This is a genomic window from Gordonia oryzae (genome assembly GCF_003797185.1).
Taxonomy (GTDB): domain Bacteria; phylum Actinomycetota; class Actinomycetes; order Mycobacteriales; family Mycobacteriaceae; genus Gordonia; species Gordonia oryzae.
In genome coordinates, this window is the sequence record NZ_RKMH01000010.1 from 57672 (window position 1) to 115342 (window position 57671).

At 67.3% G+C, this 57671-nt stretch carries 42 protein-coding genes and 3 pseudogenes (2 of these 45 cut by a window edge); 24 read left to right on the forward strand and 21 right to left on the reverse strand.

Going from position 1 to position 57671, the window contains the following annotated elements; all coding sequences use genetic code 11:
• Positions 1-1252, reverse strand: a pseudogene (locus EF294_RS13875) (phosphatase PAP2 family protein) (its annotated part extends 32 nt beyond the left edge of the window); the annotation flags it as partial.
• A 234-nt stretch (positions 1253-1486) separates the two neighbouring features.
• Here EF294_RS13875 and EF294_RS13880 point away from each other — a divergent pair.
• The 4 genes from EF294_RS13880 (at position 1487) to EF294_RS13895 (ending at position 6355) form a co-directional block, all read left to right on the forward strand.
• On the forward strand, positions 1487-1693 hold the full coding sequence (locus EF294_RS13880; protein ID WP_123931070.1) for a hypothetical protein: 207 nt from the start codon (positions 1487-1489) through the stop codon (positions 1691-1693).
• A 66-nt stretch (positions 1694-1759) separates the two neighbouring features.
• A complete protein-coding gene (locus EF294_RS13885) occupies positions 1760-2530 on the forward strand; it encodes a deoxyribonuclease IV (RefSeq protein ID WP_123931073.1) in 771 nt (256 codons plus the stop codon).
• A gap of 758 nt (positions 2531-3288) precedes the next feature.
• Positions 3289-5124 (forward strand): acyl-CoA dehydrogenase, encoded by a 1836-nt coding sequence (locus tag EF294_RS13890; RefSeq protein WP_123931076.1) that lies wholly within the window; start codon positions 3289-3291, stop codon positions 5122-5124.
• A gap of 175 nt (positions 5125-5299) precedes the next feature.
• On the forward strand, positions 5300-6355 hold the full coding sequence (locus EF294_RS13895; RefSeq protein ID WP_123931079.1) for a zinc-dependent alcohol dehydrogenase family protein: 1056 nt from the start codon (positions 5300-5302) through the stop codon (positions 6353-6355).
• 78 nt (positions 6356-6433) lie between these two features.
• Here EF294_RS13895 and EF294_RS13900 read toward each other — a convergent pair whose 3' ends face one another.
• Positions 6434-7210, reverse strand: coding sequence for an SDR family NAD(P)-dependent oxidoreductase (locus tag EF294_RS13900; RefSeq protein ID WP_014358650.1), 777 nt, complete (start codon positions 7208-7210; stop codon positions 6434-6436).
• A gap of 226 nt (positions 7211-7436) precedes the next feature.
• Here EF294_RS13900 and EF294_RS13905 point away from each other — a divergent pair, with 226 nt between their 5' ends.
• Positions 7437-8237 carry a hypothetical protein gene (locus EF294_RS13905; RefSeq protein WP_123931082.1) on the forward strand — a complete coding sequence of 267 codons (801 nt, stop codon included), beginning with the start codon at positions 7437-7439 and terminating at the stop codon, positions 8235-8237.
• 18 nt (positions 8238-8255) lie between these two features.
• On the opposite strand, the pseudogene EF294_RS13910 reads toward EF294_RS13905, so the two are convergent.
• Together EF294_RS13910 and EF294_RS13915 are read right to left on the reverse strand one after the other, a co-directional pair.
• A pseudogene (locus tag EF294_RS13910) lies at positions 8256-9949 on the reverse strand (VanW family protein).
• A gap of 233 nt (positions 9950-10182) precedes the next feature.
• Positions 10183-11478 (reverse strand): acetyl-CoA C-acetyltransferase, encoded by a 1296-nt coding sequence (locus tag EF294_RS13915; RefSeq protein WP_123931085.1) that lies wholly within the window; start codon positions 11476-11478, stop codon positions 10183-10185.
• 132 nt (positions 11479-11610) lie between these two features.
• Here EF294_RS13915 and EF294_RS13920 point away from each other — a divergent pair, with 132 nt between their 5' ends.
• Positions 11611-12978, forward strand: a complete 1368-nt coding sequence (locus EF294_RS13920; protein WP_123931088.1) for a 3-oxoacyl-ACP reductase — start codon at positions 11611-11613, stop codon at positions 12976-12978.
• Complete coding sequence (locus EF294_RS13925; RefSeq protein ID WP_123931091.1) at positions 12978-13901, forward strand: MaoC family dehydratase; 924 nt, start codon at positions 12978-12980, stop codon at positions 13899-13901. The genes EF294_RS13920 and EF294_RS13925 overlap by 1 nt, the downstream gene beginning before the upstream one ends.
• 359 nt (positions 13902-14260) lie before the next feature.
• On the opposite strand, the gene EF294_RS13935 is transcribed toward EF294_RS13925, so the two are convergent.
• A complete protein-coding gene (locus EF294_RS13935) occupies positions 14261-14869 on the reverse strand; it encodes a TetR/AcrR family transcriptional regulator (RefSeq protein WP_123931093.1) in 609 nt (202 codons plus the stop codon).
• 424 nt (positions 14870-15293) lie between these two features.
• Positions 15294-16487, reverse strand: coding sequence for a glycoside hydrolase family 3 N-terminal domain-containing protein (locus EF294_RS13945; protein WP_185091087.1), 1194 nt, complete (start codon positions 16485-16487; stop codon positions 15294-15296).
• A 29-nt stretch (positions 16488-16516) separates the two neighbouring features.
• Here EF294_RS13945 and EF294_RS13950 point away from each other — a divergent pair, with 29 nt between their 5' ends.
• From EF294_RS13950 to EF294_RS13970, 5 genes are all read left to right on the forward strand, one after another.
• Positions 16517-17095, forward strand: a complete 579-nt coding sequence (locus tag EF294_RS13950) for a universal stress protein (RefSeq protein ID WP_123931096.1) — start codon at positions 16517-16519, stop codon at positions 17093-17095.
• An 85-nt stretch (positions 17096-17180) separates the two neighbouring features.
• Complete coding sequence (locus tag EF294_RS13955; protein ID WP_246007857.1) at positions 17181-18407, forward strand: DUF6745 domain-containing protein; 1227 nt, start codon at positions 17181-17183, stop codon at positions 18405-18407.
• Between the two features lie 63 nt (positions 18408-18470).
• Positions 18471-18965, forward strand: coding sequence for a hypothetical protein (locus EF294_RS13960; RefSeq protein WP_123931099.1), 495 nt, complete (start codon positions 18471-18473; stop codon positions 18963-18965).
• 70 nt (positions 18966-19035) lie between these two features.
• Entirely contained in the window at positions 19036-19236 is a 201-nt protein-coding gene (locus tag EF294_RS13965; RefSeq protein WP_006369416.1) for a DUF2613 domain-containing protein, read from the forward strand.
• 20 nt (positions 19237-19256) lie between these two features.
• Positions 19257-23600, forward strand: coding sequence for an alpha-(1->3)-arabinofuranosyltransferase (locus EF294_RS13970; RefSeq protein ID WP_246007858.1), 4344 nt, complete (start codon positions 19257-19259; stop codon positions 23598-23600).
• A gap of 11 nt (positions 23601-23611) precedes the next feature.
• On the opposite strand, the pseudogene EF294_RS13975 reads toward EF294_RS13970, so the two are convergent.
• A pseudogene (locus EF294_RS13975) lies at positions 23612-24982 on the reverse strand (acyltransferase family protein); the annotation flags it as partial.
• Between EF294_RS13975 and pgfA the strand changes: the two are divergent.
• Complete coding sequence (pgfA, locus tag EF294_RS13985; protein ID WP_123931108.1) at positions 24906-26135, forward strand: cell envelope lipid trafficking protein PgfA; 1230 nt, start codon at positions 24906-24908, stop codon at positions 26133-26135. The pseudogene EF294_RS13975 and the gene pgfA overlap by 77 nt on opposite strands.
• Positions 26136-26164: 29 nt before the next feature.
• On the opposite strand, the gene EF294_RS13990 is transcribed toward pgfA, so the two are convergent.
• Positions 26165-27427 carry a lipopolysaccharide biosynthesis protein gene (locus EF294_RS13990; RefSeq protein WP_185091088.1) on the reverse strand — a complete coding sequence of 421 codons (1263 nt, stop codon included), beginning with the start codon at positions 27425-27427 and terminating at the stop codon, positions 26165-26167.
• A gap of 212 nt (positions 27428-27639) precedes the next feature.
• Here EF294_RS13990 and EF294_RS13995 point away from each other — a divergent pair, with 212 nt between their 5' ends.
• Positions 27640-28581, forward strand: coding sequence for an HpcH/HpaI aldolase/citrate lyase family protein (locus EF294_RS13995; protein ID WP_123931111.1), 942 nt, complete (start codon positions 27640-27642; stop codon positions 28579-28581).
• A 29-nt stretch (positions 28582-28610) separates the two neighbouring features.
• Positions 28611-30383 carry an MmpA family trehalose lipid delivery protein gene (locus EF294_RS14000; RefSeq protein WP_123931114.1) on the forward strand — a complete coding sequence of 591 codons (1773 nt, stop codon included), beginning with the start codon at positions 28611-28613 and terminating at the stop codon, positions 30381-30383.
• Here EF294_RS14000 and EF294_RS14005 read toward each other — a convergent pair.
• Positions 30323-31456: a glycosyltransferase family 4 protein gene (locus tag EF294_RS14005; RefSeq protein ID WP_123931117.1), complete on the reverse strand. Its 1134-nt coding sequence runs from the start codon at positions 31454-31456 to the stop codon at positions 30323-30325. The genes EF294_RS14000 and EF294_RS14005 overlap by 61 nt on opposite strands.
• Before the next feature lie 99 nt (positions 31457-31555).
• On the opposite strand from EF294_RS14005, the gene EF294_RS14010 reads away from it, so the two are divergent.
• Positions 31556-32284: a class I SAM-dependent methyltransferase gene (locus tag EF294_RS14010; RefSeq protein WP_123931364.1), complete on the forward strand. Its 729-nt coding sequence runs from the start codon at positions 31556-31558 to the stop codon at positions 32282-32284.
• 171 nt (positions 32285-32455) lie between these two features.
• On the opposite strand, the gene EF294_RS22155 is transcribed toward EF294_RS14010, so the two are convergent.
• The 8 genes from EF294_RS22155 to EF294_RS14050 form a co-directional block, all read right to left on the reverse strand.
• Positions 32456-33178, reverse strand: a complete 723-nt coding sequence (locus tag EF294_RS22155; RefSeq protein WP_246007859.1) for a hypothetical protein — start codon at positions 33176-33178, stop codon at positions 32456-32458.
• Between the two features lie 49 nt (positions 33179-33227).
• Positions 33228-35780, reverse strand: coding sequence for an ABC transporter permease (locus EF294_RS14020; RefSeq protein ID WP_123931120.1), 2553 nt, complete (start codon positions 35778-35780; stop codon positions 33228-33230).
• Between the two features lie 3 nt (positions 35781-35783).
• Complete coding sequence (locus EF294_RS14025) at positions 35784-36629, reverse strand: ABC transporter ATP-binding protein (protein WP_123931369.1); 846 nt, start codon at positions 36627-36629, stop codon at positions 35784-35786.
• Between the two features lie 116 nt (positions 36630-36745).
• Positions 36746-37774 carry an esterase-like activity of phytase family protein gene (locus tag EF294_RS14030; protein ID WP_123931123.1) on the reverse strand — a complete coding sequence of 343 codons (1029 nt, stop codon included), beginning with the start codon at positions 37772-37774 and terminating at the stop codon, positions 36746-36748.
• A gap of 55 nt (positions 37775-37829) precedes the next feature.
• The gene (locus EF294_RS14035) at positions 37830-39656 is read right to left on the reverse strand and encodes a phosphoenolpyruvate carboxykinase (GTP) (protein ID WP_123931126.1); all 1827 of its coding nucleotides are present in this window, start codon (positions 39654-39656) and stop codon (positions 37830-37832) included.
• Positions 39657-39943: 287 nt separating this feature from the next.
• A complete protein-coding gene (locus tag EF294_RS14040) occupies positions 39944-40348 on the reverse strand; it encodes a DUF6802 family protein (RefSeq protein ID WP_123931129.1) in 405 nt (134 codons plus the stop codon).
• Positions 40348-41895 carry a hypothetical protein gene (locus EF294_RS14045; RefSeq protein WP_123931132.1) on the reverse strand — a complete coding sequence of 516 codons (1548 nt, stop codon included), beginning with the start codon at positions 41893-41895 and terminating at the stop codon, positions 40348-40350. Before EF294_RS14045 ends, EF294_RS14040 begins: the two co-directional genes overlap by 1 nt.
• Positions 41892-42734 carry a hypothetical protein gene (locus tag EF294_RS14050; RefSeq protein WP_123931134.1) on the reverse strand — a complete coding sequence of 281 codons (843 nt, stop codon included), beginning with the start codon at positions 42732-42734 and terminating at the stop codon, positions 41892-41894. The genes EF294_RS14045 and EF294_RS14050 overlap by 4 nt, the downstream gene beginning before the upstream one ends.
• Positions 42735-42924: 190 nt before the next feature.
• Between EF294_RS14050 and trmB the strand changes: the two genes are divergently transcribed.
• The 3 genes from trmB (at position 42925) to EF294_RS14065 (ending at position 48104) form a co-directional block, all read left to right on the forward strand.
• On the forward strand, positions 42925-43686 hold the full coding sequence (gene trmB, locus EF294_RS14055) for a tRNA (guanosine(46)-N7)-methyltransferase TrmB (RefSeq protein ID WP_123931371.1): 762 nt from the start codon (positions 42925-42927) through the stop codon (positions 43684-43686).
• Complete coding sequence (locus EF294_RS14060) at positions 43683-44408, forward strand: NYN domain-containing protein (RefSeq protein ID WP_123931137.1); 726 nt, start codon at positions 43683-43685, stop codon at positions 44406-44408. The genes trmB and EF294_RS14060 overlap by 4 nt, the downstream gene beginning before the upstream one ends.
• Positions 44409-44525: 117 nt before the next feature.
• Complete coding sequence (locus EF294_RS14065; protein WP_123931140.1) at positions 44526-48104, forward strand: MMPL family transporter; 3579 nt, start codon at positions 44526-44528, stop codon at positions 48102-48104.
• Here the strand turns inward: EF294_RS14065 and EF294_RS14070 are convergent.
• Positions 48101-49384 (reverse strand): AI-2E family transporter, encoded by a 1284-nt coding sequence (locus EF294_RS14070; RefSeq protein ID WP_123931373.1) that lies wholly within the window; start codon positions 49382-49384, stop codon positions 48101-48103. The two genes, EF294_RS14065 and EF294_RS14070, sit on opposite strands and share 4 nt — an antisense overlap.
• Before the next feature lie 97 nt (positions 49385-49481).
• On the opposite strand from EF294_RS14070, the gene EF294_RS14075 reads away from it, so the two are divergent.
• Positions 49482-50639: a lysylphosphatidylglycerol synthase transmembrane domain-containing protein gene (locus EF294_RS14075; protein ID WP_123931143.1), complete on the forward strand. Its 1158-nt coding sequence runs from the start codon at positions 49482-49484 to the stop codon at positions 50637-50639.
• A 62-nt stretch (positions 50640-50701) separates the two neighbouring features.
• Positions 50702-51175: a DUF3054 domain-containing protein gene (locus EF294_RS14080; protein ID WP_246007876.1), complete on the forward strand. Its 474-nt coding sequence runs from the start codon at positions 50702-50704 to the stop codon at positions 51173-51175.
• A 46-nt stretch (positions 51176-51221) separates the two neighbouring features.
• Here EF294_RS14080 and EF294_RS14085 read toward each other — a convergent pair whose 3' ends face one another.
• Positions 51222-52859 (reverse strand): NTF2-like N-terminal transpeptidase domain-containing protein, encoded by a 1638-nt coding sequence (locus EF294_RS14085; RefSeq protein WP_185091089.1) that lies wholly within the window; start codon positions 52857-52859, stop codon positions 51222-51224.
• A 609-nt stretch (positions 52860-53468) separates the two neighbouring features.
• On the opposite strand from EF294_RS14085, the gene EF294_RS14090 reads away from it, so the two are divergent.
• Positions 53469-54233, forward strand: a complete 765-nt coding sequence (locus EF294_RS14090; RefSeq protein ID WP_123931146.1) for a pirin family protein — start codon at positions 53469-53471, stop codon at positions 54231-54233.
• 135 nt (positions 54234-54368) lie between these two features.
• On the opposite strand, the gene EF294_RS14095 is transcribed toward EF294_RS14090, so the two are convergent.
• A complete protein-coding gene (locus tag EF294_RS14095; protein ID WP_246007861.1) occupies positions 54369-54941 on the reverse strand; it encodes a hypothetical protein in 573 nt (190 codons plus the stop codon).
• 12 nt (positions 54942-54953) lie between these two features.
• On the opposite strand from EF294_RS14095, the gene EF294_RS14100 reads away from it, so the two are divergent.
• A complete protein-coding gene (locus EF294_RS14100; RefSeq protein WP_123931149.1) occupies positions 54954-56948 on the forward strand; it encodes a M13 family metallopeptidase in 1995 nt (664 codons plus the stop codon).
• Positions 56932-57495 (forward strand): potassium channel family protein, encoded by a 564-nt coding sequence (locus tag EF294_RS14105; protein ID WP_246007862.1) that lies wholly within the window; start codon positions 56932-56934, stop codon positions 57493-57495. The genes EF294_RS14100 and EF294_RS14105 overlap by 17 nt, the downstream gene beginning before the upstream one ends.
• 35 nt (positions 57496-57530) lie before the next feature.
• On the opposite strand, the gene EF294_RS14110 is transcribed toward EF294_RS14105, so the two are convergent.
• Positions 57531-57671, reverse strand: partial view of an NDMA-dependent alcohol dehydrogenase gene (locus tag EF294_RS14110; RefSeq protein ID WP_123931155.1) — the 3' portion only. The gene runs 987 nt beyond the window's last position; 141 of the gene's 1128 nt are visible here — the last part of the coding sequence; its start codon lies beyond the right edge, outside the window; its stop codon occupies positions 57531-57533.

Here is a 57671-nt window from a genome sequence, read left to right on the forward strand (position 1 = left end):
AGCCCGCCACGCGAGGAGCAATGAGCTTGCGGTCGACGAGTTGGTAGACGGCGACGACGAAGGCCGCCAATGCCCAGCCGAGCAGGACGTCGAACACGTAGTGCTCAGCGGTGTAGACGAGGGTGAACGCCATGGCAAAGGCGTACCCCAGGAACAGCGTTCGGCCGAGCGCTGTGACGCGAGGCCACATGAACAGGGCGAGCAGCATCGTCAGCGCGGCGTGTAACGAGGGGATGGCGGCCACCAGATTGGACTTGCCCTGGCCGATCTCGATGAGGTTGGACGCGACGTGGACGTGGAGGAATTCCCATCCGCGGGCCGAGATCCGTTCGACGTACGGCGCCGCGCCGGCGTGACTCGGGTCGAAGGGACCGAGGATCCCGCCGGGCTGGGTGGCCTGCGGGGTGGTCATGCAGATCGCCTCGCGCGGTCCGTCGGCGACCTCGGCGGAGGTGCACCGGGCCGCCGCCCAGGGCGGTGCCGCGGGCACGAACGTATATCCGATGAGTCCGAGGAAGGTGGTGGCGATGAAACACGCGGCGAACCGCCGCCACGTGGCCCGGTCGCGCAGCCACAGGATGGCCGCGAGCGCGTACGGGACGACGAAGTACGACATGTAGACAACGCTGGTGATGACCTCCCACCACGGCGCCGACGGCGACTTCAGATGTGCCTGCAGCCACACCGTCGGGACCACCCCGAAGATGGCCTTGTCGACGTCGGGGGCGAGATGCCAGGCCACTGGCACCCGGATGAACTCGGCGACGTTGCGGGTCCAGTCGTAGAGCAACAGGATCAGCGCGAACGGCGCCCAGTCGATGATGACGGTGATGACACGGCGCCGGCCGATACTGGCCGCAATCAGCCCGAGGCACAGCAGGATGATCAGGCGGGTGCGGTCAAAGGCGAGCCCGTGTTCGACGATCTCCCACACCATGAACAGCGCCCATGCGACGATCGCGACCCGGCGGACCATGGTGAGGTCGCGACGCTTCTCGGGTTCGGCCTCCATCTCGGCGTCCGCAGCGATGTCGGCGTCCGCGGCGATGTCGGCGTCCGCAGCGATGTCGGCGAGAATCCGTTCGAGGTCCGGCGGGTTGTCATCGCCGAATGCGTCGTCGGACTCGGTCTCCTCGACGCCGGCGCTCGCGTCATTCGGATCCACGGCTGATTCGCCCACATCGTGCCCAGGAGCCTGCCGTCGGCGGTGATCGTCCGGCGAGGGCACGTCGATTACCTCGTCAACACTCACGTAACCGCCTCTTCATCGCCGCACTACCGACCCGTAACCCGAAATCAGCCTAATGAACATTTGTAAAAGTGGCCGGTCGCCTCACCTCTTCGCACGTCAGGAGTGTCGACGAGGCGGACGGCCCGACAACGATCGGCAAAGCGACATAGACTGCGAGTGGGGCACATCACATAAGCGGCGTGATTGTGACATGTACCCGATCGACAAGGCCGGCATTCGGTCAGGAGGTTGTAGATGCCCAACAGGTTCCTGCGCTACGGCGATCAGCGCTACATCATCACCAAAGAGGCCGAAGCGCGGCTCGACCGCGCCCTGGAGTCCGTGTACTCGAACGGCGGCGGCCACCAGTGGTTGAACCTGTACCCCGACACCGAGGCACCGTGCCGACTGTTGATCGCGTCGGGCGTGCCGATCACTGTCGAGACCGAACCCAACGACTGAGCAACGCCGATCCGCGGGCGCGGGCGATGGCACTCGAGTCGGGGTGCGCACCCTAAGCTGACACCCATGCGCATCGGAGCTCATTTGCGGGAGGACGACGACCCGCTGACCACCGCATCGGACCTCGGCGTCGACGTCTTCCAGATGTTCGTCACCGATCCTCAGAAGTGGAAGAAGCCCGTCCCTCGTCCGGACGCGCAAGCCTTCCGCGAATCCCCCATCGACGTCGTCGTCCACTCGAGCTATCAAATCAATGTGGCCAGTCTGAACAACCGGCTCCGCATGCCCTCCCGCAAGGCCGTCGAGGAGCAGGCTGCCGCAGCCGCCGACCTCGGGGCGTTCGGTCTCGTCGTCCACGGCGGTCACCTGCGCGACGGGGAGGATGCAGCGGAGGGGTTTGCCAACTGGCGCAAGCTGTTCGACCGTCAGGCCGACAAAGGCGGCTTCGGGGTCCCGATCCTCATCGAGAACACCGCGGGCGGCGACCATGCGATGGCCCGAACCCTCGAGGCCATTGATCGACTCTGGGAGGCGGTCGGCGACTTCGAGCAGGCCGGCTTCTGTCTCGACACCTGTCACGCGTGGGCCGGCGGCGAGGATCTCGTCGGCCTCGTCGAGCGGGTTCGGGAGATCACCGGGCGCATCGATCTGGTGCACCTGAACAACTCCCGCGACGAATTCGACTCCGGCCGCGACCGTCACGCGAACCTGGGGGCGGGACACATCGATCCCGAGGTACTCGTCGCCGTCGCGGCAGCGGCCGACGCCCCCATCATCCTTGAGACGCCGGCCGAGGGAATCCCCGACGATCTCGACTACCTGCGGTCGGCGCTGTAGCGCACAAGCCGGGCTTTCCTGACGGCCTACTCCCCTCGCGTCTGTGACAAGACGGCCTTCCCTCTGATGGTCGAGGTGCCCGGCGCCCCGGCTGCGGGCCTCGAGACCTCGTGCACGACAGCTGGTTCCGCCTCACCGGGAGACGCTGTCACCGCGGGTAGGTGATGATCACCGGCACCGTCTGTCGGTTTCGCCACTCCACCCGGCGGCCGCTCGTCCGACGACCGGCTGCAGCCCGACCTTCGCCGCCCAGCGCCACCCGTTCCCAGACACCCCGATTTGTCGGCAATCCACCGACCGAGCAGATGCTCGCCCTGTCCGCCCGATCCCGACACCGACACCGACACCGACACTCAGAGCGTGTCGCAGTCCGCAGCGTCCGGCGTCGTTCCCCCACGTTCGAGGAATCGTTCGATGACGCACGAGACGTGGCGTCATCGGCACGAGTGCCGAAGTACATGCATCCGAAGGCCAAGGAGCCAGTGGACATGCGGACAAGCTCATCTCCGGATATCGCGAGAACAAGGCCCCAATGTGCAATACGGTACATTGCGCTTGCAGAAGTTAGCAGAGGTCACAGCGATATCGGCTTGTCGAGCATGCGGCCGAGTTGTATCCTCGGGTTACCGACGAGTAACTTAGCGGTCGTTCGGTCGTGCTCACGTCAGAGCATCCACCGGGCGTCTGCACAAGTTCACCTGCCGATACATCCAGCGACCACCCGCGAGGGATTCAGCCCGCGTCAGATAGGAATCCAAATGGGCCACTACAAGAGCAACATGCGCGACCTGCAGTTCAACCTCTTCGAGGTCTTCGAACTGGACAAGGTGCTCGAGTCGGGGGAGTTCGGCGATCTGGATCATGAGACCGCAGTGGACATGCTCCGCGAGGTCCGGACTCTCGCCGAGGGCCCGATCGCGGAGTCCTTTGCCGAAGCCGACCACAACCCGCCGGTCTTCGACCCCGAGACCCACAGCGTCGCCATCCCGGAGAGCTTCAAGAAGTCCTACAACGCCCTCGTCGAGGGTGGCTGGGACAAGGTCGGCGTCAACGAGGAGCTCGGTGGTATGCCGGCGCCCCGATCGCTGTACTGGGCAATAGCTGAGATGATCCTCGGCGCCAACCCGCCGGTGTTCATGTACGCAGCAGGCTCGGGCTTCGCGAACATCTTCTACGACAACGGAACCGACGAGCAGAAGAAGTGGGCCGCCATCTGCTCTGAGCGCGGCTGGGGCGCCACGATGGTGCTCACCGAGCCCGACGCCGGGTCCGATGTGGGCGCCGGACGTACCAAGGCTGTTCAGCAGGAGGACGGCTCCTGGCATATCGACGGCGTGAAACGCTTCATCACCTCCGCCGACCAGGACATGACCGAGAACATCTTCCACCTGGTGCTCGCCCGCCCCGAGGGCGCCGGCCCGGGCACCAAGGGTCTGTCTCTGTTCTTCGTCCCGAAGTTCCATTTCGACTTCGAGACAGGTGAACTCGGCGAGCGCAACGGCGTTTTCGTCACCAACGTCGAACACAAAATGGGCATCAAGGCGTCGGCCACCTGCGAGGTCACCTTCGGTCAGCACGGCATCCCGGCGAAGGGCTGGCTCGTCGGCGAGGTTCACAAGGGCATCGCGCAGATGTTCCAGGTGATCGAGCACGCACGAATGATGGTGGGCACCAAGGCGATCTCTACGCTGTCGACCGGTTACCTCAACGCTCTCGACTACGCCAAGGAGCGCGTGCAGGGCGCCGACATGGTGCAGATGACCGACAAGGCCGCGCCGCGGGTCACCATCACCCATCACCCCGACGTCCGTCGTTCGCTGATGACCCAGAAGGCCTACGCGGAGGGGCTGCGCGCGATCTACCTCTACACCGCCTCGCACCAGGATTCCGTTGCCGCACAGATCGTCTCCGGCGCCGATCCCGAGATGGCACACCGCGTCAACGACCTGCTGCTGCCGATCGTCAAGGGTGTCGGCTCCGAGCGTGCCTACGCCAACCTCGGCCACGAGTCACTGCAGACCTTCGGCGGTTCGGGCTTCCTGCAGGACTACCCGATCGAGCAGTACATCCGTGACTCGAAAATCGACTCCCTTTACGAGGGCACGACCGCCATCCAGGCGCAGGACTTCTTCTTCCGCAAGATTATTCGCGACAAGGGGCAGGCGCTCGCGCATGTTGCCGGGCAGATCCAGTCGTTCATCGACTCCGAGGCCGGCAACGGCCGCCTCAAGGCTGAGCGCGCGTTGCTCACGACCGCGCTGGAGGACGTCCAGGCCATGGCCGCGTCGCTGACGGGCGACCTCATGGGCGCGCAGGAGAACCCCAAGGACCTCTACAAGGTCGGGCTGGGATCGGTGCGCTTCCTGATGTCGGTCGGCGATCTACTCATCGGCTGGCTGCTCCTGCGCCAGTCCGAGATCGCGCTGGCCAAGCTCGATGAGGGCGTGACCGGAGACGACAAGTCCTTCTACGAGGGCAAGGTCGCCGTCGCGAGCTTCTTCGCCAAGAACATGCTCCCGCTGCTCACCTCGATCCGCACCACCGTCGAAAACATCGACGGCGAGATCATGGAGCTCGACGAAGCCGCCTTCTGACACAGACGGAACTCCGCACGAGCCGAGGGGTCGGGATCTCCGTCGAGATCCCGGCCCCTCGGCTATTGACACGCATCCGGGCACCGATCGGCACCCATGGCCGGGCGCGCATACCTAGCGTGAGTTGCGGGGGGCGTGAGACACCGGGGAACCCGACCACGTGAGGTGACACCAGATGAAGGCACCCGTTTTCCACGGTCCCGGCCAGAAGGCCTGGGAGGACGTCCCCGACCCGAAACTCAGCGAACCCACCGACGTCATCGTCAAGATGGACACGACGACGATCTGCGGCACCGACCTGCACATCCTCAAGGGTGACGTTCCCGCGGTCACTCCCGGCCGCATTCTCGGACACGAGGGCGTCGGCACGATCACCGAGGTCGGCGACGCCGTGACGACGCTGGCCGTCGGCGACCAGGTGATCTTGTCCTGCATCTCCTCATGCGGGAAATGCTCGTTCTGCAAACAGGGCGTCTATTCGCACTGCCTGGGCAGCGAGGGCACGTCGGGTATCGGCTGGATCTTCGGCCATCTCATCGACGGCACCCAGGCCGAGTACGTGCGGGTGCCCTACGCGGAGAACTCGGTCCACAAGCTGCCGTCGGCGGTCAGCCCCGAGCAGGGCACGTTGCTCTCCGACATCCTGCCCACCGGCCACGAGATCGGCGTGCGCCACGGTGCGGTGAAACCCGGTGATGTGGTCGCGGTGATCGGGACCGGCCCGGTCGGGCTCGCCGCCATCGCCACCGCGGGTCTCTACGGGCCAAGCCGGGTCATCGCCGTCGACATCGACGCCAACCGGGTCGAACAGGCCCGCCGGTTCGGGGCGACCGATGGGGTCGTGTCGACCTCATCGGGGTGGCGCGAGGAGATCCTGGCGATGACCGACGGACTCGGTGTGGACGTCGCGATCGAGGCCGTCGGCATTCCCGACACGTTCCAGATGTGCCTCGACATCGTCCGCCCCGCAGGCCATGTCGCCAATGTCGGTGTGCACGGCAAGCCCGTCGAGTTGCCCATCCAGGATCTCTGGATCTCCAACATCGTGATGTCGATGGGCCTGGTGAACACCAATACCCTTGGCACACTTCTGAAGTTGGTGGCACAACGCCGTATCGATCCAGAACCGTTCATCAGCCACCGATTCGGGCTGGGCGAGATCATCGACGCCTATGACGTGTTCTCCCGTGCGGCAGAAACCAAGGCGCTCAAAGTGATCATGAGCGCCTGAGGTCACCGATAACCACCACGGCCGCGGCGGACCCGAAGGTCCGACGCGGCCGTGACTGTGAGAGAACTTGTGCCGGAACTACTTCGGTGGCATCCGGATGCCGCCGTCGACGCGGACGACCTCGGCATTCATGTAGGAGTTGGTGACAAGCTCGACGACCATCGACGCGAGTTCGTCGGGCACGCCCAGACGACGCGGGAACAGCACCGACTCGCCGAGCTTGGCCTTGAATGCCTCGGCGGCCTCGCCCTCACCGTAGATCGGGGTGTCGATCAGGCCCGGGGCGACGGTGTTGACGCGCACGCCCACAGCCGCGAGGTCACGCGCCACCGGCAGGGTCATGCCGACGACACCGCCCTTCGAGGACGAGTACGACGCCTGGCCGATCTGGCCGTCGAATGCCGCGACACTCGCCATGTTGACGATCGCGCCACGCTCGTTGGATTCCAGCGGCTCGTTGCGGCTCATCGCGGTGGCCGCCAACCGGATGGCGTCGAAGGTGCCGATCAGGTTGATCGCGATGACCTTCTTGTACGCGTCGAGGTTGTGCGCGGAAGCGAAGTCGCCGTCCTTGCCGATGGTGCGCTGCGCCCAGCCGATACCGGCCGAGTTCACCAGCACCCGCAAGGGGCCCAGCTCGGTCGCCTGATTGACGGCGTTCTCGAGATCCTCGGTCTTGGTCACGTCCACGGCGACGAACTTGCCGTCGATCTCCTTGGCGAGCTCACCACCCTTTTCTGCGTTGAGGTCGGCGATGATGACCTTCGCCCCCTTGGCCGCCAGCTGGCGAACCACCGCGGCGCCGATGCCCGACGCCCCACCCGTCACAATTGCACTTGCTCCATTGATATCCACGTCGTCAGACTACGACGCCCTGTGACTGGCCTAACAACCCGGGGCCGAGCGATCAGTCGGTAGGCGAAATCTTGACGGGAGTGCACTCGATCGGCGTCAGTCATGATGGTTACAGGCCTACCGCCGAGCGGTCCTGACCCTGAACCCGGCTCGGCGTGGTTCGAACGAACTCACTCTGCTGCGACATAGGGCACGAACCCCTGGCGGCCCATAGCATCTGGATCCCATGGGAGGTGTGCGCTTTCTGTTCGCCGTCGGCCTGGTTGCATTGCTGTCGGCGTGTGCACTCGGCGGTCAGGCGCAACCAGGAGATCCCAGTACTTCACTCGCGGCGTCACTACCGCAGGCAGCGGCCACTCCGATCGACGCCTCACCGTTTGGCCGCAGCGACGCCCTCTGGATTCTCCGCGTCGGAGACCTGGCCACCTGCGCGGTCGGTCTCGCCCCGACCACCGGTCTGGGCAACCTGACTTGCCACGTTCCCGCGGGATCGCTGAACAGTCTTCACCCGCCGGTCGTCGACATCGACGCCTCAGGTGTGCATGCCGCGGCCTGGCCGATGTGGACCGGGTCCATCGCCGAACTCCTGCCGGGTCAGTCGGTGACCATCGGCACCGCGACCTGTACTGCGTCGGCAGGTCCGCGGCTGCATTGTCAGAACCAGGGCGGCTGGATCGACATCGGGGCCAACGACACCCGGACGTCAGCGCCACCGTCGCCGCTGACCGCCGAGCACGGTGGTGGTACCGGTGCGAACTCCCCGAACCCCGGCCAAAGCTGTTCGTTCCTCAACGGGTCGCACCTTGTGACGGTCTACGACACACGCAACACCACGTGCGCCGAGGCGACGCCGATCATCACGCGGTACCTGCGCAGTGATCGGGTGGTTCCAGAAGTTCCCGCCGGGTCATCAGCCAGAGCCGGTGTCGACGATTGGACTTGCTACATCGGCGACGATACCGACCGGCCGCACTATCTACAGGCAGCCACCTGCGTCAAGGACGACAAGCTCTTTCGCGCCCAATAGGGTGCACACGCACTGGGGTCACACGCACCGCACGATCGGCTCGGCCGCGTAGCGCACGGTCCGGGTGTGTTTGCTGATCAGTGCGCCGGTGCGGGCGTCGGTGATGACCCGGGTATCGCTGGTGGTGAATCCGCGACTACCACGACTCGCGATGCAGTCGGGCCCGCGGGGCACCCGGCGCACCTCCGGCGTGGTGTAGGCGTATCGCTCACCGGTGATCGACTGGACCTCGACACTGGTCGTGCCCCACAGCCGAACCGTCACCGACGACGGACTCCACTGCGTCTCGATCAGGAGGCCCTGACGCGAGGTGTTGCCGATGACGAGGTCGATGGCCCCCTCGAACACCGTCGCCTCGCGCGCTTCGGGATAACGCGAAATGTAGTAGGCGTGTTCGGTGTGGTCGACGTCGGCGAGTCCGGCGAAGTAGGCGGCGTTGTAGAGCGTGGTGGCGAACTGGGAGATGCCGCCACCGACCGCGGTCGACGCGCGGCCGTGATCGATGATCGTTGAGCTGACGTAGCCCTGCGCGGTGCCCCGCGGCCCGGTGTGGGTGTTGAGGGAGAAGTTCGTGCCCGGCAGGATCAGCGCGCCGTCTACCTCGTCCGCGACCAGCCGGATGTTCTCACCGGACGCCGACGAGAAGCCGCCGGTGGTGAATTCGCCGATCACCTCGGTGACCCCGAGCGAGCGGGCCTTCTCGGTGGACAACGCGGGCGGCACCATCCGATAAGCGGCTGCGACGGTGCGCGGCCCGGTGCCGGCGACGGCGCGTTCGATTGCGGCGAAGGTCTTGTCCCAGTCGATGTGTGCGCCGTCGCGGCCGGGCACGACCCGCGGGCGTCCCGTCGCCAGTGAGAATCTCGCATCGGCGGGCCGGGTCTCGGAGTCGCGCAGCGCGGCCAGCGCCGTACGACCGCGTTGGCGGTCGACGTGTGCGACGAGCCCTCCCCGACCGTCGGGGACGAAAGTGAGGATCGCGCCGATCTGCCTGGGCGACAGCCTGACCCGAACGCCACCTCGGCCGGTGATCTCGACGTCGTCGGACACCGCCCGCGTCGCCGGACCCGCGACGGTCGCCCGTACCACCTCGGCACTCACGGTCGGCGCGAACGGTTCCATCGGCAGTTCCACGACGTCCGCGTCGAGCCACTCGCGGGCCACTACCGCGCGCGCCGCATCCCGGTCGACGCGGCGACCGGCGGCGGGAAGATCGGCGACCGGAGTGACCCCGGCGTAATGCACCCCACCGTCCACCGCGGACCGTTCGAGATCGCGGTGATGATCGGCGATCGCCTCGTCGAAGCGTGCGGCGTCGACCGGACCACCGGCGCGACGTCGTGCGTGCGGCCGAAGAGCGCCAGCAACCGGGTGAGCGGACTACGCGGCTGACGTTGCAGGACCACCGCGGTCGCGTCGGCGTCGAACACCACGCCCAACGCCGCGGGGTCGACGGTCGCCGAGCCGGATTCGGTACGCAGCCGCACGGGCTCACCCGCCTGCTGTATCAGCTCGTCGAGCCGATGGTCCAGGCGCGCCGGGGACAGGTTGCCGACGTCGCGGCCCGCGGTGACCGCACCGCGCGTGGTGTGCCCTGAGGTGGCCACAAGATCCATGGACAACATCAGAAGTATGACGGAGGTCACACCTGTGGTGATTTGTGCGCCCACCCGCCATCGACGTCGTCGCACTGAACCCACGCTGTCACTCATACCGAACAAATCCGGCGAATGCGACCCGGACTGCTTCTCCCCCCAACGCAATCAAGGGCCTGACCGGCGATTAGACGCCGGTCAGGCCCTCTGTGAGAGGCGCTCCGGTCGAGCTGTCGGGTCGGGGGTCTGACAGCTCAACCGAAGCTACCCCGTATATCTACGGGACTTTCGTCTTCGTTACAACACGGGGTGCATTCATTCGGGGGAATCCGGTACTGACGGAGTACCGCTCAGCCTTCGATGATGGCGGTGACGCCCTGGCCACCCGCGGCGCAGATCGAGATCAGCGCGCGGCCGCCGCCATTCTCCTTGATCTGCTTGGCCGCCTGGGCGACGATACGTCCGCCAGTGGCGGCGAAGGGGTGTCCGGCAGCCAGCGAGGAGCCGTTGACGTTGAGCTTGCTGCGGTCGATCGAGCCGAGCGCCTTGTCCAGCCCCAACCGCTCCTTGCAGTACTCCTCGGACTCCCATGCCTGCAGCGTGGCGAGCACCACCGAGGCGAACGCCTCATGGATCTCGTAGAAGTCGAAGTCACCCAAGGTGAGGCCATTGCGCTCGAGCAGACGCGGTACGGCGTAGGTAGGGGCCATCAGCAGGCCGTCGGGGCCGTTGATGTAATCGACCGCCGCGGATTCGGAGTCGACGAAGTACGCCAGGACCGGGATGCCCTTGTCCTGTGCCCACTCCTCGCTGGCGAGCAGGACGGTCGACGCACCGTCGGTCAGCGGCGTCGAATTGCCCGCGGTCATGGTGGCGTCGCCCAGCGACACGCCGAAGACCGGTTTGAGCGTGGCGAGCTTCTCGACGCTGGAGTCGCCGCGCAGGTTCTGATCCCGGGTCAGGCCGAGGAACGGGGTGACCAGATCGTCGAAGAAGCCGGCGTCGTAGGCGGCGGCCATCTTCTGGTGGCTGGCCGCGGCCAGCGCATCCTGGTCGGCACGCTTGATGCCGAACTCCTTGGCGGTGATCGCCGCGTGCTCACCCATCGACATCCCGGTGCGGGGCTCGCCGTTGCGCGGGATCTCGATGCCGAGCTTGGGCAGTGCCTTGAGGAGCCCGAGAACCTGATCCTGCGTGGTGCGGGCCCGGTTCACCTCGAGTAGGCCGCGACGGAAACCGTCTGCGACGCCGATCGGCGCGTCGGAGGTGGTGTCGACGCCACCTCCGACGGCGACGTCGTAGCGTCCGCGCGCGATGCCGTCGGCGACGGCGGTGATTGCCTGCAGGCCGGTCCCGCACGCCTGCTGGACGTCGAAGGCAGGGGTGTAGGGCGAGAGAGCCGACCCGAGCACGGATTCGCGGATGAGATTGAAATCACGCGACAGTTTCAGGACCGCACCACCGGCCACCATGCCGAGTCGTTCACCCTGGAGGCCGTAGCGACTGACGAGGCCGTCGAGGGCTGCGGTGAACATATCTTGGTTGCTGACCTTGGCATATGCCTTGTCCTGCCGCGCGAACGGAATGCGATTGCCGCCGAGGATCGCGACCGGGCGCTCGGTGCGGGTCTTGGGTGTGTTGGCCACGAGAGATCTCCCAGGTGTCGATTGGTACCGTTAACGTATTCTTACTCCAGAGTAAGTTAGATGTCGAACGGCGCTCCACCCAGCAGCGCCTTCGATCACACCGAGCGTGAGAACAATTCAGAGGAGATTCACGTGGCTGCCAACTCCACGACCGCAGGCCTGTACTCGAGTTTCGTGCACTCCGGTCCGGGTGCGTTCATCGCCAAGCAGGCCGGACTGCCCGTGCCACCGCCTCTGCGGCGCTATAAGGGCTCCGAGCCGCCGCTGCCGGGACCGGTGTTGCTCGGCGGGTCCGGCCGTCTCGTCGAGCCGCTGCGTGAGCTGCTCTCGGGTCCCGACTACACACTGATCGAGAACGCCACCACCGGTCGCAGCGCCGACAAGTACGGCGGTCTGGTCTTCGACGCCACCGGGATCACCTCCCCCGCCGAGCTCGAGCAGCTCTTCGAGTTCTTCGGCCCGGTCATGCGCTCGATCGCGGCCTGTGCGCGCTTCGTCGTACTCGGCACGACCCCCGAACTCATCACCAATCCCGACGAGCGTGTCGCCCAGCGCGCCCTCGAGGGATTCACCCGCTCGCTCGGTAAGGAACTCCTCCAGGGTTCGACCGTCCAACTCGTCTACGTCTCCCCCGACGCCAAGACCGGACTCACCGGGCTGGAGTCGACACTGCGCTTCGTGCTGTCGGCCAAATCGGCTTTCGTCGATGCCCAGGTGATCCGGGTCGGCGCCGACGACGCCACGGCGCCCGCGAGTTGGGACAAGCCGCTCGAGGGCAAGGTGGCCGTGGTGACCGGTGCCGCCCGCGGTATCGGCGCGACGATCGCCGAGGTATTGGCCCGCGATGGTGCTCACGTCATCTGCGCCGACATCCCGGCTGCCGGGGAAGCCCTGGCCGAGACCGCCAACAAGGTCGGCGGCACCTCGTTACCGCTCGATGTCAGCGCACCCGACGCCGGCGAGAAGCTCGCCGAGCATGCACTCTCACGCCACGGCGGGATCGACATCATCGTCAACAACGCCGGCATCACCCGCGACAAGCTACTCGCCAACATGGATGCGGCGCGGTGGAATTCGGTGATCTCGGTCAACCTGATCGCACCACAGCAGTTGGTCAACGCCCTCGTCGAGAAGAACGCATTGAAGTCCGGCGGCGCAGTGATCGACGTGTCGTCGATCGCCGGTATCGCCGGCAACCGCGGCCAGACCAACTATGGCGCTTCCAAAGCCGGCGTGATCGGACTGGTCGACAGCTACGCTCCGCTGCTCGCCGAGAAGGGCATCACGATCAACGCCGTCGCCCCCGGGTTCATCGAGACCAAGATGACCGCCGCGATCCCGCTGGCCACCCGCGAGGCCGGTCGCCTGATGAGTTCGCTACAGCAGGGCGGTCAGACCATCGACGTCGCCGAAACCGTTGCCTACTTTGCCAATCCGGCCTCCAACGCCATTACCGGCAACGTGGTCCGGGTCTGCGGCCAGGGCTTCCTGGGGGCGTGATGAGCAAGACCATCACCCTCTCGTCGCCGCCGAGCACGGCCGAGGTCTACTCCAAGGCGGTCACCGCGATGCTTCCGGTGATCGGCAAGCCCGCCCGGATTCGCGCCGACGCGACACTCCCGGACCGGCGCTACCGGCTCGAGAACATCCGCACAAATCCGGACCGGCTGCTGGCCTACACCCGGGCGACGGGTCAGCAGTTCGGCCCGGCGCTACCGATCACCTACCCGTTCGTCCTGCAATTTCCGCTGGCCATGAAGATCATGACCGACGGCGACTTCCCTTTCGGCGCAGTCGGTTCGGTGCATCTGGAGAACAGCATCACACGACTGCGACCCATTGGGATCGACGAGCCACTGACCATCGAGAATCACGCCGAGAACCTACGTGAACACCGCAAGGGCATGCTCGTCGACATGGTCTCGGAGATCAGCGTCGGCACCGAGCTGGTGACCCGGCAGGTGGCGACGTTCCTCAAGCAGCAACGCACCGGCCTTTCCGACGAGCCGCGCGGGCCGGCTCCGCGGGATCAGGCACCGCCACCTCCGGATGCGGTACTCGCCGTGGACTTGGCCAAGATTCGCAAGTACGCGGCGGCGTCGGGCGATCGTAACCCGATCCACATGGGCGATCTGACCGCCAAGGCGTTCGGCTTCCCAAAGGCCATCGCGCACGGAATGTGGAGTGCGGCAGCCGCTGTCGCCAATGTCGAGGCGCAACTACCGGGCGCCGTCACCTACACGGTGCGGTGGGGTAAGCCGATTCTGCTCCCGGCCAAGGTAAACGTCTACACCCATCGGGTGGACGGCACCGAGAGCGCAGCCGGCGAGGCGAACATCTACGGCGCGGGGAGTTTCGACATCTCGATTCTCAACCGGCGCAAGGGGTATCCACACCTGACGGCAACCACTCGTACGCACTGAGGCGACCACCAGATCCTCGAACTCCCGTCCGGCAATGCCGGGCGGGAGTTCTACGTTTCGAGCTATGGTGGTGGTCATCCGCGATGTCGTCACCACATGCGAGTCGTCGCTGGGCAACAGGAGAAAGCTCGCCCAGATCCGGGGTCTGACGCTCGCGGTGATGCTGTGTGCGTTTTCCTCGGCCGTGCGGTTGCCGAACCGTTCACCGTCGGCACGATCACCAGAACGATTGGGGCCGGCCGAGTCTCGTTGGTGTGCTTGCCGTCCACACGATGCCGGGGCCGCTCGCGGAGGCGGTACTGGTGTGGCTCGGTTCGGTGACGTTGCGTCGGCACCGGGGCCGCAGCGGTGAACCCCCGTCAGGACGGCGTGTGGATACCGACACCCTTCAAGCCGCGCCAGGTGATGCCGACCAGGAGATCGATGGCGGTCTCGAGGTCGACGTCGCCCTCACTCATCCGGTCGGCAACGGCCTCACCGGCCCCGACGAGCGCGATCGCGGTGAGCTCGAAATCGATGTCGAGCGCGCCCTCGACGGTGGTACCGCGGCGGATCAGGTCGGAGACCATGTCGACGATGTGGCGTCGGCTGCTGCTGACGGTGTCGGCGAAGGCCGCCGAGCCGACCGCAACCCGGTAGAGCACCCGCCAGGACTCCCGGTTCTCGTCGACAAAGCGGAGGAATTCCCGAACCACCGTGCGGGCTTGTTCGCTCTGGCGCAGCTTGGGATCGAAGCCGACCGCCATCGCGTCGATGAACCGACCACCTTCACGGGCGATACATGCACTGAACAGCTCTTCTTTGGACCCGTAGTACAAATACAGCATCGGTTTGCTAATCTTCGCCTGGGCTGCGATCGAATCCATGGACGTGTCCCGAAAGCCGTTCTTGGCGAACACCGAAACCGCGGCATCGAGCATCTGTTGCTCGCGCTCCGCGCGGGGCAGTCGTTTGGTCCCGCCGACCATGATGGCTCCTCACATTCGCCGCACCCCCACCATGCAGCAGGGATCAGATCATCTTACCGTGCAGTAAGATTCAGCGGTAACCGGCTGCACGCAATGCGACGCGGATCTCCGACCGTGGCCCACCCCCGAAGCGCAGGCGAATGCGGGCGAGGTGATGCTCGACGGCCTTTACCGAGATGAATAACTCAAGCACCGATGTCGGCATTCGTGCAGCCGGCGAGAAGCGAGCGGGCCGCCTGCGCCTCGCGTTCGGTCAGCGGTCCCGATAGCGCGATGATCTGCGGGGCTGATGTTCGGAGATCACCGCACGTGCGACCGGAGACTGCGCCAACGGGGTGACGGTAACGCGCGAACGTGGCGGCAATGGACGATGCGGCGGGTAGGGATCACTCCTGCGGGTTCACCCCACTCGCTTCGACGGTCATCAGCACCGCAGCTTCCCCTTCGCCTTGAGGATGCGGACCACCGACTCGTCGACGCGCGAGCGGCTCAATTGCCCGGATCGAACCGCGGATTCGAGGCTGTTGAGGACGGCGGTCACCTTGTCGGTGGTGATCCACAGGGCGATGTCGCCGCCGGCGACGAGGAAGCGTTGCACCGCTTGCGGCAGCGGGTAGCGCCCGGTGATGGCACCCATCCCGGAGAGGTCGTCGGAGAAGACCACACCGTCGAAGGCGGGACCGCCGTACGGTTGCCCGGTCCGCAACATACGCATCGCGTTGGCACTCAGGCTCGCCGGCGTGTCGCCGGCGGTGAGTCCGGGCACGATCAGATGGCCGACCATCACCCCCGCATTCCCCGGATCCGCCAGTAGCGTCTTGTACGGGACGAGATCGCTGCGCTGGAGTTGCGTGAGCGGAGGCGTACGCACGACACCGAGGTGGGAGTCACCCGAACCGTGCCCGTGACCCGGGAAGTGTTTGAACACCGGCATCACGCCGGCGGAGTGAAGTCCCTCGGCGAACGCCTGGGCGTATCGGGCCACCGTGGCCGGGTCGTCGGAGAACGAGCGGTCGCCGATGACCGCGTCGTCGGGTTCGTCGCTGACGTCGGCGTCGGGTGCGAAGTCCACCGTGATACCCAGCGCCCGCATCTTCTTGCCCTCGCTCGCCGCGAGGGCGCGGACCTGCTCGGGCGTCTTGGTGCGCGCGAGCTCACGCGCCGACGGGCTGTCGATACCCAGCGAGGACAACCGTGAGACGCGACCGCCCTCCTGATCGACGGTGACCATCAACGGGATCGACGAGGCAGCGGTGACCTTCTCGAGGGCGGCCGGATCGGTGAGGATCGATGTGTCGGTCCAACTGCCGATGAAGATGCCGCCCACCGGCTCTCGCTTGACCAACGAGAGTGCGTCGTCGGTTCCGGTCACGCCGACGACGATCGACTGTCCCAACTTCTGCCGCAGCGACATCGTCGCCAGCGTCGCCGCACCGCAGCCGATGGGCGCGGCCGCACTCGTCGACACAGGCGGGGGCGCGCTCGACGATGTCGGCGATGTCGGCGCGGCCAACGAGGAGGAATCGGTGCCGCAGCCGACGATGGCGATACCACTGACCGCCGCCAGCGCGATCACGTCACGAACCTGGCGAAAACGGCGTCGTCGAGTTGGGTTCATGGCACGAGTGTTGCATGTAGGCTTGGGCAATGGACTCTCGAGACCGAGAGCACGTCGCGAGGATCGACTCAGCCCCGGCTGAGTCCCTGCCCCCTTCCCCACCCGTTCCGGCCGCCCATTCGGTGATGATCGCGTTCGACGGCGGCGCCAACTCCGAACGAGCCGTCACCTACGCCGCGCAGTTCCTGCGGGCGACGAGTGCGCACGTGGTCACAGCCTGGCAGCCGGGCACGTTGAGTCCGGTGCGGCTGTCGAGCCTCTCAGCCGGCATCCAGCCCTTCGTCGATACCTCACCCCTCGAACTCGACGTCGACGACGCCCTGCGTGCGGAGGCCGCCGAGATCAACACGCGGGGCGTCGAGATGGCGCGCGAGGCGGGCCTCGAAGCGACCAGGACCCTGGTGGAGGTGGAGTCGACGGTGTGGGGTGCGCTTCTCGCCGCCGCTGATGCACTCGACGCCGACCTGCTGGTGACGGGCACCCGCGGCGACTCCGGACTCAAGGCACTATTGCGGTCCAGTGTTGCCGGCCGCGTGCTGAAGCACTGCCACCGACCGGTGTTTGTCGTTCCGGCCAAGTGCGACAAGCAACCTCCGGTGACACCATGACCCGACAAGTGCCTTGCGCTCTCGCGCCCATGGTGCCATCCTTGACAGTCGCAACTACCGGAAAGGCGGCCACCGCCTCCCTCGCGTGAGCCCCGTGCCGTTCGACCCCTTCGGCGTCGACCCCATCTGCGTCGACCCCATCAGCGTCGGTCACCGAAAAGCACTCTCCAGCAATCGTTTTCCAACTCCACCACCGGTCGGATCGGAGTCGTCGGCAATCGCCGAGTACCTGACCGATGCCCGCGAGACCTGGCTCCGGTATGGACTCGACACCCGGCGGGCAGATCGCGCCACTACCGAAGCCGCGATCTCGGAGCTGTATCGAATTGCCAAATATTCTCTCCCGCAATTTATCTGGACGATATCACCGCAAGCGGCGGTGCGGTGTATCCAGACCGACAAGTTCCACACCACGACCGCACCCGGCGTCGAAAAGCGTCTCGATCGGCCGCCGCCGACCTTTCCGAATCCGCACCTGAGCCCCCGACGCCCGCAGTTCGCGAGCCCGGCAGAGGCACTCGAGGGCGGGATCGACGTCCGCGATGTGGTCCGGGCAACCATCCGGGACTCGTTGCGCACCAGCCTCTTCGACAACATTGGACGCCCAATCACGTCGACGCTGCCGATGGTTCCCGGCGTCAGCACGTGGTTCGGTCAGCACGAGACGCATCGCAGCGCATTTCCGCTCACAGCCTACCGATTGGGGTTGGCGCGGCTACCGCCGGCGGACGTCGAACTCCTCGAGATCACCACGGCGCTGGCCGTTTCCACCGGATGGTGGTGGGCATTCGACGACGTCTGCGTCCTGGCCGAACGGCCCACCTCCGTGGACACCGAACCCGTCCCACACAGCCCACACGGGGCACGACGCCTCCACCGCGACGAGGGACCCGCCCTCGCCTACGCCGACGGCTCTGCCCTCTTCGCCGTTCACGGAACAATCGTGCCGCAGTGGGTGATCGACGATCCGACACCCGAGCGGATCGCCGCCGAACGCAATATCGAGATCCGCCGCACCGCTATTGAACAGCTCGGCTGGGATCGATGGATCGACGACGCCGGGATGCATCTGATCGACGAGTCCGACGATCCCGGAAACGAGGCGGCCACCCTCGCGCTGTACGCCAGCCCCCGGCATTGGCGGAGCAATCAACGAATCCTGTTGATGGCCAACGGCTCCCGGGAACACGGTGGCCGACGCCGACGCTACGGCATCCACGTGCCCGGCTGGGTACCCACGGCTCTGACCGCCGCGGCCTGGACCTACGGCCTCGACGCCGCGGACTACGCCCAACTCGTCCGCCGAACGTGAGGCACACCCAGCACATCGCCGCACCAGAAGCACCGCCGCACCAAACACACACGGAAGACGTACATGACTTCGACGGCAATGCAGACCCTCGCCGACCTGACCGAAAAGAGCGGTCTGGGCGTCCTCGATCATCTCGACACCGCACTCCCCGTCCCGGTCACCACCGGGCTGCAGGCACAGGGTGACCTCCTCGTGGTCCCGTGGCGCATGGTCGCGCCCGAGATGCACACGGTGCGGTGGTCGGCATCGAGCGCCTCGGTGCCCCGGGCGGGCATCGAGCTCCTGCGCAGCGCCGGCGGTGGCAACCCGCACACCCTGCTCGCGGACGGCGCCTGTACCTGGACCCAGCCGCACTTCGTCGACGACGTCATACTGACCCTCGGCGTCATCGACGCGTCGTCGGTCGCCTATCTGCTACATCCCGAGCACGGCGCGAGCGGGATCGCCCCCGGCCGGTACGTCATCCGCCGCCAACGGGAGGCGGCCGAAGAGCTCTACGGACTGTCGTGGTTCGGCCGATCCGGCCGCGTCGGCGGGTCCCGGCTGGTTGCCGACTGACCGCGCGCACGGCGAGAGCGTCCCGCGCGCTCACAGGAGCGCTCTGCGCGCCGATGGTAGTTTGGCCTCCATGCGCAACAACCGCCTGATCGCCGGAGCCGTCGCCGGAGTTGCCGGCATCCTGGTCGGACTCGGCGCGGTACTGCTCGGCGGGGTCTTGTCGGCGCAGACGAGCCCGTCGACGGACCTGAACAACATCAATCCGAACAGCGGCTTCGTGCAGGGCTCGGTCGACTACGGATCACGGGGGGGCTCCGGCGACAGCCAGTGAGCCCCAGCGACCCGGCCGCAGTGAGCTCGAGCGACCCGGCCGAGCAGCGCACGCTTGGCCTCCGCGGCGAAGCCGCTCTCGGGCACCGCGGTATCACCCTCGCCGCCCTGGTCTCGCTGGTCGTCTCGTTCTTGCAGTCGCCTGGCCTGACCGCCGCCGATACCAAACTCGATCTCACCGCCAACCCACTCGGCTTCCTCGCGCGGGCGGCGCACCTCTGGACGCCACAGGCTCCGCTGGGGCAGGTGCAGAACCAGGCCTACGGCTATTTCTTCCCGCACGGTGCGTTCTACGCCATCGGTGAGCTGATCGGTTGTGCGCCGTGGTTGACCCAGCGTCTCTGGTGGGCAGTGCTCCTGTTCATCGGCTTCGTCGGTCTCGTCCGTCTCGCCGAGTCGCTGAACGTGGGATCGATGGGCTCACGGCTGCTGGCCGCGGCGATCTTCGTGTTGTCGCCGCGAGTGTTGACGACGATCGGCTCCATTTCGTCGGAAACACTGCCGATGATGCTGGCCCCCTGGGTGCTGCTACCGGTGGTGCGTGCGCTGGATCGCCGCGACGACGCGCCCGTGTGGCGGCACGCGATGCGCTCGGCGGTGGCCGTCGCGCTGATGGGCGCGGTCAACGCGGTCGCCACGCTCGCGGCATTGGGCGTCACGGTCGTGTGGTTTCTGCTGTGCGCACGCACCGACGTGCGCCGGTGGTGGCGCTTCGGGGTTGTCTGGGCAGCCGGGCTGACGCTGGGGTGCGCGTGGTGGATCGTGCCGCTACTGATCCTGTCGCGGGTGTCGCCGCCGTTCCTGGACTTCATCGAATCCTCCCGGGTGACCACCGAGTGGACATCACTGACCGAAGTACTGCGCGGCACGAGCTCGTGGACACCGTTCGTCTCCACCGAACGCGTTGCAGGCGCCGTGCTGGTGACCCAACCCGCCGCGGTGCTGGCAACCGGCACCCTGGCCGCCGCTGGATTGGCCGGATTGTGTATGCGGCACATGCCGTATCGGCGACGCTGGATCGCGATCCTGACGATCGGGCTGCTGCTCATGTGCACCGGTTACGCGGGCGGGCTCGGGTCACCGATCGCCGAGTCGGTCCGGGTGTTCCTCGACGGCCCGGGCGCATTCCTGCGCAACGTCCACAAATTCGAGCCGTTCGTCCGGCTGCCGCTGGTGCTCGGTATCGCGCACCTGTTGGCGCGCGTGCCCCTTCCGGGGTCGGTGCCGGCCCGAAAGTGGTTGCGAGCATTCGCACATCCGCAACGATCTCGGCCGGTGGCCGCGGCGCTGGTCGTCCTCGTCGCCTCGGCAGGCGCCGGCTCGCTGATCTGGACCGGCCAACTCGCCCCCGACGGCGCGTATCGCGCCATCCCGGACTACTGGACACAGACCGCGTCGTGGCTCGGTGCACACGCCCACGACGGCATATCGCAGGGTAGTGTCTCCCCGAACGGCGTCGAGCAACGGGCGCTTGTCGTTCCGGGCGCACCATCGGCCGATCAGTTGTGGGGATTGACGCGTGATGAGCCACTGCAACCACTTGCCGACTCGCCGTGGGCCATCCGTGACGCGATCCCGCTGACGCCGCCGGGAGCGATCCGGGCTCTCGACTCGGTCCAGCGCGATCTGGCCGACGGGCGGGCCTCACCGGGGCTCGCTGCGACACTCGCCGATCAGGGGATCGGCTTCGTCGTGTTGCGCGCCGACCTCGACCCCGACACCTCGCGGTCGGCGCGTGGTTTGCTGGCCCAGCAGGCCCTCGACGGGTCACCCGGCCTGGCCCGTGCCGCGTCGTTCGGTCCGCTGGTGAGCCAACCCAGCGCCAAGGGTGTGGTGCGCGACAACGGTTTACGCCCACCGATGCGCGCAATCCAGATCTACCGGGTCGACGCGGCGGGCGGCACGGGTCCGAGGCTGACCGATACCGCGTCGATGCCGCGTGTCGCCGGAGGACCCGAAGCGCTTGCCGCACTGGCGGATCTGCGTGCACGGTTGGGAGAACCCCCCGCCGGCCCCACACTGATGCAGGCCGACGCGCAACGCGCAGACCTGCCGTCGGCGCCGGTGATCCTCACCGATACCCCGGCCGACCGCGAGACCGATTTCGGCCGCGTCGACGACCACAGCTCGGCCATCCGTGCGCCCGGGGACGCGCGCCGGACGCAGAACGCGGCTCCGGATTATCCCGTTGCCGGACAACCACTCACCGAAGGACAGTGGCTTCTCGACAACCAGCCGAACGGGGTGCGGGTCTCGACATCGGGGTCGGCGTCCGATGCCACCCAGCCCGGACAGACCTCACCGGCGAACTCCGCGGCCGCCGCCTTCGACGGCGACCCGGCCACGGCGTGGGTGTCGGCGGGTCTCACCTCGGCGGTCGGGCAGTGGATGCGTCTGGACTTCGACCGTCCGCGAAGCGATCTCGCCCTGCGGCTGACAACAGCGAAGGCACTCGGCCCGGATGTCTCGTCGATCGTGGTGACCACCGAGGCCGGTTCGACGGTGGCCTCCGGACTCGAACCCGGCAAGCCCGTGACGGTCACCGCACCCAGCGGACCGACCCGGTGGGTGCAGATCCGCGCCTCGGCCACCGACGACGGCAGCGCCGGAAACCAGTTCGCGCTCGGCGAGGTCGGGGTGATCGACCTGGCGTCCGGGCTGCCGCTGACCATCCGCCACCGCGTCGTCCTACCCCGGGTTGCACCGGGTACACCGGTGGCGGGATGGCTTCTCACCCAAGAACTCTCCGGGCGCTCGGCGTGTGTGGACCAACCTGGCGGCACCGACGACTCACCCACGACGCGGGTGCTGTGCGCGCCGGGTCTGGGGTTGAGTCCCGAGACACCGGGGGTGATGACGCATGCGCTCTGGGTCCCCGACGGCGTCGACGTCACGCCCGCGGTGGTGTTGCGACCCACACCCGGGAGCGGACTCGACGCGCTGCTGCGCACACCGACAACGGTGCGCGCGGTAGGGGCGTCGGAGGTCAACGATCCGCGCGGGTCGAGCCAGGCCGCCATCGATGGCGATCCCGGAACCGTATGGACCGCAGCCGAACCCACCAGGAAGGGCGATAAACCCACGCTGACCCTGACCCTGCCGGCACCGCAGGAGGTGCAGAGTCTGCGGATCCTCGCGCCCACCGGCGGTTATCCGGCCGCGCCGACCGAAGTGGCGGTGGATCTCGGCACCGGCCCCCAACGGGTCCACGTCGGCGCCGACGGCGTCGTCGCTCTGCGGTCGGCCGTCACCGATCGCATCACACTCACGATGCTCGACCGCACCGACCTTCTCGACGTCAACAGCCTCGGATTCGCCAGTCGTGCACCGGTCGGCATCGCCGACATCACGATCTACCCCGCCCCGCCCACCGTGCCACCACTGAGCAGGGCCATCGACATCGGCTGCGATGCCGGCATCGGGATCACGGTGTCGGGTCAGGTGATCGGCCTATCGGTACACACCACCGCCGCCGCGTTGCGTGACGGCGAGCCGGTGGTGGCCCGCCCGTGTTCGTCGGCGCCGATCCGTCTGCCCGCCGGTGAGCAGGAGTTGTCGGTGAATCCGGGGCAGGCGTTCACCGTCGATACCACCTGGTTGGGCAACGCCGCGATGCCCGGTGCAACGGCGGCCGGTGCCATGACCCGTCCGCAGGTCGGGCAGTGGCAGTCGACTGCGCGCAGCGTGCGCGTCGATGCCGCGCCGACCTCCCGGATTCTGTCGGTGCCGGAGAGTGCCAATCCCGGATGGGTGGCCGAGTTGGGCGGTCGCACACTCGATCCCGTCGTAGTGGACGGCTGGCAGCAGGGGTGGCAGGTACCGGCCGGCGCATCCGGCACGGTGACGATGACGTTCCGGTGGGACAGCGTCTACCGATGGTCACTGATCGTCGGATTCGTCTTGCTCGCATTACTTTTCGCGGCAGCTTTCCTCCCATGGCGACGGCGGATGCATCCGGCACCGACCCCCGTTGCGGTGGCGCCGGTGGGCGGTACACTCGTCGCCTGCATCGGCGCTCTGGGTTGGCTGGCCGCGTCGTGGGTGCTCGCCGGATGGTGGGCGGTGCTGATCAGCGTGCTGGCCGGGGTAACGGTCGTACTCGCACGGTCGGGGGTGGTCGTGGTCGGCTGCTTTGTCGCGATGATGCTCGCGACGGCGGGATTGGCGTCGGGGCCCTGGCATGCAACCACCGGGTACCACGGCTTCTCGTGGTGGGTTCAGTTGCCGGCGTTCGTCGCGGTGTCGCTGCTGATCTCCTCGGCGATGTCGTCCTCGGTGCGGCGGTGGTTCCCGCGGCTGCGTGCACGCCGCGCTCTGTCGCGACGGCGCAACCAGTCCCGGGCCGGTTCCTCGACGAAGGCGTAGCTCGCCGCCGAGATTCCGATCGAGAGCACCGCGGTGAGGCACCACACCAGGATCGTGTTGCCGGCGAACGGCACGATCCCAAAGAGCGGGAACACCACAGCGAGCACCGCGACGTGCCAGATGAAGATTCCGTAGGACCAGCGTCCCAGCGCGGCCATGACTGGTGAGGTAAGGAATCGGAACCGCGCGCGCACCCGCGGCGAGTTCCCGAACGGCTTCTCGCACACGAGGGGTGCGAGCAGGGCGAACGCGCACAGCGCGCCGAGTGCCATCTTCACGGCGAACTGCCACGGTGCGAGGACGCCAAGCCCGGTGGGTCCGGCGATCGGCGTGCATGCAAGACCGTAGGAGACGACGAACAGCGCCAGCATCGGCCACCGGCGAGCGCCGATACGCTCGATCGCGCGGGTGATCGTCGACCGTTCGCCGAGATCGGCGGCGCCGGCCACCTCGGCGATGACCAAGCCTGCGACGAACCACGGCAGATGGCCGAACACCCAGTTCGTCGGCTCGGTTCCGGCGGGAAGCGGCAGCGCCCGGGCCACCCAGGCCCAGCCGAAGCTGATCACGCCGAGACCCAGCAGTGTAGGTACCCGGGCGCTCACCCGTGCCCCGCGCAACCACATCAGGACGAACCCAATAATCGGTAGCAGCAGGTAGAAGGCCACCTCGACCGACAAGCTCCACATCTGGGTGAGTCCGGCGGTCAGCGACAGCGGCACGAAGACCTGGGTGAGCGTCAGATTGGCGAGCCAGACGGTGAGGTCGGCGCTGCGCGCCTCGGGCAGCAGCGTCAGCACCACCACGACGACCACCACATATGCCGGCCAGATGCGTACCACCCGGTGCCGCAGATATCGCCGCACCGACGGCAGGCGAGCCTGCCGATGCGCCGCAGCGACCCAGTTCCGCCACAGCAAGAACCCGGACAGCGCGAAGAACAGGGCGACGGCGAGATCGAGCCGACCTAGGATCGGGCCGATCACCGGGGTGCGCACCACACCGGTCTGGAAGGCGACGTGGGTGGTCAGGACGCCCAGCGCTGCCACCGCGCGCATGCCCTCGAGCTGCGGAAAGAATCGGCGGTACTCGGGGGCGCCGGGAGCGTAGCGAGCGGGCCCGGTTGACGGGGCGCCGGGAGCGTAGCGAGCGGGCCCGGTTGACGGGGCGCCGGGAGCGTAGCGAGCGGGCCCGGTTGACGGCGCGCCGGTGGTGTTTGTGACATCTGGCGTGGGCTGGGTGGACATTCTGGAGAACACCGTAGCCGTCCTGGGTCGAGTGTGGTGACCGCGTACGCTCGCCGGTATGCCCGAGCCCGGCGCCGACGACCGCCCCCGCCCGAGCCGCTGGTCGACGCGCGACCTACTCGGGCCGACCATCATCTTCCTCGGCGGATTTCTCCTGGCCGCCGCGCTGGCGCTGCCGACACTCCTGGTGGCGCAGCTCGAGCTCATCCCGCTGTCCACCGACGTGACCACCGTTGCCACCAGCATCCCGACCGGTGACCAGGGCGCCGTGCAGGCCTCGTCAGGATCGCGATCGCCGACTCCGACAGCCACCATCCTGGATCGCTGTTCGCTGAACACCCGGACGGCACGTACGCTGCCGGCCACGCTGGTCCGGCAGCAACGCGTGGTCGCGGTCCGCCCCGCCGACAAGCGGGTGATCACCCTGCAGGCGGGAACGTCGGTGCAGGGTGACCGCATCTGGCTCGACGGCCGCATCGCCGATGCCGATGCCGCCCGCCCCGGATCCGGGGTGCCACCGGCGTCGGGTGAGTCGGCGTGCACCGACCCGACATTGTCGGCGTTCAGGGATCGCGTGACCCTCTCGCGCCGTTCGGCGACACCCGCTCTGGGGACAGCCGATCTGGGCGCCGAGAGCACCGGGTCGCAGGGCAATTCGGAGATCCAGTACGACAGCACTACGGTGCCGGTACCCGCGCCGGACCGCACCGGCTACACCTACGTCCTACCGTTCGGGGTGAGCGTCGCCGAGCACACCTTCTTCGATCCGACGACCCGGCGATCGGTGGCGCTGATACCGCAGGGCGACGCGCAGGTCGACGGCCGCAGCGCGCAACGCTTCGTCGCCGAGGTCCCCGACACCGACCTCGACACCACGCGTTCCGGGGTGCCCGACGGCGTGCCGCCGACCCGGATCACGCGTCCGGCATCGTGGTTCGGTGTCGGCGGCGATCCGGCGCGACAACTCACCGCGACCCTGCACCAGAGGTCCCGGTGGGAACTGTCGGTCGACACCTCGACCGGCACGATCCTCGACGAGCGGGTCACCATCGATCAGGCCTATCGTCTCCCCGACCCGGCGTTCGCCAACTATCGGCTGACGAATCTGCAGGCGACCTTCGCCTATGACGACGCCACCCGGAGACGGTTGTCCGATCTGGCCGGGAGCCTGTCGACGCCGCTGGTGATCTGGGGTCGGGTCGTACCGATCGTCGCCGCGGCCCTCGGTGTCGTCGCCGTGGTCGGCGGGCTGGTGTTGACGGTCGGGTCCCCTCGAGCGGGCGAGTAGCCCGCAAACCCGAAGCAGCCCAACGATTGTCACGCCGTCCGGCGCACCTCGTCCGCCTGCATGTGCGTGCGGCTCATGGCCCGAACGCAGTCGATGCCGGTGGCCGCGACCGCCGTGGTCACGGCCACAGCGGCCGTGACCGCGAGCGCAACGACGGAACCGACGACAAAGACGATGACAACCACCTCGATCCCGACAACCAGCCAGGTCACCGCGGAGGCTCGGGTGCGATCGGCCGCGATCGCCGACAACAGCAGGACCTGCAGAACCGCCATCGCCGACCCGGTGTAGGCGAACAGCCATAGCAGTCCCACCAGCGGGCGGTAGGCGTCGCCGACGACGAGCGGGCACAGGGGCCCGAGCGCCGCCACTGCCACCGTGAGGATCGTCCCGATCGACGCGACCACTGTCACCGCCTGACGCAGGGCGGTACGCGAGCGCGCCGGATCGGCGAGCCGCGGATAGAAGACGACGCCGATGGCCTGCGGCAGCCAGAAGGCGGCCTTGGTCGCGACCGCGCCGAGGGCGTATACCCCGGCGTCGTCGGGGCGTAGCACGGTTCCCGACAGCAGCAGGTCGATCGAGACCGCCACGATCAGCACCAGTTGCACCTGCGAGGCGCGCAGCACTCCCGCGGCACTCACCCCGGTGCGGGTGCCCGGGTCGGCCCCATTGCCACCGGGGAGTCGCCGGGTGCGGCCGCAATTGTCTCGGCGAACGGCCCCGACCGCAGACCACACGGCGGCCGCGGCGACAGCCGTGCCGAGGGTGCCGACGGTCAGCCCCCACGTCGGGCCCGCGCCGAGCGCGAACGCCACCAGCATCGGCACCGACCGCGCGATGCCGACCGCCCCGAGTACCCACGCCAGCACGCGGAACTCTCCGAGCCCCTGAAGGACGCCCTGACCTGCGGCGATCACCGCGAGTAGCGGCGCAGCGGCGAGGGCAGCGGCCGTGGCGGACACACCGGTCTGGGCCACCACGACGACTACCGGGACGGCGACGAGCGCGAGCACGATGACGGCCGTGACCGTCGTGGCCGTGACCCGGACGAGCCCGGAACCGCGTTCGCGGACGACCTCGCGGGCGATCACCGATTGCAACGCCAACGCCGGGACACCGAGGATGAGCATCGCCGACAGTAGCCGCGCGAATTGCCCGTACTCGCCGGGCGCGAGCCACCGTCCGGCCCCGACATACACGACGTAGGCCGCCAGATTCGCCGCCATCGAACCGGCGGCCACCGAACCCAGCGCGCCCACCATGCCGCGCATGCGGATCGCTGTCGCCATGCGACCAAGTGTGCCGCACCGACCCGCGCCGAGTACTCGCGCTGCGGGGTCGGCGGTCGGCGGGGTCGGCGGTCGGCGGGGTCGGCGGTCGGCGGGGTCGGCGGTCGGCGGGGTCGGCGATTCGGACGGTCTCGTCGGCGCCGGCGGCCACCAGGGCGGGGTGTGAAACGATGGAACGGATTCATCGTCGATCACCACTCGAGAAGGCCAGGATGTACGACCAGCAGAACACCACAGTCGACCCCGACACGAGCGACATCGGCTCCCGGATCGACCCGGTACTCGCGCGCAGCTGGCTGCTCGTCAACGGCGCTCAGTACGAGCGTTTTGCCCCGGCCGCCCGTTCGCGCGCCGATATCGTCGTTCTCGACATCGAGGACGCCGTCGCACCCAAGGATAAGGTCGCCGCCCGAGAGAATGTCCTGCGGTGGCTGGCCACTTCCTCCGACGACCATCCGGGTGGACCGGGAGACTGGGTGCGCGTCAACGGTTTCGGCACTCCCTGGTGGGCCGACGACCTCGACGCGCTGGCCACGACGTCGGTCGGCGGGGTGATGCTGGCGATGGTGGAGTCGGTCGACCACGTCACCGAGACCGCGAAGCGTCTGCCCGACGTGCCGATCGTCGCGCTGGTGGAGACCGCGCGGGGACTGGAGCGGATCAGCGAAATCGCCACGACCAAAGGCACTTTCCGCTTGGCATTCGGCATCGGCGATTTCCGGCGGGACACCGGTTTCGGCGACAATCCGGCCACCCTGGCCTACGCCCGTTCGCGGTTCACCATCGCCGCCAAGGCCGCCCATCTGCCCAGCGCCATCGACGGCCCAACGGTGGGGTCGGGAGCACTGAAGTTGTCGGAGGCGACCGCGGTGAGCGTGGAGTTCGGCATGACCGGCAAGATCTGCCTGACCCCCGACCAATGCGCGCCGGTCAACGAGGGGCTTTCGCCATCTCCCGACGACATCAGTTGGGCACGTGAGTTCTTCGCCGACTTCGAGCGTGACGGCGGCGAGATCCGCAACGGTTCGGATCTGCCGCGCATCGCCCGCGCCACCAAGATCCTCGATCTCGCCCGCGCCTACGCCGTCACCGAATCCGACTACGACGTCGATCCCGGACACGCGTCGGCCCCGTCCGACACCTACCACTACTGAGCCGCGGACCGAGCCAAGACGCTGCACCCGTGACCAACCCGCGGCTGCTACCGATGCTCTACGGGGTCGGTGCGGTGCTGTCGGCGGTGATCGTCGGGCCCCTGTTCGGCGGCGGGTATCTGCTCTACCGGGACGCGGTGTCGACGCCGCGGTCCTTCGTCACCGATGCCGCGCTCGGGATCGGTCCGCTCGCACCCCGTGCCGTTCCCCAGGACTGGTTCGTTGCGGTGGCCGGCTCGATCGTCGGCGGCGGCATGGTGGTTCTGGTCGCCCTGGCCGCCGCGCTCCTGTTCGCGGCGGTAGGGTTCGGGCGCTTGGCCGTTCGGCTGGTCCCTGGCGCCGGACGTTCCGGGGCGGTCGCGGCGGCCGTGGTCACGGTGTGGAATCCCTTTGTCGCCGAACGCCTGCTGCAGGGAAACTGGAGTCTGCTCGTCGGATACGCCGCGCTCGGGTGGATCGTCGTAGCCGTTGCCGATGTCGCTGAGGGGCGCACGCGTGAGCGATGGATCGGATGGGCCCAGGTGGGTGGGTTGCTCGCGGTGGCCGGGTTGACGCCGACGGGGTCGGTGATGGCGTTGGTGGTCGCCGGGGTGACCGCGGCGTCCTGCGGCGGTATTCGACGGTGGCGCGCGTACGCCGGTCTCGTTGCGCTGTGGGTGTGTTCGGCGGCGCCGTGGTTGATGAGCGCGGCGATCGGTGGGGGATCGATCACCTCCGACGGGCCGGCCGGGGTGCGCGCCTTCGCGCTCCGGTCGGAGCCGTTGTTGGGCCCGTTGGGCACCGCACTGGGCGTGGGTGGGATCTGGAACTCCGACGCCGTGCCGACGAGCCGTACAATCTGGTGGGCCGCGATCGCCACCGTCTGCTTGCTGGTGGTGATCGTTGTCGGGTCGGTGTGGTTGTGGCGCAGACGTTCTACGTCGCCGACACCGAGTCTGTGGCAAGGCTTGGCAGCGTTGGCGGCGGTCGTCGTGGGGCTGGTGGCGGTGACCGCGGCGGGTCCGGGGCAGGCGGCGCTCGGGGCGGTCGTCGATGCCGTTCCCGGTGCGGGGCTGGTGCGCGACACGCACAAGTTCTTGGCCCTGGTGATGCCATTCGGGGCACTGGCTTCGGCCGCCGCCGTGGTGGCGCTGAGGCGTTATGTTCCCACGGGTTTCGCGCTCGCGGCCATCGCCCTGCTGGTGATCGCCCCGTTGCCGGATCTGGCCTGCGGGGCCGGCGGCCGGATCACCCCGGTGCATTACCCGCACGACTGGACGAGGGCGGCTGCGATGGTGCCCGCCGACCGCGGGGCGGTGGCGTTGTGGCCGCCGGGGACGGTGCGCCGGTACTCCTTCACCGACGGGCCGTCACTGGACCCGGCGGCCCGGATGGTTCGTGCGCCGGTCATCGAATCGGGCGAACTTCGAGTCGACGGCGTCGTGGTCGACCACGCCGATCACGCAGCGGATCAAGTGAATCGAGTTCTACGCAGCGGAGGGAACCCGCGTGCACTGTCCAACCTCGGCGTTGGCTGGGTACTCGTCGAGCGCGGTCCCGAGACCTCGGTACCGAAGGCACTCGCCGATCTGACGCCCGTGGTCGCGGGACCCGATTTGATGCTATTCGATCTCGGCGGAGCGGTGACGCCGCAGGCATCGTCGATATCGCGGGGCCTGGCGTGGGCGGCCCACGTGATCTGGGCGTTGCTGATGGCCATCGGTGCTCTCGCTGCGGGCACCGCAGGGTTGGTGACAATCGTTCAACGAGCGGCATCGCGCAGGACGCGGAGCATCTCGTCGCACGTCGTGGACCACGAGTAGCGCTGAGACTTGCGCTGCGCCGCGCGACCGAGCCGACGCGCCTCGTCCGGGTTGTCGACGAGTTTCCGAGTAGCGCTGAGGAATTCGTCGATACCATCGACCAACAGACCAGTCCGCCCGTCGTCGATGGATTCGGCCAGCCCAGCCGAACTCCGATACCCGATCGTGGGCACGCCGTGTTGTGCGGCTTCCATGACGGCAAGGCCCCACCCTTCCTTGCGAGACGGCATGAGGTGCACACGTGCCCGTCCGAGGATCTCATGCTTTCGTACCTCGTCCACGTGACCGTGGAATGTGACCGCCTGGCTCACCCCGAGAATATCTGCGGTGGAACGCAATTCGCCGGACCACCAGCCGTCACCGATGACGTCGAGCTCGGCGTCGACTCCGACCCGCCGAAGTTCGGCGACTACGGTCAGCGCATGCTCGACCTGCTTGTGCGGAACCAGCCTCGACAACACGCACAGGCGTGGCGGCGATGTGCTTGTGCTCGACGCTTTCACGCCGGCGGGAACGGGATCGAGGCCATTGCGGATCACGTCGATGCGGGCATCGTCCACACCGAGGCCGACCAGCTCACGTCGCGACGGCGCGGACACCGTCACGTAGCGGCTGCGCCGGTGTATCCACGGCGACAGTCGGGACTCGATGAACCAGCCGATCCGCCCGAGCGCCCGGCCGGCGACCGGCCACTGTTCGCGGTGGCAGTGATGGACCAGCACGACCGTCGGCGCGATGCGGGTCAGCGCGGCGAAGAACGGAACACCGTTCTGGGTATCGATGACCACATCGGGCACACCACCGGCCAGCCGCCCGCGGCCCATCCGGGCAGCCAGCAGCAGACCGAGCGCTCGGGGATACACCGAGATCCGGCCACCGACCCGGATGAACCGGATACCGTCGCGACGCTCGTCGTCGGGAGCACCGGGGTACGCCGCGGTCAGATAGGTCACCTCGACACCTCGTCGCGCCAACTCGGCGCCCACCCGCTCGAGATAGGTTTCGCTGCCACCGCCTTGCGGGTGGCCGGTATCTCGCCAACAGAGGAGCAGCACGCGGGTGGGAGGGGTCATCGCCGTATCAGGGTACCGACCACGGGGTCGGCAGAGCGGCAGCGTCGCACATCATGCCGCAGCGGTAGCATCCCGCCTGTGCCCGCAGCGACCGAGACGATGCGCCGACTCGCGACATTCCGTCGCGCGGCCGACCTGCTGTCGGACTTTCGGTACGAACAGACCGATCCCGCACGCTTCTACGGCGCCCTTGCCCGTGACACCGCGGCGATGGTCGGAGCGTTCGCCGATCTTGACGAATCGGTCATCCTCGACGTCGGCGGCGGCCCGGGGTACTTCGCCGACGCATTCGGCGCGTGTGGCGCCCACTACCTGGCGGTCGAACCCGATCCGACGGAGATGCACGCGGGCGGTCTGGACCATCGCGGCACCGTGCGCGCCGCCGGTCAGGCACTCCCCTTCGCCGACGACTCAATGGACGTGACGCTGTCGTCCAACGTCGTCGAGCACACCTCCCGACCGTGGCAGATGTGCGACGAGATGATCCGCGTGACCCGCCCCGGCGGGCTCGTCATCGTCAGCTACACATTGTGGTGGGGCCCCTTCGGCGGTCACGAGATGGGCCTGACCCATTACGCGGGCGGCCACCGCGCCGCTCGCTGGTACACCCGACGGCATGGGCATCCGCCCAAGAATCTCTACGGCACTTCTCTTTTCGCGGTCACCGCGACGGCCGGACTACGGTGGTCCCGCAGCCGATCGGATGACACGACGCTCATCGCTGCCTTCCCCCGCTACCTCCCGGCACCGTCCTGGTGGGTACTGCGCGTCCCGGTACTCCGCGAGTTCCTTGCCACCAATCTCGTTGTGGTACTGCGTAAGAACTAGCACAGCACACCTTCGCGATGGTCGCGCAACTCTCTATCCGATGGCCACACCCCTCCGCCGATGGTCGAGGTGTGAACCGCGCTCGGCAATCCTCGAGACCGGCTGCGCCGGTGCTGGATTCGCACCACCAGGACCCGGATCCCCATCGGCGCAACGGGGGTGAAGCGATGGTCAGTTCGCGAGGTCCGCCACACAGCGGAGGAGTCCACCGTTGCTCGTGTTTGAGGTCAGCTGTTCGCGACCGTGCATAATGGTGCAGGTCACCGGACCGCGAACGACGATTGCGGTGAGTTCGGCCGAACCGCCGGTAACCGTCGTCGTGATCGACCACGGCGCGGCGGTGACCGGATCGATGACGAACTCCGAGCCCTTGCGGTAGCGCACACCGGCAACGTCACCGCTGCCGGTCAATTGGTACACGACCGAGCCCGCTGCGGCCCGCGAGGTGGTCGTCTCCTCCGTTGTCGTTTCGGAGGTGCTCGTGGTTGTGGATGTGGTGCTCACCGATGTCGTCGACACCGTACTCGTCGTCGGGGACGCCGTCGAATCACCACCACCAGTGCTCCGGACGACGAGCACTGCGACGACCACGATCAACACCAGAGCCGCGATCACCGCAAGCGTCAGGAACAGAGTCCGCCGACCCCCGCCTCCGCTGCCCCCGGACGGCGGCTCAGTGTACGGTCCGGTGGGCGGCGGGCCGCCCGGCTCGTGACCATAGCCCTGCGTGTAGGCCCCCTGTGGGTAACCCGATTGTCCATATCCCGTCTGGCCATACCCGGCCTGGGGATAACCCGAGTCGGGGTACTCCGCCGGATTCTGATCGGGGTCGAACGCACGCGTCTGCGGCGGCGGACGATTCGGGTCCCACGGATCTTCCGGTGGCTGAGTCATGCGCCGATTGTGCCAAACCGGGGCCGCCAACCCCGACAACACGGAGAACTCATCCTTGGGCGATCGCCTCGAGCGGTTTCGTCCGAGCAGCCCGGACCGCCGGCCACAACGCGGCCAACACGCCGACCACGGCCGAGGCGAGCAGCGTCCAACCCATCAAGCTCCACGGCAGCACCGGATCACCCAGCCCCCACCGGGCGAGCGTGCGCACCAGAGCCCAACCGATCACCGAACCCAGAATGACGCCGAGGACGGCCCCGTAGATCGCGATCAGCACCGACTCCAGATAGATGGTCCGTCTGATCTGACTGCGCAGGGTTCCGATCGCGCGCAGCATGCCGATCTCGCGTTTGCGCTCCACCACCGACAACGCGAGTGTGTTGATGATGCCGAGGACCGCGATGAACAGGGCGAGGCCAAGCATGGAGTACAGCGTCGCGAGCATCTGATCAATCTGCTCGGAGATGCTGCTCTTGTATTGCTCGCGGGTCTCCACCTGCACCGTCAGATACCCCGACGTCGCATTCTCGAGATCGGTGCGCAGGGTGTCGAGGTTGGTGCCGGGTGCGGCCTTGACGAATAGTCCGAACGTGATCCGGCTCGTTTCCGGCATGACCTTCTCATACACCTGCGGCCCGATCATCCAGGGCTGCAGCGCCTCGTTGTCCTGATACACGCCGGCGATCGTGACCGGCACTTGCGTTCCGTCCGCCGAGGTGAAGGTCAGGGTCTGCCCGCGTTTCCAGCCACGCTCGTTGGCCGTGCGTTCACTGATGAACATCCCGTCGGCCGGCAACGTGCTGGATGCGCCATCGAGCATATTCAGTACCGATACCCCGTTGATATCGCCACCGAGAGCGGCGAACCCGGTACGCGCCTGACCGTCGATACGCGCCGACACGATGCCGAAGGACACGGCATCGGAGATGCCCGGCACCTTGGTGACCGCCACGGCCACCGACTCGGGCACCGGCGAATTGTTGGTGCCCGCAACGATGTAGTCGGCTCGGATGCCCGCATCGACAGTCTGATCCACCGTTCCCTTGAACGAGGCTCCGAGCGTGCCGATCACGGCGACCAGCATCAACCCGAGGGTCAGCGCGAAAGCAGTCGCCGCGCTACGCCGCGGATTGCGCACCGCGTTGGTGCGGGCCAACCGTCCGACCGTGCCGAACGGGGCGCCGATCACCCGGCCGAGACCGCCGACGATGGGTCTGGACAATGCCGGGCCGGCCAACACCGACGCGACGATCGCCGCACCCGCGCCGATACCGACCACCACCGCGCGCAACAGGCCTGCACCCACCGCACCCCAGGCGATCGTGCCGACGGCAATGAGCAAGAAGACGACGCCGACCAGCGTCCGATTCCGCAGCGGCGCAGCACCTTCGGTGACCCCGGCGCGCATCGCCTCCACCGGGGACACCCGTGCGGCCCGGACCGCGGGTACCCAGGCGCTGACCATCGTGACGCCGACGCCCACGAAGAGCGCGGCGAGCACCGCCCACACACCGACCTGCAGTGAGCCACTCGGCAGACCCGACGCGGAGCCGACCACCGCCTTCAACACCGCGGCCAATCCGACACCGACACCGAGCCCGACCAGCCCGCCGATGACGCCGACCACGAACGCCTCGAAGAGCACCGAACGCGATACCTGACGCCGGCTGGCACCGATGGCGCGCAGCAGAGCGAGTTCACGATTGCGTTGCGCGACGATCATCGAGAAGGTGTTGTAGATGATGAAGGTTCCGACGATGAGCCCGATTGCCGCGAATGCCAACAGGATTCCGGTGAAGATGGTCAGAAACTGGTTGACCTGGGCCTTCTGGTCCGCACGCACCTGGTCTCCGGTGCGGACCTTGAACTGATCGGTGTCGACGAGCGCCGACACCCGCTTGGCGAGTTCGTCGGCGGACACCCCGGACACCGTGGACGTGTCGACCACCGCGACATGTGAACCGTCAGAGAAGATATCGGACGCGGTGCGCTGGTCGAACTGGACGTTGACGTACCCGCCGGTCGAGGTGGGCAGGTCGACGAGGCCGACGACGGTAACCTCCAACGGCTGTGTACTGCCTTGTCCGATCACGAGTTTCGTCCTCGATCCGACCTTCAGGCCACCGCGGTCGGCGGCCGAGGAGTTGAGGACGATCTCGTTCTGCCCATTGGGCGCCCGGCCACCGGGCAGCAGTTTCTCCGGGGAAATCGCTTGATCCGGTGGAATGTAGGCGGTGGCGATACTCGGAGCACCACCGGTCTGCAGCGCCTTGCCGTCAGCGCCTGCGATCGTCACCGGCCCCTGCTGGTTGGTGACGATCTTGTCGATCCCCAACTCCTGCTTACGCTCCCGGAGTTGGTCGACGACACTGTCGGGCACACCGTCGGAGGTTGATCGTTGTGGCGTGATCTCGACGGCCACCCCTTGCGCCGCGCCCTCGAAGATCGAGTTGAACGCATGGGAGATGGTGGAGGTGAAGACGATCGAACCGGCAACGAACGAGGTGCCGAGGACGATCGAGAAGACGGTCAGGAACAATCGGAGCTTGTGCGCACGCAGGTTTCGCAGCGAGACCTTGCGCATCACCGATGATGAGGCCATGAGTCAGCGTGCCTCGTGGCGCCCGCGGGGCATTCCGTCAGTCGGGTCGACCAAGGCCGGCTTGTCATCCCCGGGCTTGTCATCCCCGGGCTTGTCATCCCCGGGCTTGTCATCGAGGTGGCGCATGACCTCGAAGACGTCGTCGGCGGTCGGTCGGGTCAGCTCCCGCACGATGTGGCCGTCGGCGAGAAAGACCACACGGTCGGCGTAGGACGCGGCACGCGGATCGTGGGTGACGATGACGACGGTCTGCCCGAACTCGTCGGTGGCCGCGCGCAGGATCGCGAGAACCTCTCCGGAGGAGCGGGAATCGAGGTTGCCGGTCGGCTCGTCACCGAAGATGATCTCGGGCTTGCCCACCAGTGCGCGGGCACACGCAACACGCTGCTGTTGGCCGCCCGACAGCTCGGTCGGCAGGTGATCGAGCCGATCCCCGATGCCGAGGCGACCGACGACGGTGTCGAACCATTGCTTGTCCACCGGGCGGCCGGCGATGTCGAGCGGCAGGGTGATGTTCTCGGCCGCGGTAAGGGTGGGCACCAGGTTGAACGACTGGAACACGAATCCGATGCGGTCGCGTCGGAGCTTGGTCATCTCCTTGTCGGAGAGCCCGGTGAGGGCGACGTCACCGATGTAGGCGCGGCCCCCGGTGGCGTCGTCGAGGCCGGCCAGACAATGCATCAGGGTCGACTTCCCCGACCCCGACGGGCCCATGATCGCGGTGAACTGTCCGGCCGCGAATTCGATCGTGACGCCTCGCAGCGCGTGGACTGCGGTGTCACCTGACCCGTAGACCTTGGTCAGACCCTCGGATCCGGCCGCGGCGGCCGTACCGCTCGGTTGCGTCATCTCTGCGTGCGCTGATGTCATGGCCACCACGGTGCCAGGTCGGCGCCCGAATGGCCATCGGGGTTGTCCCTGAACCCACCCCCGGTCGCGGGCGCGGACCGTATCCGCCGAGTGGGTCAGCGACGCGGGAAGCGCACCTCGATCGCGTGCACCCGGGTCGGGCCGGCGAACATGTTGTTGGTGACGACGTAGAGCATCCGCGCCCGATAGTTCTGTCCGCGGACGTCGGGAAGCCAATTGCCCCATGCCATTGCCGACATGTTGCCGGTCACCAGCCGCGGCAGCGGGTTGGCCGAGAAGACCCCGGTTTTGGGCATTGCCTTCTCGGAGCCGGAGAGCTTGGCCTTGCCGGTCACCGCATCGGCGCCGCGCGTGGTGGCCCAGTAGATGCTCGTCACCCGTCCGCGACCGCGTTCGAGGACCAGGAAGTCGGTGTTATTGACGGCGATGACGTCGGCAGCGACCTTGTCCGGGTCGGTGCGGTAGACGTACTCGCTCTGCCCTCGACCCGATCCGAAGGTCAGCAGCCGGGCAGCGTTACCGGGGTCCTGGCGCAGCCCGCCGGCGGTGATCACGCTGATCTGTCCGCTCGGCCCAACGGCCACCCCGGTGAGACCGTTCTGGCCGTTGACGCCCGAGGTCCGGGTCGGGCGCCACGCAGCGGGCAACGGGAGATTTCGGACGAACGTACCGAACGGACCGATCTGGCGGACGAACTGATGCGCCCCACCGCTCACGACGACGTAGCCGCCACCGACCGACCGGATGCCCTCGAACTGCGCATCACCGGGCAGCAGCGGCAGATTGAGCGGGCTGAGCACGGTGCCACCGCCGGTGAAGCGCGGGACACCGAGCTGACCGACCGACGGGTAGTAATCGATGTGGGTGGCGTAGAACCGGGCGGGACCGGCACGCCCGACATCGGTCGAGATCATCGTGTAGTCGCCGTTGGCGGTCTGGTCAATTCCCGAAATAGCACCGAAAGACGGTATGCCGGGCATGATCTCGGTGTCGACATATCGCGAGGTGACCGTGGATGGGCCCGGAACCGGCGAACCGGGCACTGCCGTCGCCACGCCGGATCCGATGGTCAGCGTGACGGCGAGCGCCGAAACGAACGTTGCCCCCCACGAGCGCAGTCTCATAGGGGGCAACGATACCTCAGTAGAGGCAGGTCATCTCAATGGATGATCGAGACTTTCACGCGAGGCGCTGTTTGAGCTGATCGAGCTCATCGGACAGGCTCGTCGGCAGCTTCTCCCCGACGAAGTCGAACAGCTCCTCGATGAGCGGCAACTCGCGCCGCCATTCCTCGGGGTCGAAATCGAGTGCGGCAGCGAGATCTTCGGCAGGCAGATCGAGGCCCTCGACGTCGATCTCGTCGGGCTTGGCGACGATGCCGATCGGGGTGTTGACGCCCTCGTTCTCACCCTCGATGCGCCCGATGATCCACTTGAGTACGCGGCTGTTCTCGCCGAAGCCGGGCCACAGGAAGCGACCGTCGTCACCCCGACGGAACCAGTTGACGTAGAAGACCTTCGGGAGCTTCGACGCATCGGCGTTCTTACCGAGGTCGATCCAGTGCGCGAAGTAGTCACCCACGTGGTAGCCCATGAACGGGAGCATCGCCATCGGGTCGCGGCGGACGGTGCCGACCTTGCCCTCGGCGGCGGCGGTCTGCTCGGAACCCACGGTGGCGCCCATGAACACGCCGTTCTGCCAGTCACGGGCCTCGGTCACCAGCGGCACCGTGGTCTTGCGACGACCGCCGAACAGGATCGCCGAAATCGGCACACCCTGCGGATCGTCCCACTCCTGCGCCAACGACGGGCACTGCGAAATCGGGGTGCAGTATCGCGAATTCGGGTGTGCGGCCTTGTGATCGGAGGCGGGCGTCCACTCGTTGCCGAGCCAGTCGGTCAGATGCGCGGGGGTCTCGCCGTCGATGCCCTCCCACCAGATATCGCCGTCGTCGGTCAGTGCGACGTTGGTGTAGAGCGTGTTACCGGCCTCGATGGTCTTCATCGCGTTCGGGTTGGAGTCCTCACTCGTGCCGGGAGCGACACCGAAGAACCCGAATTCGGGGTTGATCGCGTAGAGACGGCCGTCGTCACCGAATCGCATCCATGCGATGTCGTCGCCAACGGTCTCGGCCTTCCATCCGGGGATGGTGGGCTGGATCATCGCGAGGTTGGTCTTGCCGCAGGCGCTCGGGAAGGCCGCGGCGACAAAGTACACCTTGTTCTCCGGGCTGGTCAGCTTCAGGATCAGCATATGCTCGGCCATCCAGCCCTCGTCGCGGGCGATGACCGACGCGATCCGCAGCGCGTAGCACTTCTTGCCCAGCAACGCGTTGCCGCCGTAACCCGAACCGTAGGACCAGATCTCACGATCCTCGGGGAAGTGGGTGATGTACTTCTCGGGGTTGCACGGCCACGCCACGTCGGCCTGACCGGGCTCGAGCGGGGCACCCACCGAGTGCAGACCCTTGACGAAGAAGCCGTCGTCGCCCAGAGCCTCGAGAATCTTCGGGCCGACGCGGGTCATGATGCGCATCGACAGCACGACGTACTCGGAGTCGGTCAGCTCGACACCGAGCTTCGGGTCGTCGGAGCCGAGGGGGCCCATGCAGAAGGGGATCACGAACATGGTGCGCCCGCGCATGCTGCCCCGGTACAGCTCGGTCATCGTTGCGCGCATCTGGTCGGGATCCACCCAATTATTGGTGGGGCCCGCCTCTTCGGCGGTCTTGGCGCAGATGAAGGTCCGGGACTCGACCCGCGCGACATCGGCGGGGTCCGACTTGGCGAGATACGAGTTGGGCTTGCGCTCCTCGTCGAGTTTGACCAGCGTCCCAGCCTCGACCAGATCAGCGGTCAGCCGCTCCCACTCCTCATCACTGCCGTCGGACCACACCACCCGGTCGGGCTGGGTCAACTCGGCGACTTCGGCGACCCATGCCAACAAGCCCGCATGTGTGGTCGGGGCGCTGGCGGGGTCCAATCCGGGAATGGTTGCTGAGGTCATATCTCCTCCTCGGAGTTGGCCACCATCGATGGTGACCGAGGTACGGCGGCTTATCCCCAGGATACGATCACAGAACGGCCGCTAGGTGCCCGGGTTAACAGATGCGGTATATGCCACACTCCCACGGGTTCACCGACGACAGCCGACCACCCCGAAACCCACGTGACCTGGCACGTCGCACCGGAAGGGCGGTTTAAGGTGCTCACGAAAGTCCGATTCACCGCCCCGGAAGAACCCTCCGCGAGCCTGTTGTACGGCGTCTGCAGGCCCGTTGCACGACGACGCAGTCAGTCAAGCCGGCCCGAATCCGTCGGTACCCAGGTGCGCCCGTCGGCGGCCAGCCGGTGCGCCTCGTAGTCGCCGTCGGACCCGATATGGGTGATGGTGTCGACGCGCCCGTCGTGATCGCGGTCGGTGTAGACGGTCATGCCGTCGGGGCCGGCGCGGGTCAACGAGTCGGCGACGCCGTCGGCGTCGGTATCGACGTCGGCTGGACCGAGATCCCAGATCCGACCGTCGTCGTACATCCACAGGTGGTCATCAGCGCCCGCGTCGGGCTCCTCACCGGGCAGCGGGGTGTCGGGAAGTCCAGCGAGATGGTCCGCGTCCTGGCTCTCCGCATCGCCATGCCATAACCCGGCCGCCGCGTCGTCGTCCGGGTCGCCACCCTCGCCCAGTACGAACGGTTCCATCACTGCTCACTCCTTGTGACCGCGGGCGCGGTGGTCGTGCCGGCCCGCACCTTTGTCCGCGTTATCTCGGCAAGCCGTGCCGCAACGGTGCGCCGCAACCCGGCCAACCGGGCCGACTCCGTCGCGGCCCCGGACAGTGGCCCGGCGCGTAAGCGGCGCAGGGACGCGTCGATATCGGCGACGGCGGCGGCGACGTGGCGGACCCGTCGTTCATGATGCCGGGTGATCTGCCCGGCCAAACGCGATTCGGCCTCGGCGCTGCGTGAGGCGATGCGTTGTTCGAGCCGACCGCGAGCCTCGCTGAGGACCTCGGCCGAGAAGGACCGCAGATCGGTACGGCGCGCAGCCGCCCGGCGAATCCGGATCACCCAGAACGCCACAGCCACGCCGATCACCAACGTCAACGGCATCGAAATCCACTGCAGCGTGTGCACCGCCGTCATCGGCGAGACGATCAGGCGGCCGACGCCGACGCCGGTGGACGCCCCGATGAGCACCATCAGCGCGTCCTCGGCGCCTCGACGACCGGTCGGCGGGGCACGACGCACCGCCGACACCGACTGCCCCGCCGGACCTGCTCCGCGACCCGGCTCGTCGCCGTCGACGCCGAGTAGCGCGGTGGCCCCGACGGCCTCGAGCCGGTCGTCGAGAACGGCGTCCACGCGGGCATTGACCTCTGCGATCGCGGAGTCGAGCCAGGTCAGATGGGTCGCCAGCTCACCGGGAGCGGCGTGCGCACAACGACGGTTCGCCGCGGCGAGCAGCGTCCGGAACCCGGTCTGCGCGTCGGCGATCGTGGCCGTGCGGACCCCGGCGACGCCGGCCCGAACCGCGGCCAGCCGGTCGGTGCGCCCGCGGTCACGGGTGGCCACCAGAGTCCGGCGGCGACGCATCAGGTCGTCCGGGTCGGTGCGCGCAGCGGTGGCCGACGAGAGATGGTCGTCGCGGATACGCCGGTCCAGCGCCGTGACACACGCCGCGAGCCTGGCCTGCTCGACACGTTGCTCGATCGGTCGTATCAGACCCTCGCGCATCCAGGCCACCAGGTCGGTCAGGCCGGACTCCTCGACCGCGCCCGCCAGCCCAGCCGCCGCCGATACCGCGAATACCGGCAGTTCCTCGGCGGGATCGAGTACGGCGCGCTGAGCGCGCAGCCGTCGCGGCCATTCCCAGAATGCGTCGATTCCGGTGCACACCAAGGCGACCGTGCCCACCTCGGTCCGCAACCGCACGAACAGCTCGACCTCGTCGGCCTCGAGGTCGGAGGACGGATCCAGCACCATCAGGCCCGCGCCAATCCCACCGGTTCCCATTCCGGAACCCCTCGCCGACATCGGTAGGTCGGGGGCGACCGCCGCGCAGGCCGCCAGCAGATCCTCGACGGACGCACCCACCGCCCCGGCCACCACGATCCGAGCACCGGGCACCGGCATGCTCGTCGCATCGAAACCGGTCGCCCGCCACACCTGGTGGTAGATCCCTTCTGGGTAGATCCCGTCTGGGTTGGTTCCTTCTGGGTTGACCCGCAGCGCAGCGGTGGCGTTCACCGCACCACCTCCGGCATGCGCAACAACTGCTCGATCCCCTCGCGTGCAATGCCTGCAACCGCCCGACCCTCCAGGCGATCGCGAACCAGGCACTCCCGACGCGCACGGACCTCGCCGACCCGCGCGGCGACCGTTGGGACGATCGCCTCGATGCCACTGAGCCGGTGCAATGCCGCATTGAGACCGTCGACATCAGCCACCACACCCGCACCCAACAGGTCCAGAGCGGTCTCGATACCGAACCGGTCGAGGCGCCGGAGCAGTCCACGTCGCAGGGTGCGTTCGCGTCCGCCGGGATCGCCCATGAGGAAGTGCCCGGCCATCGACGGCATCTGCTCGTCGCGGGCGACGAGGTCGGCGAGAAAGATCCATTCCGCCTCGGTGACATCGGCGCAGGCGAGAAGCGCCGAGACGGCGGTGACCGGTCGGCGCAGTGTCCGGGCGGCATCGGCCGCTGCGTGCGCGGCGTCGCGCGGATCGGGGTGGGTGTCGGCCTTGCCGAGGACGACGATCGTGCGCTCGGCGGGCAACGACGCCAGGATCTCGTGGTCGGCGGGGCGTACCTCGGACACGATCACGTGCACCCAGAGGTCGGCGCCGTCGATCGCGTCGGGGTCCTCGCCTGGGCCGAGCGCGCCGACTCGCAATCGCTCCCGCACCGCCCGCGTCATGGTGTCGCGACCGGTGCCCGGCCGGCCGGTGACCGCGATCGTCAGGAGGCGCCGGTGATGGCGCGCCGCCGCCAACACCTCGGCGCGCACCACGGCGGGCAAGGCGTCACACACCGTCGACGGAGCGCCCTCGAGCACACGCGCCAGCTCACCACGTCGGTCGGTCATTTACCTCTCCCCCACATCTCCCCTGGTCTGGCAGCCTAACCCGGACAAGCCCGACGTGCGGCACAGAAATGCACAGGCCCAGGGTGTCGAGGATGACCTCTCCACGGCGATAGGACACGATGGACCGGTGAACACCGACCGACCGGCGCCGCGCGCCACCGACCTCTGCGGCCGTGAGCAGGATGAATCCATCCGGGACCAGCCCGCCGATCGGTCGCGGCTGTACCCGCGGGTGACGAGCTTCCGGTTCCGGCGCGGCACCTTGACGCCCAACCAGCAGCGCACGTGGGAGACCCTGTGGCCCCGACTGGGCCGCGATCTGGCCACCGGTGTCGATCAGACCCCGGAGCCGCCGATGGACATGGCCGCCGCGTTCGGCCGGGACGCGCCGCGCGTCCTCGAGGTCGGCAGCGGTACCGGGATCTCGACAGCGGCGATGGCGCAGACCGAACCCGACATCGATGTCGTTGCCGTCGAGGTCTACCAACCGGGACTCGCGCAGCTCCTCGGCCTGATCGATCGGGGCGGTCTCACCAATATCCGGATGATCCGCGGGGACGCACTGGTGGTACTGCGAGAACTGATCGCGCCACGCAGTCTCACCGGCATCCGGGTCTTCTTTCCCGACCCATGGCCCAAATCCCGCCACCATAAGCGCCGTTTCATCCAGCGCGGCACCGTCGAGTTGATGGCCGATCGCCTCGTCGACGGCGGGATTGTGCACATCGCTACCGACCACGCCGACTACGCCGAATGGATCGCCGAGATCCTGGCCACCCAGAACCCGGCCGCGCCGCACGTGGTGCCGGCGACCCGCCCAACACCCATCTCGCTGAGCCGTCCGACCACGAAGTTCGAGGGACGCGCCGAACGCGAGGGACGCGACGTCAACGAGTTCGTCTACGTCAAGCCGCCGCAGGACCCACCCGCCAGGCCCGAGGAGAATCGATGAACGACGCCGCACCGACCCCACCCGGCGGCCGATTCGCCGACACGATCGCCGGCCAGAGCGGTGCCCCGCGCATGCTCCTGGTGTGGGATGCACCGAACATGGACATGGGTCTCGGCGCGATCCTCGGCGGTCGGCCGACCGCGGCGCACCGCCCGCGTTTCGACGCTCTTGGACGGTGGATGCTGACCCGCACGGCCGATCTGTCCGGGCGACGCGCGGCCGGCGACGTGGAACTCGACACAGCCTCCGACGGCTCGGCGGCCGGGCATCCAGTGGAACCAGAAGCGACTGTGTTCACCAACATCGTGCCTGGTAGCGCGGATGTGGTTCGGCCGTGGGTGGAGGCCTTGCGCAACGTCGGGTACGCCGTCTTCGCCAAGCCCAAGATGTCCGAGGACAGCGATGTCGACTCCGACATGCTCGACCATATCGAGTTGCGCAGGCACACTGTGGGGTTAGCCGGACTGATCGTGGCGTCTGCCGACGGGCAGGCGTTCCGGGAGCCACTGTTGGAGATCGTCGCCGACGGTGTCCCGGTCACCGTGATCGGGTTCCGCGAACATGCCAGCTGGGCGTTGACGACCGACGAACTCGAGTTCGTCGATCTCGAAGACATCCCCGGTGTATTCCGTGAACCGTTACCGCGTATCGGCCTGGACTCGCTGCCCGACGAGGGCGCGTGGCTGGCGCCGTTCCGGCCGCTGTCGGCGCTTCTGCGGTGAGCCGAGTGGCACAACCGCAGTAACGAGGCGTCGGGAGCCTCACGCGAGCAGTACCTCAGGGAGAGCTCAGGAGGCGCTGCGACAATATCTTCCCCGGACTTTCAGAAAGGACTCGGCGTGTTCGGAGCCATCGGCACATTCGTCTATCGGATGCGCTTCGCCGTCATCGCCGTCCTGGTGGTGTTGATGGGCGGACTGGGGCTCTACGGCCTCGGACTCAGCAAACATCTCAGCCAGAGCGGGTGGTTCGATCCGACGTCACAGTCGTCGAAGGGTTCGGTCGTCGCCGACACCGCCCTCGGCCGCGATCACCGCTCCGACGTCATCCTGCTGATCACCGCCCCGCCCGGCACCAAGGTGACCGACCCGCAGGTCAGCACGAAGGTCGAGAAATTCGTCGACGACCTGCTGACCAAGTATCCGACGGTCGTGCAGCGCGCCTACAACGGCGACACCTCCACTCCGGAGGGCGAACAGCTGGCGCTGCGGAACAACCAGCAGATCATTGACCCGTTCTTCACCCCGACCGATGCCGCGGGCAAGGCTGCTCAGAACATCGTCCGATCCCGCACGATCACCCCTGATCAGCAGCGGGCATTCATCAGTATCGGTGTCGCCGGCAACGACGACACCACGGTGCTCAACAACTTCAAGACGATCGAACCGTTCTTCGGCAACATCGCGCAGCGCTACGACCTACCGGCGGGCACCTCGTTCCAGCTCGCCGGCCTGCAGCCCGTCGCAGGAGCCATGGCCCGCGGCATGGACGCCGACATCCACCGCGCCGAGATCATCGCCCTGCCGCTGGTTGCGCTGATGCTGTTCTTCATCTTCGGCGGTGTCATCGCCGCCTGTCTGCCGGTCTTCATCGGCGGTCTGACGATCGCCGGCTCGCTGGGCATCATGAACGCGATCGCCCAGATCACCGAACTGAACATCTTCGCCCAATCGGTGGTCACCCTGATCGGTCTGGGTATCGCCATCGACTACGGGCTGTTCATCGTCAGCCGGTTCCGAGAAGAACTCGCTGAAGGATATTCGACGAAAGCCGCGGTACGAAGAACCGTGATGACCGCCGGTCAGACGGTGGTGTTCTCGGCGACGATCATCGTCGCGGCTATTGCATGTCTGCTGATCATGCCGCAGGGCTTCCTCAAGTCGGTGGCCTACGGTGCGATCGCGTCGGTGTCGCTGGCGGCGATCCTCTCGATCACCGTGCTGCCCGCGCTCCTGGGCATTCTCGGGCCGCGCGTCGACGCGTTCTCGCTGCGCTGGATGCTCTCCTACACCCTGTTCCCGATCGTGCGGACGTTCTCCCCGTCGGGCGCCGATAGGCTCGACCACCGCGTCGCCGACCTCACCGGCCGCACCAAGTCGCGGGAAGAAGTCGAGAACGGATTCTGGGGTCGGCTTTCGGGCTGGGTGATGAAGCATCCGGTGGCCACCGCGGTTCCCACCGTGCTGTTGCTACTGGTGCTGACGATCCCGTTCGGTGGCATCAAGTTCGGCGGCATCAGCGAGCAGTACCTGCCGCCGGACAATCCGAGCCGGGCCGCGCAGGAGTCGTTCGACAAGTACTTCCCGACCGAACGCACCGAGGACATCAAGCTCGTCATCATGTACGACGAGAACAATTCGTCGGCGGGTAATGCGATCTCGCAGATCGCCGACGAGGCGAACAAGGTTCCCGGCTTCACGAAGAAGTTCAGCTCCTCCGCCGATGACGGCGCACTGACCGGCAACTACGGCTCGTCGGGACTGCAGGTACTGCAGATGTCGGCGGGTCTGGTGAACCGCGACACCGCAGGTGAGGCGATCAAGGATCTCCGCAAGATCGCGGTGCCCAGCGATATGCGCATGTGGGTGGCCGGCACGCCGACGCTCACGCAGGACTCCATTGATGCCCTGCTGCAACGACTTCCCTTGATGGCCTTGATGCTCGTGCTGATCACCGGACTGCTGATGTTCCTGGCGTTCGGGTCGGTGGTGTTGCCGATCAAGGCGGCGTTGATGTCGGTACTGGGTCTCGGCGCCACGCTGGGCATCCTGACGTGGATCTTCGTTGACGGACATGGTGCCAGCATCGCCAACTTTACTCCCGGCCCGCTGTTCGCCGCGGTGCTGGTATTGATCATCGCCATCGTGTTCGGCCTATCCACGGACTACGAGATATTCCTGTTGTCCCGCATGGTCGAAGCGAGACAGCGCGGGGCGTCGACCACCGAGGCGATCCGCGTCGGCACGGCGCTGACCGGTCGCATCATCACTGCGGCCGCCGCTATTCTCGTGGTGGTGACCGGCGCGTTCGGCCTGTCCGAGATCGTGATGATGAAGTACATCGCCTACGGCATGATCGCCGCACTCATCTTGGACGCCACCATCATTCGCATGCTGTTGGTGCCGTCGGTGATGAAGCTGCTCGGCGACGACTGCTGGTGGGCACCGCGGTGGATGCGCACGCTGCAGCGAAAGATCGGCCTGGGCGAGACCATTCTCGACGAGGAACCCGACGACATGCGTCCAGACGCCGTCGGACCACGCGCAATCAGTGCGGGCACACTGGTCTCGGAGGTCCCGACATCGGTGATGGCCGCAGCGCCGTCAGCGGCGGGTACGCGACGCCGCGCCGGTCGGGCCACCCCGCATACGGTGGAATCGGGCGGACCACGCAGGCCCGCCGCACCCGCATCGGCCGTAACCCCTTCGACGTCGAATCAGGGCCAGCCGCAACGGGTTCCGGCGCAGAAGGTTCCGGCGCAGAAGGTTCCGGCGCAGAAGGTTCCGGCGCAGAAGGTTCCGGCGCAGAAGGCGACCGCACGGCGCGGTCCGTCTGCACCTCCGTCGGGTGAGATGCCGGCGCCGCGCGTGACGACCGGCCCCCGTCCGGCGGTACCTCGGCCGGCGGCCTCGGCGCCCATCGACGCACCGTCGGCCCCGCCGCGGCGCTACTCGCCGAGCACACAGGACAGCCCCGATACCGGCGGGTGGAGCCTCGGCGAGGGCGGCATCCGGCTCAGTGCGCCCGGCCCTGTCGCAGGCGCTGCGGAATCACCCGGCGCACCACACACTTCGGGCGCACCACACACTTCGGGCTCAGCACGGCCGCAACCGGCGGGTACGCCACGCCCCCGAACGGCCCCTCCGGCGACAGGCCGACCCCAGCGCGACACTGCATCCCAGCCGGGCCGCCGTGCACGTCCCGACCTGACCAGCCGACCACCGACACCGCCGACGGGACCTCCACCTGGCAGTGCGAGCGGGCCACAACCAGGACCGGGATCACCGCTGTCGCGTCGGCCCGAGCTCGACCAGACCGGCCGGCGTCCGCTGGCCGCATCGTTGAGCCCGGAGGAACGCTCTCGACGCAGTCGCCCGGCCCCCGCCGGGGCACGTCCCGACCACCTCTCCCCCATGGATCGTGGTCTGTCGCAGGGATCGTCGCGGCTGGTGCCGCCGCGCGCCGTCGGCGATCCGACCCCGAATTCGACCGCCACGGCCGACGACCCCGATCACGCCGGACCAGGTCGCGCCGGATCTGATCGTGCGGGCGCGCCGTACACCGACGACTCGCGAGCCGCCGCGCCGGGCAGTGACCGGACGACATCGGATCGTCATGCCCGCGGCACCGAGGACGACGATCGGATCAGCGTGCACGAGCTGCTGCGCCGCAGCCGCAGCGACCAGACGGGCGACTAAGACCGCTTGCGGTCAGAATCGCTTCCGTTGCGGCCGGAATCCGGGGGGCTTGCGTCCCCGGGGTCGGGGTTCTCGCGGTCCGGCTCCGGCGCGTGACGGTCGGTGTCTGCATCGGGGTCGCCTATCTCCGGGTCGAGAGGTAATCGATCCCAGATCGGCGGATCGGGGGCCGCCTCGAACGCCCCGTCGCCCTTGATCACCTCGGTGAGCGGGTTGCCGCACAGATGACGGATCGCGGTGTTGGCGAAGGCGATCACCGGCACTGCGAGCAGACCGCCGACGATTCCTGAGGCAACAATGCCCGCGCCGATCCCGAGGACCACGGCAACCGGATGCAATCGCACCGAACGACCCATCAGGAACGGTTGCAGCACATGCCCTTCGAGTTGCATGACGCCGACGAGGATCGCGAGCACGATCACCGCGGTCAGCCAGCCCTGGGTGACCAGCGCGATGATCACGGCGAGAGTTCCACTGATCAGCGCACCGACAATCGGGATGAAGGAAAAGAGAAAAATCACCGTGGCCAGCGGAAGCGCCAGCGGCACACGGAGAATCGCCAGGCCGATCCCGATGCAGACGGCGTCGACGAGCGCAACCACGACGGTCGCACGCACGTACGCCACCAGCGTTGCGAAACCGGCAAACCCCGCCGCGACGACCTTCTCCCGCGAGCTGCGGGGGATCAGTTGCGCACAGAACTCCCAGATCTGACCGCCCCCGTAGAGGAAGAAGATCATCAGGAAGAGCATCAACAGCAGGCCGGTGACAAGCTCGGTGGCGGTGGTCGCGGTGGCGAGTGCGCCGCTGGCGAGCTTTTCCTGATTGTGCTGCATCAGGTCGATGATGTTGTTGCCGAGATGATTGACCTGCGAGGGGTCGATACCCAATGGCCCGTTGGTCAACCACTGTCGCGTCTGGTCGACCGTCGCGACCACCTCATTGGTCAGCTGCGGGAACCCGTTGACGAAGGCCCGCCCGACAAATGCCAACACACCCGCGACCACTCCAAGCGCGGTGAACATCACGATGACGACCGCCAGCGACCGCGGAACCCGACGGCGATTGAGGAAATCGACGGCGGGCGCCAAGAACGCCGACAGCAGGATCGCCAATGCCAGTGGCACCGTGACCTCGTCGAACTGCTTGAACAACCGACCCACGACGTAGATCGCCACCAGGATCAGCAGAAGCCGCCAACTCCACTCGGCCGCCTTGCGAACCATCGGATGTACCGACGACCGATCGAGGTCGGCAAGAGCCCAGCCCGGCTGGGACACACCCGGCTGGGACACCCTGTTACCGTCGCCGGTCGCCGAGCCCGCCGGGGAACCATCGTTCACAATTGTCAGCGTAGCGGTCGTTAGGGTGATGGCTATGTCATCGGAGAATCCGTCGCTCGGCGCGCATCCGACATTGCGTCGCCGATTCTGGTGGCTCCGATGGGTCTTGCTCGCATTGGTGATCGCGATTCTCGCGGTCGAGGTAGCGCTGATGTGGCCGAAACTCGAGCGCGTCTGGCACCGTACGGGCGATCTGGACTGGGTGTGGCTGGTGGCGTGCATTGTTGCGGCCGTGCTCTCGATGGACAGCTTCGCCCAGGTCCAGCGGGCGCTTCTGCGTTCGGCCGGCGTGCGAGTCCGGCAGCTGCAATCGCTTGCGGTAGTGCTGGCGGCCAACTCGTTGTCCCAAACGATGCCCGGCGGGCAGGTGCTGGCGCCGGCGTTCACCTATCGCGAAACCCGCAAGTGGGGTGCCACGTCGGTCGTCTCGTCCTGGCAGGTGGTGATGTCGGGGTTGCTGGCGGGCGTGGGTCTGGCCGTCCTCGGTTTCGGTGGCGCGGTGCTCGCCGGCGCCAAGACCAACCCGTTCTCACTGGTGTTCTCCATCGTAGGTTTCGTCGCCGTCGCGCTCATCCTGCAGTTCCTGGCCACCCACCCCGAGTCGCTGCAGTCCACCGGCGAACGGGTTCTGGGCTGGTACAACGATCTGCGCAACAAGCCCGCGGACTCGGGTCTGGAGCGATTCAACGAGGTCCTCGAACAGCTCCGAGCGGTGCAGTTGACCCGCCGCGACACCACCGTCGCGTTCAGCTGGAGCCTGTTCAACTGGGTCACCGACATCGCATGTCTGATGTTCGCGTGCTGGGCGATCGGCGCGCACCCGTCGATCTCGGGGGCGATGGTCGCCTACGCCGCCGGCAAGGCGGTGGGCACCGCGGTGCCGCTGCTGCCCGGCGGAATCGGTGTCGTGGATGCGGTCCTGGTACCGGCGTTGACCACCTCGGGCATCCCGGCCGCAGACGCGCTGACCGCCGTCCTGATCTATCGAATCGTCAGCTACGTCCTGATCGCAGCAGTCGGATGGGTCGTCATCCTCGCGAAGTTCCGGACGGGCATCCATGACAAGGGAGAAATCGAGGCCACCTACAACCGCGAGCACCCGAGGGTGATCGACGAGCTCGAGGATCGGGACAAGACCGGCATATCCGACCACACGCCGCGCGCCGAGGACCCGCCCAGATCCGCCGAATGACGGAGCGGGTTCGGCCTGACGAGGATTTCGGGCTACCGTGGATGACCATGTCGAGTCCTGACATGGCCACCAGGGGGCCCCGGTCCCACTCACAGGCGTCTGCACACGTGCGGTTGCCGGTCACCGCACTCGTCGATATCGTCGCCGTCACCGTGTTCGTGCTGATCGGTCGGGCCTCACACCACAACGGTTTCAACCCGCTCGGTGTGGCTCAGACGCTGTGGCCGTTCCTCGCCGGTACAGCGGTCGGCTGGTCGATCGTCTACGTCTACTCCCACGTGCGTTCCAGCGATTGGTTCGGTCGCGACTTCCGCCCGGAGCGCCTGGCACCGGCCGGGTTGGCCATCTGGTTCTGCACCGTCACCGTCGGCATGATCCTGCGGTATCTGCTCCACGAGGGCACCGAGGCGAGCTTCATCATCGTCGCGACACTGTTCCTCGGCCTGGTCGTCCTGGGCTGGCGGGCGCTGGCGGCTCTCATCCTGCGGCGCACGGCGACTGCCGAAGCACCCCGGCCGGCCGACGCCGCGCAGTAGCCGGTCACCATCGGGCCTCGGTCCACACCGGGTCGCAAGTGATGACTCAGTTGATCCGGAAGTACTTCTGCGCCACCTGCAGTGCTGCGGTCCCCGACTTCGGCCCCTCGGTGTAGATGACGATGACCTTGCCGCCCTGGACGCCGACGAACCACCCAGGACCCTCGGGCCCGTTGGTGCCGACGAGCGCACGCAGGCCGGGAGCGCTGGTGAGGTCACTGGCGTCGCCGGACTTGGCGGTGCTCCTCATCGCGGCCCAGATCGGAGTGGTCAGTCCGGCATCGAGATTTCCCAGCGACCCTCCCGCGACCTTGGTCGGCACACCGTTGATGACGTAAGGCGCCACCGAGCTCATCGCGCCCGACGCACTGCGCGCCATCGCCACCCCGAGCGCGGCCATGTTGGTCATCGACATTCGCGATGCCGCCGACTGCAGGTCGATGGTCGCGACGCCCGACCCCTTGGTCGGTGCGCTGGCGCCGGGGATGGTGAACTGCACACCCAGACCGAGCCGATCGAGTATCTGATCGGTGGTCTCCTGGTTCGCGCGGGCCGACTTGTCGACGGCGGCGAGCACCGGGTCGAGTGTGGTACCGACGGGGTAGGCGGCGTCGAGGTTGTTGCCCCGGTCGGCCGCGTAATCATTCTGTGCCACACCGAGAATCGCCCCGGACTTGGCATCGAGCGCCATGATCGTCGCCGGCTGGCCGACCTCGACGGCGGCGTCACCGAGACTGAGCTGGACGCCCTGATCGACCGAGGTGGACACGGCAGGCCCGGGCGGGCCCTGCTCGCCGTCGAGCCGCTGCGGGGCCAACCCCGGCCCGACCATCTGCACCTGCCAACCGGCGGTGGCGTCTCGGATGGCCTGCCAGTAATTGGTCAGACCCGCCTCCAACGGTGAAGACAGGCGCCGATCGGCCATGACGAGCATGCCTGCCCTGCGCACCGTGACCCCGGGCACCGACGCCGGGTCACGCCTGAGAACAGCCATGTCGGAGTTGCGGAGGGTGACCGCGGTGATGGCCTGACCCGGCGTCTGGGCCAGCTTCTGATTGATCACCGAGGTAGTGATCAACGGGGCGATCGGGGCGAGCGCGTTGGCCAGGGCCGCCGCCGACGAGTTGAGGTTGCGGGTCTGGGTGGGGTCGAGGACGATCTCGTTGACCGGCTGCAAATACATGAAGGTCTTGCCGGAGCGGCTGGTGACCGTCGGCGCCGGTGTGGCATCGGTGCGGATCTCCCGCAGGTTGCCGCCCGCCGGCAGCCCCGGATAGATCACGGCCGGATCCCAGGTGACCTTCCACCCGGTCGACAGGTGCCGCGCACCGCCGGAGGTGGTCGAGGTGAAGCTGTGGTCGGCGTCGAACTTCCACGTCGTCTGCAGCGAGAACGAGGCGGTGCCGTCGCTGTATTCGACGGGCTTGCGGACCTCGACGTCGACCTCGCGGGCATTCATCGCCTGGAAGGTCTGGGTGAAGGACTCCCCGGCCTGACCGGGTGCGGTGGTCAGCGACGCCGTCGCCGCCGCGTCCTGGCGTCCCCACGCGGCGGCGAAGGCATTGATCGCCGCCTTGGCTCCGGTGTCGGGGGTCGGCGCGACCAACTCCTTGATGCCGAATGCGGCCGCACAGATCAGCACGACGCACGCGGCCAGCACCGCCCACTTCACACGAGAACCCATAGTCACAATTTTCACTCTAGTCACACGCGATTTCGATCCCGTGGGCTTGCAGTCGGGATTCGGACCGGTCACGATCGTGTCTCGTGCTGCGGTTTTGTCACCGACGACCGTCTTCGTCAGTGACACGACACCCACGTCGGACACGCCGCCCGTCCCGCTGTCGCGTGCCGCAGGAGCCGCGAGTGTCGACGTGAACGACCTGGGCGGAGCGTCGGGGCGCGAGTGCTTGGCAGTACGCACGAGGTCTGGGCACACGGCGTCGGGTCCCGACGCCGTGGCGAACCGAGTACTCGATCGCGGAGGCATGTCACGCGCGCGGGGGCGCGTGGTCGGCGGCGGCGGTTGCCGCCGTAGCGCTCCGACCGCCCACTCCGAGGCCGGAGCTCCAGGCACCGCACGCTTGTTGGCGGCGGGTGAGCGGCCGGGGGAGCGGACCGGCGTTCTGTCGTCGAAGCGGCGATCCCGCGGCCCGCGAGGTGCGGGCCGCGCCTCGGCGTCGTCGTTCGCGGCGCGATGACGGCCCGACGTCGAACGTGGCGGGGGCTGCGGGGTGCGGGCAGCGCGCGACCGGCCTGAATCCACGCTGTTCTCCGATGCCCATAATGGGTTATGGGCTACACGGTTATTCGGGCCGGAGACAGGAGCCTGACGGCGACCGCCTGGCTCACCTCCTACCATTGCTTCTCCTTCGGAGATCACTATGACCCAGCCAACACCCATCATGGTGCCCTGATTGCCTCCAATGAGGAGTTCTTGCCGCCCGATTGCGGATTTGGATCACATCATCATCAAGAATCCGAAATCGTCACATGGGTGAGCTCGGGCTCGCTGGTCCACCGTGACTCCGCCGGTCATGCGGGCGTGGTGGTCCCCGGCCTGGCCCAACGCATGAGCGCGGGACACGGTATCGACCACTCCGAGCGCAACGACCCCTGGCCCGATCTGCCGGGGTCGGGTACCTCGACCACGCACTACGTGCAGATGTGGGTCATGCCCGACAGTCATGGCCTGTCCCCCTCCTACGCCCAGCGCGACGTCTCCGCGGAGCTGTCCACCGGTGCCCTGGTGACGGTGGCCTCCGGCGACCCCGCCCACGAGGCAGCCATTTCGATCGCGAACGCCGGCGCGACACTGTATGCCGCCCGGCCCCCGTCGGGCTCGACGATCCAGCTCCCCGGGGCACGGTTCACCCATCTGTTCGTCGTCACCGGGTCAGTGGACTTCTCGGTGGACGCCGACGACCCGCGGGCAACCATCGAACTCGGCGCCGGGGACGCCGCCCGCGGAAAAGACGTCGGCGACGTGGTGCTGACAGCCGGCGAAAACGCCGAGATTCTGCACTGGGCGATGAACTCGGCACTCGGAGAGTTCTGAACGCAGATTTCGGGGAGTCCTGGGGTGATCGACTGCTTTCAGTCAATTCTCCCATCGACGCGCTCGCTGAACTGGGCTTTTGCGGTCAATCGACTCGCCGGATGACTGAAAACAGGCGACAAGTGCTCAACGAAATCAGTACCGGCGCCCGACCAGCTGCGCGCGGACCCGCCTGTTGTGTTCGCTGGCCGCCGAGCACGCCCAGACCATGCACCCGATCCACGCCAGAAACAGCGGAATCCCCACCGTGACGATCGACAGCAGTGCGGCCAGGACGTACACGCCCAGCATGACCAGCCCGCCGGTGACCGTGGAGTAGAACATGCCGAGCGGGCCGAAGAAGAAGGTCAGGACCAGCGCGACACCGACGCTCTTCTCGCTGCCGACCACGACGACCGGCGTGTACTGGCCGACGGGCACCGGAACCGGCACGTACCCATACGGGGCCGGTGACGGGTACACCGGACCGACGACCGGCGGCGGGGCCGGAGCGGGCGGGGCCGCCGGGAGCCACTGGCCTGCGGACGGCAATTGTCCCGAGGACTGGTGCCCCGACGGGAACTGACCGGAGGGCGGAGGCGAATCAGGAATCTCGGGATACATGGCGTGCAACTTACCCAGCACCACCGACAGCCGCCCGCCAAACGCAAGACCCGACTCGATCTCGTCCGAAGCCCTACTCGACCATGCCGGCTGACGAATCGCCACGGCGGTGACAGGATGGACCGTGTGACCGTGTCGAATACTTCTCTGCCCCCTTCTGGACTGGACCTCGACTGGGTCGACGACGCCGTGCGCGTCCAGGACGACCTGTTCACCCACGTCAACGGCAAGTGGTTGGAGTCCCACACCATCCCCGAGGACCGATCGGTCGACGGCGCCTTCCACGTGCTGCGTGATCACGCCGAGGAAAACGTCCGCGACATCATCGTCGAAGCCGCCGGATCGAATCCCGAGAGCGGCACCGACGCCGCCAAGATCGGCGATCTCTACGGCTCCTTCATGGACACCGAGCACATCGAAGCGCTCGGCATCGGCCCGATCTCCGGAGAGCTCGAGGCCATCGCCGCGATCTCCGACGTGAGCGAACTCTCCGCGCACATGGGTCGGCTCCAGCGGCACGGCGTCGGCGGGCTCTTCGGGTTCTACGTCGACACCGACGCTCGCCGGTCCGACCGCTACCTCCTGCACGTCGTACAGTCGGGACTCGGGCTGCCCGACGAGTCCTACTACCGCGAGGACAAGCACGCCGAGACGCGCGACGCCTATCGGGCGCATGTGTCGAAGATGTTCACCCTCGCCGGCTTCGACGATGCCGTCGACCGGGCGGCCACGGTACTGCGTCTGGAGACCGCGATCGCCGACCACCACTGGGACGTGGTCCGCCGTCGCGACGCGGAGCTCACTTATAATCTGATGAGTCTCGACGAGTTCGGTTCTGCGGCATCGGGTTTCGATCTACACTCGTGGCTCGGCGGTTTGGGCACGGACGGCGACACCACATTCGCCGAGGTGGTCGTGGGGCAGCCGTCCTTCGTCACCGGCGCCTCGACGCTCGTCGCCGAGGTCCCCGTGTCGGACTGGACGACCTGGTTGTCGTGGCGATTGCTGCGCACAGCGGCGCCATATCTGTCCACAGTGTTCGTCGAGGAGAATTTCGATTTCTACGGTCGCACCCTGACCGGCGCGGAGACCAACCGGGACCGCTGGAAGCGGGGCGTGGGCTTCGTCGAGAACGCGATGGGCTTCGCCGTCGGACGACTGTACGTGGCCGAGCATTTCCCGCCCGAGGCCAAAGCGCGGATGGATGAACTGATCGGCAATCTCGTCGAGGCTTACCGTCGCAACATCTCCGAGTTGGAGTGGATGACCCCGGCCACCCGGGAGAAGGCCCTGACCAAGCTCGGCAAGTTCACCCCCAAGATCGGCTACCCGGCGCGCTGGCGCGACTACGGCGCCCTGAGCGTCGACCGTGGCGATCTCATCGGAAACGTCGCGCGGGCCGCGTCTTTCGAGCAGGATCGGGAGTTCGCGAAGATCGGCACACCGGTCGACCGCGACGAGTGGTTCATGACGCCGCAGACGGTTAACGCCTACTACAACCCCGGGATGAACGAGATCGTCTTCCCCGCGGCCATCTTGCAGCCACCGTTCTTCGATCCCGATGCCGACGACGCCGCCAATTACGGCGGCATCGGCGCGGTGATCGGTCACGAGATCGGCCACGGGTTCGACGATCAGGGCGCCAAGTACGACGGCGACGGCAACCTCGTGAACTGGTGGAGCGAGGCCGACCGTGCCGAATTCTCCACTCGCACCCGCGCACTCATCGATCAATACAACGAGTTCACACCCGAGGGTCTCGACGAGCAGTACAAGGTGAACGGCGAGTTCACCATCGGCGAGAACATCGGCGACCTCGGCGGGTTGTCGATCGCGCTCGTCGCCTACGATCTCGCGACCTCGGGGACCGACGTGCCGGAGATCGACGGCCTCACCGGAACTCAGCGGGTCTTCTACAGCTGGGCGCAGATCTGGCGCACCAAAGCCCGTGCGGCCGAGGCCATCCGCCGACTGTCGATCGATCCGCACTCGCCGCCGGAGTTCCGCTGCAACGGGGTCGTCCGGAATATCGACGGGTTCTACGATGCGTTCGGCGTCACCGAGGGTGATGCCCTATTCCTCCCGGACGCCGACCGTGTCCGGATCTGGTGAACCGCATCGCCGTCGGCTGATCGGCGGCCACGAGGTCACCCGCCTCGAGATGGCCGCCGGCGTGGTTCGGCCGATCGCGGCGGGCGTGATCTTGCTGTGCGGGTACTTCCTGTTGCCGATCAACGCCGCGAGCAACTCCAAGACCCTGGGGTTCGTGGTCGGCGTTGCTTTGCTGATCGCGTTCTGCGGCTACGAGATCCACCATTTTTTACACTCGCCGTACCCGGTGGTCACCGCCCTCGAAATGTTGGTGGCGCTGGCCACGTTCTACGTGATCGCCTTCGCGACAGTCTATTTCATCTACTCCGACTATGATCACGGTAGTTTCACCGAGAAACTCACCCGGATCGACGCGCTGTACTTCAGCCTGACGGTGTTCACCACCACCGGATTCGGCGACATCACCGCCGTCGCGCAGGAGACCCGTGTCGCAGTGTCGATCCAGATGGTCAGCACCTTGGCCCTGCTCGGCCTCGGAATCCGGTTCCTGAGCCTGCTGGTCAATGCACGACGCACACCGACCGGCCACGAAGGGCCGGTCGGCTAGCGCGGTGTCACACTTCGGTGTCGAACCCCCGCAGGTCAGTAGTCGTCGTCGCCGTAGACGATCATGCCGCGAATGTTCTTGCCCGACAGCATGTCATCGTAGGCCTCGTTGATCTGATCCTGTCGGTAGGTGGTGGTGATCAGATCCGAGAGGTTCAGCCGCCCGGCCCGATACTC

Coding starts and splice junctions, on each gene's coding strand:
- EF294_RS13880 (WP_123931070.1), top strand. CDS start 1,487: ATGCCCAACAGGTTCCTGCGCTACGGCGATCAGCGCTACATCATCACC.
- EF294_RS13885 (WP_123931073.1), top strand. CDS start 1,760: ATGCGCATCGGAGCTCATTTGCGGGAGGACGACGACCCGCTGACCACC.
- EF294_RS13890 (WP_123931076.1), top strand. CDS start 3,289: ATGGGCCACTACAAGAGCAACATGCGCGACCTGCAGTTCAACCTCTTC.
- EF294_RS13895 (WP_123931079.1), top strand. CDS start 5,300: ATGAAGGCACCCGTTTTCCACGGTCCCGGCCAGAAGGCCTGGGAGGAC.
- EF294_RS13905 (WP_123931082.1), top strand. CDS start 7,437: ATGGGAGGTGTGCGCTTTCTGTTCGCCGTCGGCCTGGTTGCATTGCTG.
- EF294_RS13925 (WP_123931091.1), top strand. CDS start 12,978: ATGAGCAAGACCATCACCCTCTCGTCGCCGCCGAGCACGGCCGAGGTC.
- EF294_RS13935 (WP_123931093.1), bottom strand. CDS start 14,869: ATGGTCGGCGGGACCAAACGACTGCCCCGCGCGGAGCGCGAGCAACAG.
- EF294_RS13945 (WP_185091087.1), bottom strand. CDS start 16,487: ATGAACCCAACTCGACGACGCCGTTTTCGCCAGGTTCGTGACGTGATC.
- EF294_RS13950 (WP_123931096.1), top strand. CDS start 16,517: ATGGACTCTCGAGACCGAGAGCACGTCGCGAGGATCGACTCAGCCCCG.
- EF294_RS13960 (WP_123931099.1), top strand. CDS start 18,471: ATGACTTCGACGGCAATGCAGACCCTCGCCGACCTGACCGAAAAGAGC.
- EF294_RS13965 (WP_006369416.1), top strand. CDS start 19,036: ATGCGCAACAACCGCCTGATCGCCGGAGCCGTCGCCGGAGTTGCCGGC.
- pgfA (WP_123931108.1), top strand. CDS start 24,906: ATGCCCGAGCCCGGCGCCGACGACCGCCCCCGCCCGAGCCGCTGGTCG.
- EF294_RS13990 (WP_185091088.1), bottom strand. CDS start 27,427: ATGGCGACAGCGATCCGCATGCGCGGCATGGTGGGCGCGCTGGGTTCG.
- EF294_RS13995 (WP_123931111.1), top strand. CDS start 27,640: ATGTACGACCAGCAGAACACCACAGTCGACCCCGACACGAGCGACATC.
- EF294_RS14005 (WP_123931117.1), bottom strand. CDS start 31,456: ATGACCCCTCCCACCCGCGTGCTGCTCCTCTGTTGGCGAGATACCGGC.
- EF294_RS14010 (WP_123931364.1), top strand. CDS start 31,556: ATGCGCCGACTCGCGACATTCCGTCGCGCGGCCGACCTGCTGTCGGAC.
- EF294_RS22155 (WP_246007859.1), bottom strand. CDS start 33,178: ATGACTCAGCCACCGGAAGATCCGTGGGACCCGAATCGTCCGCCGCCG.
- EF294_RS14020 (WP_123931120.1), bottom strand. CDS start 35,780: ATGGCCTCATCATCGGTGATGCGCAAGGTCTCGCTGCGAAACCTGCGT.
- EF294_RS14025 (WP_123931369.1), bottom strand. CDS start 36,629: ATGACGCAACCGAGCGGTACGGCCGCCGCGGCCGGATCCGAGGGTCTG.
- EF294_RS14030 (WP_123931123.1), bottom strand. CDS start 37,774: ATGAGACTGCGCTCGTGGGGGGCAACGTTCGTTTCGGCGCTCGCCGTC.
- EF294_RS14035 (WP_123931126.1), bottom strand. CDS start 39,656: ATGACCTCAGCAACCATTCCCGGATTGGACCCCGCCAGCGCCCCGACC.
- EF294_RS14040 (WP_123931129.1), bottom strand. CDS start 40,348: ATGGAACCGTTCGTACTGGGCGAGGGTGGCGACCCGGACGACGACGCG.
- EF294_RS14050 (WP_123931134.1), bottom strand. CDS start 42,734: ATGACCGACCGACGTGGTGAGCTGGCGCGTGTGCTCGAGGGCGCTCCG.
- EF294_RS14060 (WP_123931137.1), top strand. CDS start 43,683: ATGAACGACGCCGCACCGACCCCACCCGGCGGCCGATTCGCCGACACG.
- EF294_RS14075 (WP_123931143.1), top strand. CDS start 49,482: ATGTCATCGGAGAATCCGTCGCTCGGCGCGCATCCGACATTGCGTCGC.
- EF294_RS14080 (WP_246007876.1), top strand. CDS start 50,702: ATGGCCACCAGGGGGCCCCGGTCCCACTCACAGGCGTCTGCACACGTG.
- EF294_RS14085 (WP_185091089.1), bottom strand. CDS start 52,859: ATGGGTTCTCGTGTGAAGTGGGCGGTGCTGGCCGCGTGCGTCGTGCTG.
- EF294_RS14090 (WP_123931146.1), top strand. CDS start 53,469: ATGGGCTACACGGTTATTCGGGCCGGAGACAGGAGCCTGACGGCGACC.
- EF294_RS14100 (WP_123931149.1), top strand. CDS start 54,954: ATGGACCGTGTGACCGTGTCGAATACTTCTCTGCCCCCTTCTGGACTG.